This is a genomic window from Natrinema versiforme, from assembly GCF_005576615.1.
Taxonomy (GTDB): Archaea; Halobacteriota; Halobacteria; order Halobacteriales; family Natrialbaceae; genus Natrinema; species Natrinema versiforme_A.
Genome location: NZ_CP040330.1, coordinates 57,383 through 112,729, shown reverse-complemented (window position 1 = coordinate 112,729; position 55,347 = coordinate 57,383). Strand labels below are relative to the sequence as shown.

The 55,347-nt window shown below is 65.9% G+C and carries 54 protein-coding genes and 2 pseudogenes (2 of these 56 only partly in view); 24 read left to right on the top strand and 32 right to left on the bottom strand.

Going from position 1 to position 55,347, the window contains the following annotated elements; translation table 11 throughout:
• The 4 genes from FEJ81_RS00550 to FEJ81_RS00535 form a co-directional block, all read right to left on the bottom strand.
• A protein-coding gene (locus FEJ81_RS00550; RefSeq protein WP_138243430.1) for a hypothetical protein crosses the window boundary here: on the bottom strand, positions 1 to 1,108 show its 5' portion. It extends 236 nt beyond the left edge of the window; 1,108 of the gene's 1,344 nt are visible here — the first part of the coding sequence; it begins with the start codon at positions 1,106 to 1,108; its stop codon lies beyond the left edge, outside the window.
• 117 nt (positions 1,109 to 1,225) lie between these two features.
• Positions 1,226 to 2,338, bottom strand: coding sequence for a pyridoxal-phosphate-dependent aminotransferase family protein (locus tag FEJ81_RS00545; protein ID WP_138243429.1), 1,113 nt, complete (start codon positions 2,336 to 2,338; stop codon positions 1,226 to 1,228).
• A gap of 397 nt (positions 2,339 to 2,735) precedes the next feature.
• Complete coding sequence (locus FEJ81_RS00540; protein ID WP_138243428.1) at positions 2,736 to 3,206, bottom strand: twin-arginine translocation signal domain-containing protein; 471 nt, start codon at positions 3,204 to 3,206, stop codon at positions 2,736 to 2,738.
• 114 nt (positions 3,207 to 3,320) lie between these two features.
• The gene (locus FEJ81_RS00535; protein ID WP_138246683.1) at positions 3,321 to 4,553 is read right to left on the bottom strand and encodes an MFS transporter; all 1,233 of its coding nucleotides are present in this window, start codon (positions 4,551 to 4,553) and stop codon (positions 3,321 to 3,323) included.
• A gap of 139 nt (positions 4,554 to 4,692) precedes the next feature.
• Between FEJ81_RS00535 and FEJ81_RS00530 the strand changes: the two genes are divergently transcribed.
• Complete coding sequence (locus tag FEJ81_RS00530; protein ID WP_138243427.1) at positions 4,693 to 5,349, top strand: DUF6517 family protein; 657 nt, start codon at positions 4,693 to 4,695, stop codon at positions 5,347 to 5,349.
• Positions 5,350 to 5,623: 274 nt separating this feature from the next.
• Here the strand turns inward: FEJ81_RS00530 and FEJ81_RS00525 are convergent, their stop codons facing one another.
• Positions 5,624 to 5,962: a DsrE family protein gene (locus tag FEJ81_RS00525; protein WP_138243426.1), complete on the bottom strand. Its 339-nt coding sequence runs from the start codon at positions 5,960 to 5,962 to the stop codon at positions 5,624 to 5,626.
• Positions 5,963 to 6,134: 172 nt separating this feature from the next.
• Between FEJ81_RS00525 and FEJ81_RS00520 the strand changes: the two genes are divergently transcribed.
• The 3 genes from FEJ81_RS00520 to FEJ81_RS00510 all read left to right on the top strand — a co-directional run bounded on the left by FEJ81_RS00520 (position 6,135) and on the right by FEJ81_RS00510 (position 9,675).
• Complete coding sequence (locus FEJ81_RS00520) at positions 6,135 to 7,481, top strand: O-acetylhomoserine aminocarboxypropyltransferase/cysteine synthase family protein (RefSeq protein ID WP_138243425.1); 1,347 nt, start codon at positions 6,135 to 6,137, stop codon at positions 7,479 to 7,481.
• The gene (gene metX / locus FEJ81_RS00515) at positions 7,478 to 8,689 is read left to right on the top strand and encodes a homoserine O-acetyltransferase MetX (RefSeq protein ID WP_138243424.1); all 1,212 of its coding nucleotides are present in this window, start codon (positions 7,478 to 7,480) and stop codon (positions 8,687 to 8,689) included. Before FEJ81_RS00520 ends, metX begins: the two co-directional genes overlap by 4 nt.
• A 137-nt stretch (positions 8,690 to 8,826) precedes the next feature.
• Entirely contained in the window at positions 8,827 to 9,675 is an 849-nt protein-coding gene (locus FEJ81_RS00510; protein ID WP_138243423.1) for a hypothetical protein, read from the top strand.
• A 187-nt stretch (positions 9,676 to 9,862) separates the two neighbouring features.
• Here FEJ81_RS00510 and FEJ81_RS00505 read toward each other — a convergent pair whose 3' ends face one another.
• Positions 9,863 to 10,243 carry a hypothetical protein gene (locus FEJ81_RS00505; RefSeq protein WP_138243422.1) on the bottom strand — a complete coding sequence of 127 codons (381 nt, stop codon included), beginning with the start codon at positions 10,241 to 10,243 and terminating at the stop codon, positions 9,863 to 9,865.
• Positions 10,244 to 10,440: 197 nt separating this feature from the next.
• Positions 10,441 to 11,085 carry a phosphoserine phosphatase SerB gene (gene serB / locus FEJ81_RS00500; RefSeq protein WP_138243421.1) on the bottom strand — a complete coding sequence of 215 codons (645 nt, stop codon included), beginning with the start codon at positions 11,083 to 11,085 and terminating at the stop codon, positions 10,441 to 10,443.
• A gap of 153 nt (positions 11,086 to 11,238) precedes the next feature.
• Here serB and FEJ81_RS00495 point away from each other — a divergent pair, with 153 nt between their 5' ends.
• Both FEJ81_RS00495 and serA read left to right on the top strand, forming a co-directional pair.
• Positions 11,239 to 11,916, top strand: coding sequence for a hypothetical protein (locus FEJ81_RS00495; RefSeq protein WP_138243420.1), 678 nt, complete (start codon positions 11,239 to 11,241; stop codon positions 11,914 to 11,916).
• A gap of 353 nt (positions 11,917 to 12,269) precedes the next feature.
• Complete coding sequence (serA, locus tag FEJ81_RS00490) at positions 12,270 to 13,856, top strand: phosphoglycerate dehydrogenase (RefSeq protein ID WP_138243419.1); 1,587 nt, start codon at positions 12,270 to 12,272, stop codon at positions 13,854 to 13,856.
• 87 nt (positions 13,857 to 13,943) lie between these two features.
• Here the strand turns inward: serA and FEJ81_RS00485 are convergent, their stop codons facing one another.
• Both FEJ81_RS00485 and FEJ81_RS00480 read right to left on the bottom strand, forming a co-directional pair.
• Entirely contained in the window at positions 13,944 to 14,384 is a 441-nt protein-coding gene (locus tag FEJ81_RS00485) for a PIN domain-containing protein (protein WP_138243418.1), read from the bottom strand.
• Entirely contained in the window at positions 14,381 to 14,677 is a 297-nt protein-coding gene (locus tag FEJ81_RS00480) for an AbrB/MazE/SpoVT family DNA-binding domain-containing protein (protein ID WP_138243417.1), read from the bottom strand. The genes FEJ81_RS00485 and FEJ81_RS00480 overlap by 4 nt, the downstream gene beginning before the upstream one ends.
• A gap of 403 nt (positions 14,678 to 15,080) precedes the next feature.
• Here FEJ81_RS00480 and hisI point away from each other — a divergent pair, with 403 nt between their 5' ends.
• The 3 genes from hisI (at position 15,081) to FEJ81_RS00465 (ending at position 17,093) form a co-directional block, all read left to right on the top strand.
• A complete protein-coding gene (hisI, locus tag FEJ81_RS00475) occupies positions 15,081 to 15,449 on the top strand; it encodes a phosphoribosyl-AMP cyclohydrolase (RefSeq protein ID WP_138243416.1) in 369 nt (122 codons plus the stop codon).
• Position 15,450: 1 nt separating this feature from the next.
• Complete coding sequence (locus tag FEJ81_RS00470) at positions 15,451 to 16,629, top strand: DUF7118 family protein (RefSeq protein ID WP_138243415.1); 1,179 nt, start codon at positions 15,451 to 15,453, stop codon at positions 16,627 to 16,629.
• A gap of 68 nt (positions 16,630 to 16,697) precedes the next feature.
• The gene (locus FEJ81_RS00465; RefSeq protein ID WP_138243414.1) at positions 16,698 to 17,093 is read left to right on the top strand and encodes a universal stress protein; all 396 of its coding nucleotides are present in this window, start codon (positions 16,698 to 16,700) and stop codon (positions 17,091 to 17,093) included.
• 279 nt (positions 17,094 to 17,372) lie between these two features.
• Here the strand turns inward: FEJ81_RS00465 and glmM are convergent, their stop codons facing one another.
• On the bottom strand, positions 17,373 to 18,749 hold the full coding sequence (gene glmM / locus FEJ81_RS00460; RefSeq protein WP_138243413.1) for a phosphoglucosamine mutase: 1,377 nt from the start codon (positions 18,747 to 18,749) through the stop codon (positions 17,373 to 17,375).
• Positions 18,750 to 18,844: 95 nt separating this feature from the next.
• On the opposite strand from glmM, the gene FEJ81_RS00455 reads away from it, so the two are divergent.
• From FEJ81_RS00455 to FEJ81_RS00440, 4 genes are all read left to right on the top strand, one after another.
• The gene (locus tag FEJ81_RS00455; protein WP_138243412.1) at positions 18,845 to 19,720 is read left to right on the top strand and encodes an HVO_0234 family beta-propeller protein; all 876 of its coding nucleotides are present in this window, start codon (positions 18,845 to 18,847) and stop codon (positions 19,718 to 19,720) included.
• 75 nt (positions 19,721 to 19,795) lie between these two features.
• The gene (locus FEJ81_RS00450; protein ID WP_138243411.1) at positions 19,796 to 20,320 is read left to right on the top strand and encodes a hypothetical protein; all 525 of its coding nucleotides are present in this window, start codon (positions 19,796 to 19,798) and stop codon (positions 20,318 to 20,320) included.
• A 193-nt stretch (positions 20,321 to 20,513) separates the two neighbouring features.
• Positions 20,514 to 21,371 (top strand): ribose-phosphate diphosphokinase, encoded by an 858-nt coding sequence (locus FEJ81_RS00445; protein ID WP_138243410.1) that lies wholly within the window; start codon positions 20,514 to 20,516, stop codon positions 21,369 to 21,371.
• A 104-nt stretch (positions 21,372 to 21,475) separates the two neighbouring features.
• Positions 21,476 to 22,015 carry a heme NO-binding domain-containing protein gene (locus FEJ81_RS00440; RefSeq protein ID WP_138243409.1) on the top strand — a complete coding sequence of 180 codons (540 nt, stop codon included), beginning with the start codon at positions 21,476 to 21,478 and terminating at the stop codon, positions 22,013 to 22,015.
• A 94-nt stretch (positions 22,016 to 22,109) separates the two neighbouring features.
• Here the strand turns inward: FEJ81_RS00440 and FEJ81_RS00435 are convergent, their stop codons facing one another.
• The 4 genes and pseudogenes from FEJ81_RS00435 to FEJ81_RS00420 all read right to left on the bottom strand — a co-directional run bounded on the left by FEJ81_RS00435 (position 22,110) and on the right by FEJ81_RS00420 (position 29,596).
• Positions 22,110 to 24,197, bottom strand: a complete 2,088-nt coding sequence (locus FEJ81_RS00435; RefSeq protein WP_138243408.1) for a CARDB domain-containing protein — start codon at positions 24,195 to 24,197, stop codon at positions 22,110 to 22,112.
• Positions 24,198 to 24,586: 389 nt separating this feature from the next.
• Entirely contained in the window at positions 24,587 to 27,793 is a 3,207-nt protein-coding gene (gene ileS / locus FEJ81_RS00430; RefSeq protein ID WP_138243407.1) for an isoleucine--tRNA ligase, read from the bottom strand.
• Positions 27,794 to 27,902: 109 nt separating this feature from the next.
• Positions 27,903 to 28,133 carry a hypothetical protein gene (locus FEJ81_RS00425; RefSeq protein WP_138243406.1) on the bottom strand — a complete coding sequence of 77 codons (231 nt, stop codon included), beginning with the start codon at positions 28,131 to 28,133 and terminating at the stop codon, positions 27,903 to 27,905.
• A gap of 149 nt (positions 28,134 to 28,282) precedes the next feature.
• A pseudogene (locus tag FEJ81_RS00420) lies at positions 28,283 to 29,596 on the bottom strand (RNA-guided endonuclease InsQ/TnpB family protein).
• Between the two features lie 179 nt (positions 29,597 to 29,775).
• Here FEJ81_RS00420 and FEJ81_RS00415 point away from each other — a divergent pair.
• The 4 genes and pseudogenes from FEJ81_RS00415 to FEJ81_RS00400 all read left to right on the top strand — a co-directional run.
• Positions 29,776 to 30,021 (top strand): annotated as a pseudogene (locus FEJ81_RS00415) (uracil-DNA glycosylase); the annotation flags it as partial.
• Between the two features lie 66 nt (positions 30,022 to 30,087).
• On the top strand, positions 30,088 to 30,507 hold the full coding sequence (locus FEJ81_RS00410) for an HIT family protein (protein ID WP_138243405.1): 420 nt from the start codon (positions 30,088 to 30,090) through the stop codon (positions 30,505 to 30,507).
• 95 nt (positions 30,508 to 30,602) lie between these two features.
• Positions 30,603 to 30,908, top strand: a complete 306-nt coding sequence (locus tag FEJ81_RS00405; protein WP_138243404.1) for a hypothetical protein — start codon at positions 30,603 to 30,605, stop codon at positions 30,906 to 30,908.
• Between the two features lie 72 nt (positions 30,909 to 30,980).
• Positions 30,981 to 31,208, top strand: coding sequence for a hypothetical protein (locus FEJ81_RS00400; protein WP_138243403.1), 228 nt, complete (start codon positions 30,981 to 30,983; stop codon positions 31,206 to 31,208).
• Between the two features lie 403 nt (positions 31,209 to 31,611).
• Here the strand turns inward: FEJ81_RS00400 and FEJ81_RS00395 are convergent, their stop codons facing one another.
• The gene (locus FEJ81_RS00395; protein WP_138246682.1) at positions 31,612 to 32,643 is read right to left on the bottom strand and encodes an A24 family peptidase; all 1,032 of its coding nucleotides are present in this window, start codon (positions 32,641 to 32,643) and stop codon (positions 31,612 to 31,614) included.
• A gap of 266 nt (positions 32,644 to 32,909) precedes the next feature.
• Here FEJ81_RS00395 and FEJ81_RS00390 point away from each other — a divergent pair, with 266 nt between their 5' ends.
• Entirely contained in the window at positions 32,910 to 33,416 is a 507-nt protein-coding gene (locus FEJ81_RS00390) for an HPP family protein (protein WP_138243402.1), read from the top strand.
• Positions 33,417 to 33,439: 23 nt separating this feature from the next.
• On the opposite strand, the gene FEJ81_RS00385 is transcribed toward FEJ81_RS00390, so the two are convergent.
• The 5 genes from FEJ81_RS00385 to FEJ81_RS00365 all read right to left on the bottom strand — a co-directional run bounded on the left by FEJ81_RS00385 (position 33,440) and on the right by FEJ81_RS00365 (position 37,764).
• Positions 33,440 to 33,886 (bottom strand): low molecular weight phosphatase family protein, encoded by a 447-nt coding sequence (locus FEJ81_RS00385; protein WP_138243401.1) that lies wholly within the window; start codon positions 33,884 to 33,886, stop codon positions 33,440 to 33,442.
• Between the two features lie 19 nt (positions 33,887 to 33,905).
• Positions 33,906 to 35,066 carry an ACR3 family arsenite efflux transporter gene (gene arsB / locus FEJ81_RS00380; RefSeq protein ID WP_138243400.1) on the bottom strand — a complete coding sequence of 387 codons (1,161 nt, stop codon included), beginning with the start codon at positions 35,064 to 35,066 and terminating at the stop codon, positions 33,906 to 33,908.
• On the bottom strand, positions 35,059 to 35,454 hold the full coding sequence (locus FEJ81_RS00375) for an ArsR/SmtB family transcription factor (protein ID WP_138243399.1): 396 nt from the start codon (positions 35,452 to 35,454) through the stop codon (positions 35,059 to 35,061). The genes arsB and FEJ81_RS00375 overlap by 8 nt, the downstream gene beginning before the upstream one ends.
• A 498-nt stretch (positions 35,455 to 35,952) precedes the next feature.
• Positions 35,953 to 36,342 carry a ferredoxin Fer gene (gene fer, locus FEJ81_RS00370; RefSeq protein WP_138243398.1) on the bottom strand — a complete coding sequence of 130 codons (390 nt, stop codon included), beginning with the start codon at positions 36,340 to 36,342 and terminating at the stop codon, positions 35,953 to 35,955.
• A gap of 243 nt (positions 36,343 to 36,585) precedes the next feature.
• Positions 36,586 to 37,764, bottom strand: coding sequence for an inorganic phosphate transporter (locus FEJ81_RS00365; protein ID WP_138243397.1), 1,179 nt, complete (start codon positions 37,762 to 37,764; stop codon positions 36,586 to 36,588).
• 372 nt (positions 37,765 to 38,136) lie between these two features.
• Between FEJ81_RS00365 and FEJ81_RS00360 the strand changes: the two genes are divergently transcribed.
• Positions 38,137 to 38,454 carry a hypothetical protein gene (locus FEJ81_RS00360; protein WP_138243396.1) on the top strand — a complete coding sequence of 106 codons (318 nt, stop codon included), beginning with the start codon at positions 38,137 to 38,139 and terminating at the stop codon, positions 38,452 to 38,454.
• A gap of 65 nt (positions 38,455 to 38,519) precedes the next feature.
• Here FEJ81_RS00360 and FEJ81_RS00355 read toward each other — a convergent pair whose 3' ends face one another.
• The 4 genes from FEJ81_RS00355 to FEJ81_RS00340 form a co-directional block, all read right to left on the bottom strand.
• Positions 38,520 to 39,704, bottom strand: a complete 1,185-nt coding sequence (locus tag FEJ81_RS00355; protein WP_138243395.1) for an inorganic phosphate transporter — start codon at positions 39,702 to 39,704, stop codon at positions 38,520 to 38,522.
• Between the two features lie 103 nt (positions 39,705 to 39,807).
• Positions 39,808 to 40,629: an ABC transporter permease gene (locus FEJ81_RS00350; protein ID WP_138243394.1), complete on the bottom strand. Its 822-nt coding sequence runs from the start codon at positions 40,627 to 40,629 to the stop codon at positions 39,808 to 39,810.
• Entirely contained in the window at positions 40,629 to 41,297 is a 669-nt protein-coding gene (locus FEJ81_RS00345) for an ABC transporter ATP-binding protein (RefSeq protein ID WP_138243393.1), read from the bottom strand. Before FEJ81_RS00345 ends, FEJ81_RS00350 begins: the two co-directional genes overlap by 1 nt.
• 78 nt (positions 41,298 to 41,375) lie before the next feature.
• Positions 41,376 to 43,232, bottom strand: coding sequence for an SLC13 family permease (locus tag FEJ81_RS00340; protein ID WP_138243392.1), 1,857 nt, complete (start codon positions 43,230 to 43,232; stop codon positions 41,376 to 41,378).
• Between the two features lie 63 nt (positions 43,233 to 43,295).
• Between FEJ81_RS00340 and hisA the strand changes: the two genes are divergently transcribed.
• Both hisA and FEJ81_RS22965 read left to right on the top strand, forming a co-directional pair.
• Entirely contained in the window at positions 43,296 to 44,105 is an 810-nt protein-coding gene (gene hisA, locus FEJ81_RS00335; RefSeq protein ID WP_394349644.1) for a 1-(5-phosphoribosyl)-5-[(5-phosphoribosylamino)methylideneamino]imidazole-4-carboxamide isomerase, read from the top strand.
• A gap of 88 nt (positions 44,106 to 44,193) precedes the next feature.
• Positions 44,194 to 44,367: a hypothetical protein gene (locus tag FEJ81_RS22965; protein WP_175416330.1), complete on the top strand. Its 174-nt coding sequence runs from the start codon at positions 44,194 to 44,196 to the stop codon at positions 44,365 to 44,367.
• Positions 44,368 to 44,590: 223 nt separating this feature from the next.
• Here the strand turns inward: FEJ81_RS22965 and FEJ81_RS00330 are convergent, their stop codons facing one another.
• Positions 44,591 to 46,087 (bottom strand): TrkH family potassium uptake protein, encoded by a 1,497-nt coding sequence (locus tag FEJ81_RS00330; RefSeq protein WP_138243391.1) that lies wholly within the window; start codon positions 46,085 to 46,087, stop codon positions 44,591 to 44,593.
• Between the two features lie 107 nt (positions 46,088 to 46,194).
• Positions 46,195 to 46,455, bottom strand: coding sequence for a hypothetical protein (locus FEJ81_RS00325; protein WP_138243390.1), 261 nt, complete (start codon positions 46,453 to 46,455; stop codon positions 46,195 to 46,197).
• A 274-nt stretch (positions 46,456 to 46,729) separates the two neighbouring features.
• Here FEJ81_RS00325 and hisB point away from each other — a divergent pair, with 274 nt between their 5' ends.
• Positions 46,730 to 47,317, top strand: a complete 588-nt coding sequence (gene hisB / locus FEJ81_RS00320; protein WP_138243389.1) for an imidazoleglycerol-phosphate dehydratase HisB — start codon at positions 46,730 to 46,732, stop codon at positions 47,315 to 47,317.
• 167 nt (positions 47,318 to 47,484) lie between these two features.
• Here hisB and FEJ81_RS00315 read toward each other — a convergent pair whose 3' ends face one another.
• Positions 47,485 to 48,267 (bottom strand): hypothetical protein, encoded by a 783-nt coding sequence (locus tag FEJ81_RS00315; RefSeq protein ID WP_138243388.1) that lies wholly within the window; start codon positions 48,265 to 48,267, stop codon positions 47,485 to 47,487.
• Positions 48,268 to 48,412: 145 nt separating this feature from the next.
• On the opposite strand from FEJ81_RS00315, the gene FEJ81_RS00310 reads away from it, so the two are divergent.
• A complete protein-coding gene (locus tag FEJ81_RS00310; protein ID WP_138243387.1) occupies positions 48,413 to 48,916 on the top strand; it encodes an amino acid-binding protein in 504 nt (167 codons plus the stop codon).
• A gap of 18 nt (positions 48,917 to 48,934) precedes the next feature.
• Here the strand turns inward: FEJ81_RS00310 and FEJ81_RS00305 are convergent, their stop codons facing one another.
• Positions 48,935 to 49,345: a DUF7522 family protein gene (locus tag FEJ81_RS00305; RefSeq protein WP_138243386.1), complete on the bottom strand. Its 411-nt coding sequence runs from the start codon at positions 49,343 to 49,345 to the stop codon at positions 48,935 to 48,937.
• 192 nt (positions 49,346 to 49,537) lie between these two features.
• On the opposite strand from FEJ81_RS00305, the gene FEJ81_RS00300 reads away from it, so the two are divergent.
• Positions 49,538 to 50,155: an IMPACT family protein gene (locus tag FEJ81_RS00300; RefSeq protein WP_138243385.1), complete on the top strand. Its 618-nt coding sequence runs from the start codon at positions 49,538 to 49,540 to the stop codon at positions 50,153 to 50,155.
• A gap of 40 nt (positions 50,156 to 50,195) precedes the next feature.
• Here the strand turns inward: FEJ81_RS00300 and FEJ81_RS00295 are convergent, their stop codons facing one another.
• The 4 genes from FEJ81_RS00295 to FEJ81_RS00280 form a co-directional block, all read right to left on the bottom strand.
• Positions 50,196 to 51,077, bottom strand: a complete 882-nt coding sequence (locus FEJ81_RS00295; protein WP_138243384.1) for a hypothetical protein — start codon at positions 51,075 to 51,077, stop codon at positions 50,196 to 50,198.
• A gap of 52 nt (positions 51,078 to 51,129) precedes the next feature.
• Entirely contained in the window at positions 51,130 to 53,832 is a 2,703-nt protein-coding gene (locus FEJ81_RS00290; protein ID WP_138243383.1) for a TRAP transporter permease, read from the bottom strand.
• A complete protein-coding gene (locus tag FEJ81_RS00285) occupies positions 53,829 to 54,302 on the bottom strand; it encodes a DUF1850 domain-containing protein (RefSeq protein ID WP_324618335.1) in 474 nt (157 codons plus the stop codon). Before FEJ81_RS00285 ends, FEJ81_RS00290 begins: the two co-directional genes overlap by 4 nt.
• Before the next feature lie 105 nt (positions 54,303 to 54,407).
• Positions 54,408 to 55,347, bottom strand: partial view of a TAXI family TRAP transporter solute-binding subunit gene (locus tag FEJ81_RS00280; protein WP_138243381.1) — the 3' portion only. 5 nt of this gene lie beyond the right edge of the window; 940 of the gene's 945 nt are visible here — the last part of the coding sequence; its start codon lies beyond the right edge, outside the window; its stop codon occupies positions 54,408 to 54,410.

The following is a 55,347-nucleotide window of genomic DNA, read 5'->3' as shown; positions in this document are numbered from 1 at the left end:
CCCGCGCTCGCACGATCGGATGCTCGTCGGACAGCGCGGCGACGTACGCGTCGTAGAACGCCTCGATTGCGGGGGCCAGCGCCTCGAGGGAGTCGGGACCGTCGGCGCTGTTCTCGGCGGTGACGACGAGTTCGCCGAGGACGCGACTGGCACCGTGGAGTGCCCCTACCCGTACCTCCGGCAACTCGGCGTCGAGATGTCCCGCGAGGACACTCACGTGGTCCGGCTTCGGGGATCTGTCGGTACTCAGTAGCCACGGTTCCCAGAGCGTACGCGCGACCAGCCGCTGTGTCGCCGTATCGACCGCCGGAAGCGTGCGGACGAACCGTTCGAACGTATCGGTCCCGTCGAGCGAGGGGATGTCGTCCGGAGTATGACTCGACACGGTTTTGCCAAGAGGTGTGGTCCCCCACGAGCGATTCGTCGGCCGTGTCGCGACGGTGCCGATCCATCGGACGGCCCGCGCCCGCAGGTCCGGATCGTCGCTCTCGAGCCACTCGATGACTCGCCGATCGATCTCCGAATCCTCGACCGCGTCGGGTACTTTCGTCGCGAACAGGTGGTAGTACTCATCGACGTCCAGCACCGTCGCGGCCTCCTCGAGCGAGAGGTCGTCACGCCCGTCTCGCAGGACGGCGAACAGCGTCGCTTCTCGCTCCGACTGCGGGTCCTCCGGCGGGAGTTCGTGACAGCCAGGAAGCTGTCGATCCGCAGGGAACAGTCGGTAGCTCCCGTTGTTGAGGGCCGGGACGAGGCCGTAGTTGGCGGCCAGGTAGTCCGCGATTGCCCAGAAACTGCGCGCGAGCGTTCTGAAGACGTCGACGGCAACGTACTCGCCGTCGAACCGGCGGTACAGCCGCGCCTCGCCGCTGTAACTGTGGTCTTCTGTCGACGTTTTCGCCACCTGCGGCGCCTCGATCTCTCCCGGCGGGGCGTTGTCGTCCCACGCCCCGCTATAGGTGCTTCCGCCGGGTCGCCAGTAGATGTTGTCCAGACAGCTGTTGACATAGCCGTCGTCGTCGAGCCGGTCGATGACGGCTTCGATCTCGGCCGCGATCTCGTCGGCCGGTCTGGACCCCGTCTCGAAGGTGTACTTGGACCCTTTCATACTGCTTTACTGCCAACGTTCCCGTCCGAAAACAAATAACTACTTCCGCAGCGTCGACGCGCTTCGGCCGACCGTGTTTCGAGTACACCGTCGTCGCTATCGTTCGACGTCGGGGTTCTACAGCCCGGCGACGTCCTCGATCGCGTCGGTCAGTTCCTTGATCGACTCGAGGTCGTGTTCGCCCATGTGGCCGATGCGGAACGTCTCCTCGCCGAGTTGCGAGCCGTAGCCGTTCGAGAAGACGAAGTCGTACTCCTCGCTGACGGCGTCGATGGTCGCGGCGACATCGATGTCCTGCGTGTTCTCGATACAGCTCACCGTCTGCGATTCGTACCCCTCCTCGGGGAACATGTCGAAGTGCTCACGAGCCCACTCGCGGGTGTACTCGGCCATCTCCCGGTGGCGCTCGTCTCGGGCCTCGTGGCCCTCCTCGAGCATGTGTTTCATCTGTTTGCGATAGGCCAGCATGATCGGAATCGCCGGCGTGGAGTGGGTCTGACCTTTGCGGTCGTAGTAGTCGATCGTGCGCTGGAAGCCGCCGTACCACGACGCGGAGTCTTTCTCGAGTTCGCGGTCGTAGGCGTCGTCGCTGACGACGCAGACGGCCAGTCCCGGCGGCATCGCGAATGCCTTCTGACTCGAGGCGAAGATCACGTCGATGTTGTGCTCGTCGATGTCGACGGCGTCCCCGCCCAGCGAGGAGACCGCGTCGACGACGAAGTAGGTGTCCGGATACTCGGCGATAACGTCGCCGATCTCCTCGATCGGGTTGCGCACGCCCGTCGAGGACTCGTTCATGACGGTCGCGACGACATCGTAGTGGTTGTCGCTCTCCTCAAGCGTCTCGCGGATGTCTTCTGGCTTGATGGCCTGTCCCCAGTCGTACTCGAGCCGGTCAACGTTCTTGCCCAGTCGCTCGGCCACGTTGGCGTGGCGCTCGCTGAAGCTCCCGCAGGTCGGCACGAGGATGTTCTCGTCGACGAGGTTGAGCGTCGAGGCCTCCCAGAACTCGGTCCCCGACCCCGTGAGGATGACGACGTCGTTGTCGGTGCCGAGGAACTCCTTCGTGTCCTCGACGATGGTCGTATAGAGGTCGGTCATCCGGTCCATGCGGTGGCCGAACATGGGCTCGCCCATCGCCTCGATAACGTCCTCGCGTACCTCGGTCGGACCCGGGATATACAGCGTCTTGTCGGGGTAGTCGTCTTTGTATTCGCGTTTCTCGGTCATGGAACCACCTGAATGCGGTCCACTGCGTCGCGAGACGGTATGGTACTTTTGATACCGCACCACCGGCGAATTCGGGACCCGCGCCAGCTTCGACGACGGTCGTCGCTCCTGACTCCGTCGCGCGGTCGGTCTCGGTGCCCTACTCCCGGCGAGGTACACACCGGCGACGAGCAAGAGTCTCATCGAGAGGGTCAGAGGGGGCTCTGTTCGGTGAATTATATAAGTACAGCACTTTATTCGATCGACCGTGACTCGACAGGAATCGGGATAGACAGGAGTCGAATACCGAGTCCCAAAACGGAAATAGTCAGCAGCGATCGGCAGTTTCGCTCGCGGTCGAGACCGCCGGTCGATCAACAGCGGGGCGACTCTCGAAAACGGAAGAATCCGCAGTCAGTTATTCGACCTGAATTTCGCCGTGCATCTGGGAGGAGTGCGGATCGCAGACGTACGCGACCATATCGGAAGTCGCCGTGACCTCGAGAATCTGGTCGTCGTCGGGCTCGGAGACCTCCTCGGTCTCGTACTCTTCGACGACCTCGTCGTTCTCGTCCCAGATTTCGATGTTGTGTTCCGTATTGTTGCCCTCTGTCCAGCCGATATAATAGGTCTCGCCTTCCTCGAGGATGAGCGTCGGGTTCGACGAGCCCTCGATCTCCGACGGCTTGATACCCGTCCAGTCACCGGTCGTCGCTTCGAAGTGAATCTCGTCCTCCGGCTCGGCTTCGTACTCGCTTGCGCCGCCGCCGTTTCCGTTACCGTTGCCGTTGCCGTCATCGCTGCTACAACCGGCGATGAGCGCCGTCGACGCTGCCGCACCGGTGAGCTTCAGTGCTGTCCGCCGCGAAACCGGATTATCTCGTGCCATCACCGGAGGTTGGCCCTGTGCACATAAAAATTGATACCTTCTCCCGATACAACGTTATGCGAATCCATACCACAAGATAGGAGAGTCACCGCTGCCAGACCTGTTACAGAGGGATTAGGTATCCCGGCTGTCGCCCGATCGAAACCGCTCAGTCGGCTCGAGCGAGAGGCGCAGGAAGACGGGTACTGTGACGACGGCGATGGCGATCTCGAGGCCACCGACGACGAGGAACGCTAGGTCGTAGCCGTAGGTGCCGGCGACGGTGCCGCCGATGAGGAAGCCGCCGAGGAAGCCGAGGCTCCCGGCGACGTTGAACCCGGCCATGGCGATCCCGCGCTCGCTCTCGTCGGCGAGATCGGTGACGAGCGCCATCGTCGCGGGGGCGACCAGCGCGCCGAGGACGCCGACGCCGCCCATCGCGATCGCGGCGGTCGGAACCGACGGCGAGGCGCCGACGAGGAGGATACCGCCGCCGTAACAGATCGAGCCGACGACGATCGGAACGGTGCGGCCGATCCGGTCCGAGAGGGCACCCATCGGATACTGCAACAGGGCGAAGGGCGCGAAAAAGCACGCCAGCATGAGGCCGGTCGTCCCGGCGTCGAGCCCGAACGTCTCCTGAAAGTAGAGGGTTCCCACCAGCGCGAAAAAGCCCGCCGTGAGCCGGTCGACGAAGCCGAACGCGTACGGGATCGAGAGGGTCGGTTGCCGGCGGATGCCGTCCACGAGCGCTCGAGCGCTCCGGCGGTCGTCGACCGCGCGGTCCTCGACCAGCGAGACGAGCGCACCGACACAGACCAGCAGGCCGGCGGCGACGAGCAGCGGCGCGAGCGGGCTGAACTCCGTCAGTTGGCCGCCGATCGGCGCGCCGAGCGCCGCGCCGAGTCCGATGGCGATCCCCGCCGCGCCCATGTTCCGGCCGTGGCCCCCCTCAAGGTCCATCAGCATGGTCATCGTCAGGGAGAACGCGCCGATGGTCATCGCCCCCTGAAAGACGCGCAGGAGGAGGACGCCGCCGAAGGGGACCGATCCGAGCGCCGGGGCGGCGGCAAGAACGGCGTAGCCGACCGCGCCGGCCAGCGCGCCGACCACGATAAACGGCGTGCGCCGGCCGGTCGCGTCGCTCGCGACGCCCCAGACGCCGACGAACGCGACGTAGGCGGCGAATTCGGCGACCAGAAACCACATGCTCGCGTCGAGCGGCGTCGCCGCGAACGCCGACGTCGCCGCGTCGGCACCCAGCGCGTCCACGAGCGTTGCGACACCCGGATAGAGTAGCACCTGCGAGAACAATACCGCGAAGACGAGGGCGGCGAGTACGATCCGGTCCCGGTCACTCGAGTGCACGAGCGCCCCTTGGGACTGCGGGAGTATGAAGCCGTTCGTCTCGGGCGGTCCCCGACTCCGTCCGCCAATACCGTCAGCGCCGATCGCGGAGACGCGCGGAATCGACGCGTTTTCGTTCGCCGGCGACCTGTGGCTATCGATGACAGTCACGCGCCGCGAGTTACTCGCCGCGGGAGCGACCGCCGGGACGGGGATCGTCGCCGGCTGTACCGGGGTCGCCGAGGACTCGCTCTCGTCGACCGTCGGGACCGTCTCGCGGGCGGCGCTCGAGGAGACCGGCTACGAGGAACACACCGTCGAGGAGGTCGTCGTCGAGCGGACCGTCAGCCGCTTTGGCATCGAGCGCTCGATCGAGGCCCGGAACTGGTACGCCGAGTACGACCGGGCGATCGCACTCGATAGGGTCGGGCTGACGCGCGTACAGGCGGCGGTCGTCGCCGTCCTCACGACGCCGCAGGTGACCGTACTGGGGAAGACGTTCAATCCCGTCGGCGAGTACTCGACGGACGACCTCGTCGCAATGATTCAGGAGCGGTACGACCGACTCGAGGACGTCCAGTTCGTCGACGAGCGGTCGATTTCGATGCTGGGGACCGAGACGACGCTCGCCCGGTACGAGGCGAGCGCTCGACTGATCGAGACCGGGACCACGCTCGACGTCTCCGTGAAAGTCAGCGACCCCGTCGCCCACGGCGACGATTTCGTGATCTGCGTCGCGGTCTCGCCGCAGGTCAACGGCTTCGAGACCGAATCCGAGGCCGTGCGGACGATGCTCGAGTCGCTCGAGCACGAGTGAAATCGACTGACTGGGTTTCCGGAGTGGTTCCGACGAAGACGAGTGGTCTGCTATCGTGGCAGCAGGCAATCGCCACGCCCTCCCCAACCGATTCACTCACTCCCGCTGGTCGTTCGTTCATCCCTCGCGCAATATGTCGGCCGTCCTCGCTTTCGCTCGGCCGGCCACAGCGCGCCATCGTGTATCGATTGACCAGACTGGAATAGGACAGTGTTCGCCCGTACCGAACCGGATCAGTTGGGTTTCGAAAACGGCTCTCGGGTTGGAGACGGACCTACGGACGGATGTAGGCGTAGCCCTCGCTCTGCAAGCGCGTGAGTTCGCCGCCGCCGGACGGGACGGTCTCGACGCCCTCGACGAGGTCGGACTCCGCGAGGTCTTTCAGGTCGAGCGTGTTCCCGCAGGCCTTGACCGAGATGCCGGTCTCGAGCAGTGATTCGACCATGTCGCTGCCGTCGCCGCCGGCCGTCAGCGGCTCGATGCCGTCGGCCTGTGCGACGATGGCGATGTCGTCGATCTCGACGGAGTCGTCCTTCGTGAGGTTCTCGGCGATCGTGAGCGCGGTCTGTTGCTGTTCGGGTTCGTCGGCGATGAGATGGAAGACTGTCTGCACACGCAATTAGCGCCGTCGTCCGACAATAGCGTTTGAGCCTGCAAGCGAAGCGGTCGTGAGAACCGTCGGTTCCGGCTCGAGCGGCTGAGTTATCCGTGCATGATATTCTCTAGTCTGCGGTTTTTGCCGTTACTGCGGTGCATATGAACGTGGAGTAGTATGCATACTAAACATGAGCGACGACGCGAGCGACGGGCACGATGCGGACGGCGAGCGGGTCGAGCGCGGACTCGGAACGCGCAGCGTCCACGCCGGCCAGTCCCCCGATCCGGAGACCGGCGCGATGGCACCGCCGCTCTACCAGACGACCTCCTACGTCTTCGAGGACGCCGATACCGCGGCCGACCGCTACGCGCTCGAGGACGACGGCTACATCTACTCTCGCATCGCCAACCCGACCGTCACGACGCTCGAGGATCGCCTCGCCGATCTCGAGGGCGGCGCGGGCGCGGTCGCGACGGGCAGCGGCATGGCCGCGCTGGACTCCGCGGTCCTGATCCTCGCCGAAGCGGGCGACAACGTGGTCTGCTCGACGGACACCTACGGCGGGACGACCGCCTACTTCTCGAAGACCGCGACCCGCCGGGACATCGAACCGAAATTCGTCCCGACGCTGGAGTACGACGCCTACGAGGAGGCGATCGACGAGGACACCGCCTTCGTCCACGTCGAGACGATCGGCAACCCCTCGCTCGTGACGCCGGACTTCGAGCGAGTCGCCGAGATCGCCCACGACAACGGCGTGCCGCTCGTGGTGGACAACACCTTCGCGACCCCCGCCCTCTGCCGGCCGCTCGAGCACGGAGCCGACGTGGTCTGGGAGTCGACGACCAAGTGGCTCCACGGCTCCGGGACGACCGTCGGCGGCGTCCTCGTCGACGGCGGCACCTTCCCGTGGGGCGAGCACGGCTACGACGAGATCGCGGGGCCGAACCACGCCTACCACGACGTCGACTTCTCGCGGGACTTCCCCGAGGCACCCTTCGCCGCCGCGGCCAGATTCCGCTCGCTGCGCAGTCTGGGCAATCAGCAGTCGCCGTTCGACGCGTGGCAGACCCTCCAGGGCCTCGAGTCGATGCCCCTGCGCGTCGAGAAGCACTGCGAGAACGCCGCGATCGTCGCGGAGTACCTCGCCGACCACGACGATGTCGCGTGGGTCACGCATCCGGGACTCGAAGATCATCCCACGCACGACAACGCGACGCGATATCTCGAGGACTTCGGCGGCATGGTCGCGTTCGGCCTCGAGGCGGGATTCGAGGCGGGCAAGGCGTTCTGTGAGAACGTCGAGGTCGCGCAGTTCCTCGCGAACATCGGCGACGCGAAGACGCTCGTGATCCATCCCGCGAGCACCACTCACGGTCAGCTCTCGCCCGAAGAGCGCGAGGAGGCGGGCGTGACGGAAGACTTGATCCGGATGTCGGTCGGAATCGAGGACCCCGAGGATGTTCTGGCCGACCTCGAGCAAGCTATCGCGGCGGCGACGCGGGCCTGTCGGGACGAGGGTGAGCGTCCGTGACGACGAAGAACACGACCGATCTGGGCGAGTTCCAGTTCCTCTCGGGGGAGTCGATTCCGAACCTCGAAGTGGCCTACGAGACCTACGGCGAGTTCACCGGCGACAACGCGGTCCTGGTCTGTCACGCGCTGACCGGCAGCGCCCACGTCGCCCGCCGGCCGGACGCGGGCGGCGAGACGGCCGGGCAGGCCCGCGCGTGGTGGGGCGACGTGGTCGGCCCCGGGAAGGCGATCGACACGACCGAATACTACGTCATCTGTGCGAACGCGCCGGGGTCGTGTTACGGAACGACGGGACCCTCGAGCGAGAATCCCGAGACCGGCGAGCCCTACGGCACCAACTTCCCGCCGGTCACGGTCGGCGACTGGACCCGCGCCCAGCGGAAACTGCTGGACGAACTCGGCGTCGGCCGGCTCCACGCCGTCGTCGGCGGCAGCGTCGGCGGCATGAACGTCCTCGATTGGCTGCAGCGCTTCCCCGACGACGTCGAACGCGCCGGCGTGGTCGCCAGCGCCGCCCGGCTCGACGCCCAGTGTCTCGCGCTCGACACCGTCGCCCGGCGGGCGATCACGGGCGACCCCAACTGGAACGGCGGCCACTACTACGACGGGCCCGGGCCCGGACCCAAGGAGGGGTTGGCTCGAGCGCGCCAGATCGGCCACATCATGTACCTCTCGAAGGCCTCGATGGGCCGCAAGTTCGGCCGCCGCTCCGCGGGACGAGAGGCCGTTCGCGAGGAGCCGCCCGACCCCGCGGCCGCCTTCTTCCCCTACCGGGAGGTCGAGTCCTATCTGGACTATCAGGCCGACAAGTTCACCGATCGGTTCGACGCGAACAGCTACCTCTACATGACCCGTGCGATGGACGACTTCGACCTCTCGGCGGGCTACGAGTCCGACGCCGACGCGCTGGCCGCCTTCGAGGGCGAACTCCTGCTCCTCTCGTTTACCGGCGACTGGCACTTCACGACCGAACAGGCCGAGGCGCTGGCCGAGGCCTGTCGCGAGGCCACGGTCGACGTCGCCCACCACGTCGTCGAATCCGACCACGGCCACGACGCGTTCCTCGTCGAACCCGAAAAAGTCGGGCCACCGGTCGCCGACCTGCTCGGGACGGGACTCGCCGGCCGCGCGATCACCGACACCGAACCCGAGACCGACGACTCCGGTGAGTTCGCCCCGGTCCACACGAGCCTCTTTTCGAAGTAATGCGTTAGTGTTGGCTATATATTATGGATATTAGGTAGGTCGGAAGACGCTTCTAAACGGCGTTTCACGGTCGATAACCGAGATTCGTGAAAAATAGTGCCGAAAGGTATAATATCTCTCTGTTTGATGATTCGATGATGTCAGACGGGAAGCAACTGGATTACGACGACGAACCGGCAGGGCAACAACAGCAGTCGCAGGCACAGCGACAGGGAGCACTAGACGACGGGTCCGGTCTACCGCTCAAGGAGGGGGCAGTGTTCGGTGCTATCAGCGTGGTCGCCACGTATCTCGCACATTTGCTCATGACAATGATCGTCACGGCACAGACATCCCCGATCGCACAGTCGGTTGGGACAGGAGAGGATGCATCTGTAGTCGTGACAGACATGGTCGCCTCTTGGAAAGCAGCCGGCTGGAGTTATCTAAGCGTGTTCGGGACGGGCTTCGAAGTTGATGGTGAAGTCGCGACGCTCGGTGACGCGCCGAATCACGGTGCTGCGTTCGCGAGTCCCATCATAAATAGTGCTAACGGCGTGATTTACGGCCTCAACGGTGCGTTCGAGTTGGCGACACTGGTCCTGTTCCTTGGAACGATCGGCAGTATCGTCGCTGCGGGGTACGGAGTCGCCAAGTATACAGACGCTGACAACGCCGTCGACGCCGTCAAAGCCGGCGTCACCGTCACCCTCCCGTACCTCGTCTTCGCCGCTCTCGCGGCGTTCCTGATGACCCACGCCTACTCCGAGGTACCGACCGTCACCTCGCTCATCGGTAGCGAGACGTCCGGTGTTCTCGGACTCGAGCAGGGAGACTACCTCAACGACGCGGGAGACTCGGTTCCCTCCGGCGTCGAGTTCGGCCCGTCGACCACCGACGCGATCCTCTTTGCGGGAATCATCGTGCCGGCGATCCTCGGTGCCGTCGGTGGCCTGCTCACCCAGCCTCGTGACGCGCTCGAGACCGTGATGGCGAAGGTCCAGTAACGGGACGAGGAGACGTTGCTCTCGAGACGGACAGTGTCGCAGGACGATTCATTTTTCGCCGCGACCGACGCTGAGAACGGATCCGCGTCCGAATCGCACCGCTGAGAGCGATCGTCGGACGATTATCGAGCGGTCCGCTGTCGAGAAGAACGGGAACGGGAACGAATTCAGACTGCGCGCCGGAAGATTAGTACTGCTGCTGGTCGGGACTGTGCTCGAACGGGGCGTACTGTTCGGCGTGAGTCGTGTCCGACCGTCGGCGGGCGAGCCAGTACTGCACGTCGGAGACGAACAGCGCGAGGTTTTCGCGGGCGACGAGTTTCATCGAGATGCCCTGGGGCGACCGGAACAGGGCGATCAGCGACCACATCGACCCGGCGGCGAACGCGCCCGTCGCGGAGAAGGTCATCCCGAGCGTGAAGAAGGTCATACTGTAAATGAACCCGATCCCCATCGACGGGAGGCTCGTGCCGAGCGGGACCCGCGCACTCGAGTCGCGCAGGGTCGGCGCGAGAAAGACGATCGAGAGGCCGCTTCCGAGCATGAATACGAAGTCTTGCCACATCATCAAGAGCACTTACTCGGCTATGAGTTAAAACTCTCTCGGTGGAGAAATGGGTCGTTAGGCCTGAGAGTCGCCGGAAATTGACGGTTCGGCTCGATTAACGAGAACGGTGAATAGCGACCGACTGTCCGGAATCGGGCGAGAGATGCGAACCGACAACAGCCGGTTACGAACGATAAATCGTGCGTATCGCCGACGGCTCAGTGGTGGGCGAGCACGCCGTCGTCGACCAACGTCTCGCGGGCCTCGGCCATCGACGTGACGACGACGTCACAGTGGGGTTCGACCGCCGGCTTCGGCTCGAAGCCGATCGCCAGTCCTGCGACCTCGAGCATCGGCAGGTCGTTCGCGCCGTCGCCGACCGCCACGGTGTCCGCGAGGTCGACGCCGACGTCGTCGGCGAGGTCCTCGAGCGCGTCGTCCTTGGTGCCCTCGATCAGCGGTCCCTCGACCGCGCCCGTGAGTTCGTCCGCTTTCATCGGGAGTCGGTTCGAGACGATGTGATCGACGGCAACGCCCTCGCGCTCGAGAGCGGCCGCGACGCCGCGTTCGAACCCGCCCGTGAGGATGGCGGTGGTGACGCCGGCGTCGTTCAGTTCCGCGATGAGGTCGGCCGCACCCTCGCGGAGGACGACCTCGTCGAAGGCCGCCTCGGCCTCAGCCTCCGGGAGCCCCTCGAGCAGGGCCGCGCGCTTGCGCAGGCTCTCGGCGTACTCGATCTCGTCGTTCATCGCGCGCTCGGTGATCTCGTCCATGTCCGCGGCGACGCCGCGGCGGTCGCCGAGCAGCACGGTCATTTCGGAGTCGGAAAGCGTCCCGTCGAAGTCGAAAGCGACGACTGTCATTGCGCACCGATTGTCGGTCCCCGGATAAACCAGTTCAGGTTTCGGTTCCGCGACGGCTCGCCGTCGAGGCCGCGGACGGTCGCTCGAGACGGTGCTGGTTCCACGCGTCGAACGACCGAAACGTATTCCCGGTCGTCGTTCGTTGCCGGGCACATGTCATCGAATCAGCAGTACGAGACGGGGCCCTCGCTCGAGGACGAACGGGAACCCGACGAGAGCGAGGACGGCGGGGACGGCGGAAATGGCGACGATCCGACCGACGGTCCGCGTCGCAGGCGGCGAAAACTGGCCGTTTCGCCGTGGAAAGCCGGGCTCGCGTCGGGCGTGAGTGCCTTCGCGGTCGTCTACGCGGTGGCCTATCACTTCGTGAGCGTACTGATCGCAGTGTCGGGAACGGGAGCGGACGACGAGCCGAGCCGGTGGATCCTCGCGGGGCTCGTGACGCTGGGGAGCCACGGTGCACCGATCGAACAGGGCGGCGAATCGATCGGCTTCGGATTTAGAATGGGTCAAGGCTTCCTCAGCCACGTTACCGCGCTCGTTCCGGTCGTCGTGTTGCTGGTCGCCGGCTATCTGCTCGTTCGCTCCGTCCGCCTCGAGACGCGTTCGGACGCCGGCCTCGCGCTCGGCTCGTTCGGACTGAGCTACCTCGCGATAGCGGTCGGCCTCTCGCTGATCGCCACGTGGACGCCCGAAGGGACTAATCCGGAGCCGATCACCGTGCCGACCGACGTGTCCTTCTTTCTGACGATTGGCGGGACCGTCGTTGTCTTCGTCGCGATCGGAGCCGCCGTCGCCGCCGTCCCGCGACTGCTGGCCGATGACCGCTAAGGCCGGCGGTCGGCTGAGATGGGCGCTCGAGATCCGGTGCTGAAACGACTACGCACTTTCGTCGACCGGGGTCTTGACGATCGTCACCGGTCGGGATCTCACTGGGAAGACGATCCGCGACGCCCGATCGACAGCGACGGGCCCACCCGCTGGCACACGGCTCCGAACTGCCCGGCGACCGCCGTCGGCTCGAGCACGGATCGACCGCTCGTGTCAGCAACACGAGACGGACGACGCCGGGAGAACGGCACGGAGCTGTCAGTCCGGAAACGGACACGCGGTCGACCGCGGTATTTTTTGCCACCTCCGACCACAACGGAAGGGTTTACATGCTCCACACGGTTGTCTCGCGCATGAAGGTTCTCGTCACGGATCCCATCGCCGATGCGGGTCTGGACGTACTCAGAGACGCCGGCCACGAGGTCGAGACGGGCTACGAACTCGAGGACGACGACCTCCTCGAGGCGGTTGCCGACGCGAACGGCATGATCGTTCGCTCGGGGACGGAGGTCACCGAAGACGTCCTCGACGCCGCCGAGGAACTGGTCATCGTCGGCCGAGCGGGGATCGGCGTCGACAACATCGACATCGACGCCGCGAAAGACAACGGCGTCATCGTCGCCAACGCTCCCGAGGGGAACGTTCGCGCGGCGGCCGAACACACCGTCGCGATGACGTTCGCAGCCGCGCGCTCGATCCCACAGGCCCACATCCGCCTGAAGAACGGCGAGTGGGCGAAAAGCGACTACCTCGGCGCCGAACTCGACGGCAAGACGCTGGGCGTCGTCGGCCTCGGCCGCGTCGGGCAGGAGGTCGCCAAGAAACTCGACTCGCTGGGCATGGACATCGTCGCCTACGACCCCTACATCAGCGAGGAGCGCGCCGAGCGCATCGGCGCCGAACTCGTCGAGTTCGAGCCGTGTCTCGAGGCCGCCGACTTCGTGACCGTTCACACGCCGCTGACCCCCGAAACGGAGGGGCTGATCGGTGAGGACGAACTCGATCTGCTGGGCGACGGCTACCTGATCAACTGCGCCCGCGGCGGCGTCGTCGACGAGGACGCCCTCGCGGCGAAAGTCGAGGACGGCACCCTCGCCGGCGCGGCGCTCGACGTCTTCGCCGAGGAACCGCTCGCCGCGGACTCGCCGCTGCTCGAGCACGACGACATCATCGTCACGCCCCACCTCGGGGCCTCGACGGAGGCCGCACAGGAGAACGTCGCCACCTCCACCGCCGAGCAGGTCAACGCCGCGCTGGTCGGCGAGCCGGTCGCGAACGCGCTCAACGCGCCCTCGATCGACGAGAGCGCGTTCCCCCGCGTCGAGCCCTACATCGACCTCGCCGAAACCGCCGGCAAGGTCGCCGCCCAACTGCTCGAGGGCCGCATCGAGACCGTCGAGGTCACCTACGAGGGCGACATCGCCGACGAGGACGTCGAGTTCGTCACCGCGAGCGCGCTCAAGGGCGTCTTCCAGCCCCTCGAGTGGCAGGTCAACGCCGTCAACGCGCCCCAGATCGCCGAGGACCGCGGCGTCGACGTCACCGAATCCAAGACCCGACAGGCCGAGGATTTCCAGAGCCTGATCTCCGTGACCGTCAGCAACGACGACGACGAGGTCTCCGTCGACGGAACCCTCTTCGCGGGCGACGACCCGCGCATCGTCCGCATCGACGGCTACCGCGTCGACGCCATCCCCCACGGCCGGATGGTCGTCACGCGAAACACCGACGAGCCCGGCGTCATCGGCCTCATCGGCTCCGTCATGGGCAACCACGGCGTCAACATCGCCGGCATGTTCAACGCCCGCGAGACCATCGGCGGCGAAGCGCTCACCGTCTACAACGTCGACAGCGAAGTTCCCGCCGAAGCCAAAGCGGAACTCGAGGACGACGAGCGCGTCATCGGCGTCAGCGACATCACGCTGAACGGACAGGCCTGATCGGCCTCGAGGAGTCGAACCGACTGACGGAGCGCTATTTTTCGTCTCGATCCGAAGCGGTGTCCCGTCATGTCTCAGAATCAGGGGCTATACGCCGTGGTCGCGGAATCGTTTGCACGATACTTCGAGAGGGAGTTCGTCGAAATCGTCGTCACCACCGACGAGAAGCGTCGCATCTCGTTCATATGCGAGTGCAACAGCAGCCGCGTCGGCCAGTGAAATGTGACCGTCAGCTTTGACCCGCCCGGTGAGTCGCCAGTCAGCAGACGTAACGGTCAGTCCTCGGCGCTCGATCGCGCGGAGATCTCGATCGGCGATGCGAAACGAGTCGGTGGTCGGCGTTTCGGTTTCCGTCCCTTCGAAACGGGCGACGAGATAGAATACTTCGGTGGCATTTGGCTCCGCGAGAAAGCCGTCAGCATCGCCGTCGAAGACAGCAGAAAGGACCGTCGCAACGGTTTCGTGGCCGGGTTCGCCGTAAAGATACGCGATAATCGCCTCGGTATCGAAAACGTAGCAATCGCTCATTCGTCACTATCCGGCCGGAGGCGTTCGAGGGTCTCCTCCTCGCGGCGATGGTCGGCGTCTTTGAGTTCTCGGACTCGATCGGTAACCGTTCCGGATTCGCGCCCGCCGGCGTGAATCCCGTGGAGTTCCTCGGGTGATGGGACGGGTTCGATGACGATCCGTTCGCCCTCCTCGTAGACGAACACCTCGCCCGGCGTCTCGATGCCGAACTTCTCTCGGAGTGCCTTCGGAATCGTCGTCTGGCCCTTCTGGGAGACGCGTACAACTTCTGGAGTGTGCGTATTACTACTCATTGTTAGTTGTACATCTAGGGCCGATCATTACTAAAAGCACCGCTATAGGTCAGTAGAGGACGGATTCGAAACGAGTGCTATTCCAAAATCGTACTCGGTCTCCTCACTCAGGCAGTCAGTCCGTTCATGAGCGCGCTTTACTGCCTCCGGGAGCCTATTTCCCGTAGGAGGCGAGAGACATGGCGATTCCGTACCGCGGTCCAGTACAGCAACCGACGAAGAGCGCCCTCGAGGACGTCGCAGGTTCCGAGTGTACGCGGCCGTCCGATTCCTCCTCGGCCGCTGGAGTTGGACCGGCCGCTAACACCGCTCCGACTTTTTTTGATTCCGCCGTTTTCGAGCAGCGATGCGTGCCGCCACCAGCGGCAAAAGACCTATCGCTCGGCCGACCGATACCGCGAGTATGGACGACGACGTTTCGGTCGACTTCGGCGAGGACGGACTCGTCCCCGCCGTGGCACAGGACGCCGACACCGGCGAGGTACTGATGCTCGCGTACGTCTCGCCGGACGCCCTCGAGCGGACGCGCGAGACCGGTCGAGCGCACTACTACTCCCGGAGTCGGGACGAGCTCTGGGAGAAGGGCGCGACGAGCGGCCACGTCCAAGCCGTCGAAGAGGTCCGGGTGGACTGCGACGCCGATACGCTCCTCTATCTGGTCGACCAGGAGGGCGGCGCGTGTCACACCGGCCACCGGTCGTGTTTCTACCGGACGATCGACGGCGAGAACGTCGGCGAACAGGTGTTCGATCCCGACGCAGTCTACGAGTGAGATGAGCGAACGCGCCCCTCCCGCCGACGCCGGCTCGAGCGCTCCCGACCGGCGTACCGGCGAGCCGACGCCACTCGAGTCCCTCGAAGCCGCCCGGAAGCGACTCGCGACGGCCGACGAACGGATCGCGGACCACGGCGAAGAGACCGTCGAGGAAGTGACGGCGGCCTACCGGAACGCGACGACCCTCCTCGAGGACTACGTCGACCGCGCGACCGGGACCGGCAAGGAGAACTTCCAGGCCTACATCGAACTCGAGGGGAAGTTCGACGGGCTCGTCTCCGGGCTGTCCGAGGATCTCCCCGAGTACGAGGCCTTCGAGGACGCCCTCGAGGCGATTGACAAGCGCCGGCTCAGCGAATCGGACTTCGAGCGCGCCCGCGAGTGCCTCGAGCCGGCCGCCGAGTACGCCGACCTGCTCGAGGACCGCGAGGCCGCCCGCGAGGAGTTGGCTGAGGCCCGAAAAGCGGCCGCCAAACGCCTGCGGGGACTGGGCGACGAGATCGACGAGCGCGAACGGCTGCTCGAGTTGGCGAACGCGGATCTCGACGCGCCGGTCGAGCGCCTGCGAGCGCCGATCGAGACCTACAACGAGGCCGTCCGCGAGGCGTTCGCGGCGTACCGACTCGAGGCCAGCGCGCGCGAGGTGTTCGACCTGCTCGAGCGCAGTCAGTGGTATCCGTTCGTGAATTATGAGCGGCCGCCCGAGGATCTGGCGGGCTACGTGCGCGAGAATTCGGCCGGCGAGTACACGATCCCCGAACTGCTCGAGTACGCCGACTACTCCCGGTCGAAGCTCTCGCACTACGTCGACAGCGCGGACGAACTCAAGCGCAATGTGGCGACTCAGCAGACGTATCTCGACGGGATCGACGCCGAGCCGCTGACGATCGACTGGCCCCCTGAGCCGGCCGGCGCACTGCGCCGTCGGGCGCGGGAGTACCGCCCGTTCGTCACCCGGATCGCCGACGAAGACACCGTCGCGGCGCTGCGCGAGGTTCGCCTGCTCGCGACCGATCCCGACTACGACCGCCTGCAGACCGCCGCGCAGGCGGTCGCCCAACTCAGCCCCGCCGAGCGCGAGCGCCTGACCGACGGTCGCGTCGCGGACGAACTCGAGGCCCTCCGGACCGAACGGGAGCGACTCGAGGACGCGCTCGAGACCGAAGATCCGGTCTGAGTCCGGGAGCCCGAACAGGAGACGCCACCGACCCCGGGTTTTAGCCGCTACTCTCCGAATGGTCGCGTATGACCAGACACGTCCTCGTCCCGATGGACGGCTCCGATCCGGCGCGAGCGGCACTCGAGCACGCCCTCGAGTGGGTGCCGGCCGATCGCATGACGGTCGTCCACGCGGTCGACGACCTCGAGGCGGACTACGGCAGCGTCGTCGCGGGGGACGACGAGCCAGCTTTCTTCGCCGACGTTCGCGCGCTCGCCGACGAGTACGACGAGGCGGTCGAGACGGCCGTCGTCACGGGGAGCGGGGCGGCGGACGCGATCCTCGAGTACGCGGCCGAAGAGAGCGTCGACGCGATCGTCATGGGCAGCGAGGGGAAAGCCGGCGTCTCGCGGGTGTTGCTCGGCAGCGTCGCGGAGGCAGTCACGCGGCGTGCGGAGATTCCGGTGACGATCGTTCCGTGATAGACCGGTCGTAACTGATCCGGAATCTGGACAATAGGCTTCGAAAAGAGACGAACAGGAAAGACCGTCCTGCTATCGTGGCAACAAGGAATCGCCACGCCCTCCCCAACCGATTCGCTCGGACTATGTCCTCGCTCATCCCTCGCGCAGTGTCATCGGTCGTCCTCACTCTCGTTCGGACGAGCGATAGCGCGCGCCACCGCATGCCGACTGCACGGGACGGAGCGAGACATGATGGCCGTACGGTTCGCGGCTCGGATCTGTCAGCAGAACCCGGGTTCAAACGTCGGCCTTCGCGGCGGCGAGCGCGTCGTACATGTCGCCGGCGAGTTCCGCGGCGCGGTCGCCGTCGCGGGCCTCGGCGTAGATCCGGACCAGCGGTTCGGTCCCGGAGGGGCGGGCGAGCACCCACGCGTCGCCGTGGTCCAGCCGGTAGCCGTCGCGGGTGTTGAGTTCGGCATCTGCGGCGTGGGCCTGATTGGCCGCGGCGTCGAGCATCGCGTCGCGTTCGGCCGTCGACTCGTACTCGACGTTGCGCCGCACGTTCACGTAGCCGTCGTAGGGCGCGACGATCTCGCTGACTGGCCGCTGGGCGACCAGTTCGAGGAATCGCGCGGCCGTGAAGGCCCCGTCCCGCGAGAGCCGGTAGTCGGGGAAGAAGATCCCGCCGTTGCCCTCGCCCGCGATCGGCACCCGCTGGCCGTCGGCCTCGAGTTCCTCGATACGCGTGATGATGTTCGTCGAGCCGATGGGGGTGAGCTCGAGTTCGGCCCCGACCTCGTCAACCACGTCCACGAGCCGCTGGGAGACGTTGACGGCGGAGACGGTGGTGTCTCCGGCCTCGAGTTCGGCGGCGGCGAGCGCGGCGAAGGTGGCGTCGCCCTCGACGTACTCGCCGGTTTCGTCGAAGAAGATGGCCCGATCGGCGTCGCCGTCGTGGGCGATGCCGACATCGGCGTCGGTCGCGCGGACGAGCCGGCCGAGATCGGTGAGGTTGTCGGGGACCGGCTCGGGGTCGCGGCCGGGGAAGTGGCCGTCGGGTTGACCGTTGACGGTGACGACGCGACAGCCGAGTTCCCGGAAGAATTCGGGACTGGTCAGCGACCCCGCGCCGTGGCCCGGGTCGAGCGCCACGGTGAGATTGGCGTCGGCGATCGTCTCCCGATCCGCGGCCGCGAGCAGTTCGTCCACGTACTCCCGTCGAACGCCGTCGATCTCGCGGACGCGCCCCGTCTCGTCCCACGGGGCGACGGCGAAGGACTCCGCGAGCAGCGTCTCTTCGATCGTCTCGAGGGCGGCGATCGAGAGCTCGACGCCGTCGCTGCCGATTAGTTTGACGCCGTTGTACGGTGGCGGGTTGTGCGAGGCCGTGATGACGATCACTGGGACCCCTTCCCGTTCGGCGTAGGCCTGTGCCCCCGGCGTGGGGACGATCCCGAGACGGTCGACGTCGGTGCCGGTACTCGCCAGTCCGCTGGCGGCCGCATCGGCCAGCATCCGTCCCGTGTGGCGCGTGTCGCGAGCGATCGCGACTCGGCCCCCACCGCGGCCGTCGCGCCAGATCGTCCCCGCCGCTTTCGCGACGCGCAGGACGAACGCGGGCGTCAACTCCTCGTTGGCGACGCCCCGCGTCCCGCTCGATCCGAAGACTTGCATCACGCGCTAGTCTAACCGGACTCCTCAAAGGGATTCCGCAACCCGATTCCGACGCGGGACGGAACGTTTTCGGCCCGCCCCCGCAACGTTCCCGTATGGACTCGATCGAAGAGAAACGCGTCTACGGCGACCGCGAGGGGGCGATCACCGCCTACGTCGCGAGCGCGATCGGCGTCGTCCGCGTCCGCGTCGCCGGCGACACCGTCGGCGAGTTCGGCCTCTGCGAGCGCTGTGAGGCCCGGGATATCGCAGCGACCCGCGACGCCGTCGCCGTCGCGACCGACGAGGACGTTCGGATACGCACGCTCGAGGACGGAGCCGACACCGACGACGCGGGCGACGACCCCTTCGTCGAAACGGGCTTCGGTCCGGCGGTCGCCGTCGGCTACGACGACGATGGCGATCTGATCGCCGCCGACCCGGACGGTCGCCTCGCGTGTCGAGCGGCCGGGTCCGAGGAGTGGACCCCCCTCGAGGACGAGACCGTCGCCGCGGTGCGGGCGATCGACGGCGACCTCGTCGGCACCGACAGCGGCGTCTACCGCGCCCACGACGGCGGGCTCGATCACGCCGGGCTGACGGACGTGCGGGACGTCTCGGCCGCCGGCGTCCCGCTCGCGGCCACGGCCGACGGCCTCTACAAGCTCGGCAACGGCTGGATGGAGATCCTCGAGGGGCAGTTCGACGCCGTCGCGGCGGACCCGCGCTCGGAGCCCGGTCAGCTCGTCCGCGCCCACGCGGTCGCCGGCGACGCGGTCTACGAGTACGCAGCCGACGACGACGAGTGGCGGGAGCGGTCGGGGGACCGCTCGAGGGGCCGGATCGTGGGCGTCGGCTACGGCGACACGGTGTACGCCGTCACGGAGTCGGGGACGTTCTGCTCGGTGAGCGAGGGGGAGTGGCGGACGCGAACGCTGGGGATCACCGGCGTCACGGGCCTCGCCGTCCCACCGCGGCGGGCAGAACGCTGATCTCGAGTACGAGACCGAGATTGCGGCCGATGTCTGACGGACGTTTATTTAGCCAGGATCACTCGCTTTCAGTACATGAACGAGCTACCGCGGCGACGACTACTGGCCGCGACCGGCACCGCGCTCACCGGCGCGGTCGCCGGCTGTATGGGCGGTGACGACGGAAACGGAGACGGCGGAAACGGGAACGGGGACGGGGACGAGAGCGCGGACCCGGAAACCGGGAGCGAAACCACCGAGGCAGCCAGCGGCACGCTGCTCGGAGAGATCTCCCTCGAGAACGTAGACGACGAGGCGCACACGATCGACGTCATCGTCGAGTTCGGCGACGGGCCCGAGCACTGGTCGACCAACGAACTCGCCGAGAACGATGGCGCGGAACTCGAGCGAAACTGGCCGACCGAACCGGGATCGTTCAGCGTCATGTTCCGACTCGACGGCGGCGAGCCGACGCAGGTAACGCCGGCGCGGTGGAACAATCCGGACTGTGTCAACGTCTTCGCGATGATCGGTCGCAACGGCGAACTGACGGTCCCGAGCACCACTGACGGCGGTCCCTGCGGCGACGGCGATGCGACCTTAGACGACGCCGAGGAGTGAACGAGCGAGTCGGCGAGGACCGACACGATCACAAACGGACTCGCTTCGAGTCGCGTCGAGTAGTCGTTTAAGTACTTCTGGTCACAAGGTGAAGCTACGAGGAGATTTTCGCGGGAGACGAAACCGACGGACGAGCCACTGCTCTCGGTCCGAGAACGAAAACTGGTTTAGCCCCCGCGCTGTCGAACCGACTATGATCGTCAGCGGATCGGCGTCGCAGGCTCTCGCCGCGGCGCTCGCACGCGACCTCGAGGAACCGCTCGCCGCCGTCGAGTACGACCGCTTTCCCGACGGCGAACTGCTCGCGGCCGTCCCCGGCGTCGCCGAGGCCGAGCCGGACCGAGCGGTGATCGTCGCCTCGACCGTCTCGAGCGACGCCCACCTCGAGGTGCTTCAGCTACAGGACGCCGTCCGCGAGGCTGGTGTCGAGGAGATTGTCACCGTCCTGCCGTACATGGGCTACGGGCGACAGGACGACGCCTTCGAGCCGGGCCATCCCGTCTCCGCGCGTGCGGTCGCCCGCGCGATTTCGACCGGCGCGGACCGTGTGCTGACGGTCAATCCTCACGAAGAGGGCGTCTGTGACTTCTTCGAGCCGACGGCGACCGCCGTCGATGCGGCCGGGAGACTGGCCGAGCCCCTGCCTGAAACCCTTGCTGACCCCGTCTTTCTCTCGCCCGATGCGGGAGCCATCGAACTCGCCGAGACGGTCCGAGACACCTACGGTGCGGGCGAGACCGACTACTTCGAGAAGACCCGCCACTCCGGCACCGAGGTCGAAATCTCGCCGAGCGACGTCGACGTGGCCGGCCGCGACGTCGTCGTCGTCGACGACATCATCGCGACGGGGTCGACGATGAGCGAGGCCGTCGCCGTCCTCCGCGATCGGGACGTCGGTCGCGTCTTCGTCACCTGTGTCCACCCGCTGCTCGCCCGCGACGCCGTCACGAAGCTCTCGCGGGCCGGCGTCGAGGCGATCTACGGCACCGATACCATCGAGCGCGGCGTCGAGACCGTCTCGGTCGCACCGACGCTCGCGGCACACCTGTAACTAAACGATTAAGTAGTATCCATACACTGGCTTAGTTGTTAGCGCGTGGCACGAGACCGGCTCGGCCACACGAGAAGCCGCGGACAACGGACCACAGCAGCCAGATGCACGGAATCGTCCACAAGACCCTCAAGGAATACGTCGTCGAGCGGACCGACGACGGCACCTGGGACACGATCGTCGAGCAGTCCGGCCTCGAGCCGCAGCTATATCTCCCCGTCTCGAACTACGACGACGAGGAGGTCGATGCCATCCTCGAGACGCTCTCGACGATGGCCACCCAAGACAGACAGGCAATCGAGCGCGACTTCGGCAAGACGCTCGCCCCCGAACTGCTCTCGACGTTCAGCGCCCACATCCGGCGCGACTGGGAGCTTCCCGAACTGCTCACCGGCTTCGAGGACGTCTACGACAACATCGAGACCGCCACGGATAACACCGAACTCCCGGACCTCTCCTGTACTCGCGAGGACGACCACGCGATCGTCACGTATGACACCCACCGCGAGCAGCGATACTGCGGGCTCGCCCACGGCATCCTCGAGGGCACCGTCGCCGCGTTCGACGCGGACGCGCCCGTGACGAAAACCGCCTGCGTCGACGACGGTGCCGACGCCTGCCGGTTCCGCGTCGACCTCGAGTGATCGGCGGGAGTCTGATTCCGAGACCGTTCTCAGCAGATTCGACTTCTCATCGGGGTTGACGGGAGAGCTACGAATCCGCGCACCTCCCCAACCGTCACCGGTGACGAGCCACCAGTGCACCCAGCAGCGCCGCCGCGACGGCGACCAGCGCCGCCGGGACGCCGAAGCCGGGGACCGCCTCGAGGCCCGCGACCGCGCCGCCGCCGACATCGATGGTCGTCACCCGGTCGTGGACCGCGATCTCGTACCGACCGTCCTCGTCGAACCGGATCTCGGCGTCGACCGTCGTCGTCTCGCCGGGCCGAATCGCGACCGGGCGCTCGGCGACGACGCCGTCGACGGTCCGGAACGCGAGGACGGCCGCCCCCGGTCGATCGCCGGCGGCCTCGATCGTCGCGGTCGCGGTCACCGACTCGCCGGCGTCGATACCGTCGGGCGCGTGCTGCACGTCGGTAACGGCCACGCTCCCGGACGACCTGACGACGGCGGTCAGTCGCTCCGAGCCGATCCGAATCGTGTACTCGCCCGGCTCGGACGGCGTCCATGAGAGGGCGTGGGTCGCCGTCGCTCCGGGCTCGAGGGTCCCCCGTCGGCTATCGACCACCCGTCCGCCGGCCTGTAGCGTCGCGTCGTAGGTTCCCGCCCGTTTGCCGGTGTTTTCGACCGTCGTCGGGATCGTCACGGACTCGCCCGCCGGGACCGCGATGACGGCGCGATCCTCGCCGTCGGTGCGGCCGAGGTCCGACGTGCTCCAGCGGGGCCACTCCTGTCCGGCCACCGTGAGCGATTCGGCCTCGGTTTCGTACTCGAAGGCCGCGACCGACTGCCCGAAGGCGGCCTCGTGCTGGCTTCGGTTCCACATCTCCGGCGTCGCCTCGGTTTGCGTGTACCGCTCCGCGGCGGCGCGGACCTCCGCCCCGCCGGCGTCCTCGACCGCTCGCAGGAAGTCCGTCTGGGTCACCGTCTCCTCCCGTGCGTTCAGCGTCCGGAACACGTCCTCGAGCGTGCGATCGCCGTCGGTGGCGAGCCGGAGCCGGCGGTCGATCTCGCCGGCGACGAGTGCCCCTTTCGCGTAGTCGGTCTCCGGATCGTCCCACGTCGACCTGTCGGTGAGAACCCCGTCGGTGTAGCGCGATCGCTGGCCCCGCTCGAGGAGGGTGCTGAACTCGCCGAACTCGGTGCGCCCGCTCTCGAGGGCGAGCAGGCCCGCGTAGTAGTCGGCCTGCCCCTCGACGATCCAGTCGGCCTCGGGCGCGGTGGCGACCGCCGTCGCCGAGAAGCGCTGGCGGACGTGGACGTACTCGTGGAACCAGACCGGGTTCCGCTCGTCGAGCGTGGCGTCCTCGACGACCCACGCGTCCGACTGGCCGTACTGAATCCCCCGATTCGAGCCCCAGTCGACATCGCTCGGAACTGCGACCATAAACACCTCGTCGCTTCGCATGCCGACCTCAAGCCGCCCGCTCGCGTCCGCGAGGGCCGTGAGGATCGCGTCCGGCGACTCCTCGAGATCCACGACCTCGGGCACGGCCAGCCGGAACGTCTCCCCGTCGACGTCGCGTTCGTACTCCTGTACCTCGCCGAAGAACGCGATGTCGCCGCCGGTCGCGCCCAGGCCGTCGACGGTCACCGTCTCCTCGATGCCGACCGGCTCGGTCCGACGCAGCGAGATCGCGACGTCGGGGACCCCCACGACGCCCCACTCGCCGGTGTCGACGAACGTGTACCCCGCGCTCGAGTCGGTCCCCCGCTGCTCGCCGCCGCCGCGCTGATCCGCCGGCATCGCGTACCGGATCGTCGGCTCGGCGGTTTCCTCGTCCCACTGGAAGGTCCGCTCGCCCGTCCGCTCGAAGCCCGCGACGGACTCGACGGTCGCGCCCCGCTCGAGTTCGATCTCGAACTCCGTGACGGGATCGGGGACCCGGAAGGTCATCTCCGTCCCGAACGTCTCGGGGTCGTCCGGCCGATGCCGGAGGACGGTCGTCCGGTGGAAGACGTCGTCAGCGCCGACACTCGTCCCGACCGACGCGAGAGACCGGCTCGACCCGAGTTCGGACCCCGACGCGGAATCAGCAGTCGCCGAGGGTTCGATGGCGCTCCCCGACTCGAGGGTGACAGCGCCGGCGGGTAGACTGGTAGCGAGCAAGACGACGAACGCGAAGACGGCGACCCGGGATTTCACTAGCCAATGCTGGCCAGTCAGCGCTCAAGACGTTTATGGCAGCGTCACTGTCACGTTTTGAAGAAACAAGCGTAGACGAGACCAAACGAAAAACGAGAGTATCGCGGCGAGTCAGTCCGACGCTTCAACCGCCGCCAGCGGCTCGATCGCGATCTCGGCATCCACCTTTTTCCGCTCGGGTGACTCCCTCCGGTCGTCACCTCTCGCGCAAAAATCTGGTCCAAAAAGCCGCCTCACTACGTTCGGCGGACTAGTCAGATGCTTCCGCCGCTGCCAGCGGCTCGATCGCGATCTCGGCATCCACCTTTTTCCGCTCGGGTGACTCCCTCCGGTCGTCACCTCTCGCGCAAAAATCTGGTCCAAAAAGCCGCCTCACTACGTTCGGCGGACTAGTCAGATGCTTCCGCCGCCGCCAGCGGCTCGATCGCGATTTCCATCGTCACGCCTTCGACATCCCACTCCTTGCGATGGCCGTCCTCGACCGCGCGGCGCTCGTCGGCGCGGACTTCCTCGCTGATCAGGTCCTCGTGGTCGGCGACGAGGTCGGCGATGCGGTCGTCGTCGATCTCGAGGTCGAGCGCGATCCGCTCCTCCACGTCGAGATCGAGGTCCTTGCGCATCTCTTGGACCCGGCGGATGACCTCGCGGGCGTAGCCTTCGCTCTCGATGTCGTCGGTGAGCGAGGCGTCGACGTAGGCCACGCCGCGGTCGTCGCCGTCGGTGCCGAAGGCGGTGCCGGCGACGTCGTCGGGCGTCTGGGTGACGAAGGAAACCATCTCGTCGGTGATCTCCTCGCCGTCCTCGAGCGCGTCCGCGACGGCGTCCTCGATCGCCTCGAGGCTCGGCTCGTCGATGCGGGCCTCATTGAGCGCGTTCATGACCTGCCCGGCGCGGTCGCCGAAGGCCGGCCCGAGTTCGCTCATGTCCGCTTCGGCGCTGTACTGCAGTTCGCCCCAGCGGTCCTCGGGCGAGACGAGTTCGATCTCGCGGGCGTTGAGCCGGTCCTCGAGCAGCCCGGTGTGGCGCTCGACGGCCTCGACGACCCGGTCGTCGTCGGCGGCGACGACGACGCGCGGGACGGGCCAGCGGAGCTTGCGGCCGGCCTGCTGGCGGGCGTTCGCGCCGGCCTCCTCGATCGCGCGGAGGAGGGCAACGTCGACCTCGAGCTGTTCGTCCTGCCAGTACTCGTCGACTTCGGGCCAGTCCTCCATGTGGACGGTGTCGAACCCGTTCTCGCCGGTCAGCGTGCCATAGATCTCCTCGCTGATGAACGGTGCGTACGGCGCGAGCAGCGCGACGCTCTCCCGGAGGACCCGGTAGATCGTCGCGTAAGCCGCCTGCTTCGAGCCGCTGTCCTCCTCGGCCCACATGCGTTCGCGGACCGCCTGCACGTAGAACCGCGAGACGTCTTCGACGACGAACTCGAGGAGCGCGTCGATCGCCTTGTCCTGGCGGAAGTCCTCGAAGTGCTCGGTCATCTCGGCTTTCGTCGACTGGAGGCGGGCGAGCACCCACTCGTCGATGAGCTCGAGGTCCGAGTCGACATCGTCCAAGGTGGTCTCCTGCGGGTCGAACTCGTCCAAGCGCATGTACGGCAGCGGGAATCGGAAGACGTTCCACAGAGTCCGGAGGTGGTTCTCCATCGTCTGCATCCCGTCCCAGTCGAAGCGCATGTCCTCGCCCTGCGGGTTGTTCGACAGGAGGAACAGCCGCATGGTGTCCCGGCCGTGGCGGTCGATCGCCTCGTGGGGATCGATCAGGATGTCCTTGGACTTGCTCATCGCGCGGCCGTCGGGCATGAGCGCGTGGCCGTGCATCAGCACTTCCTGATAGGGACTCTCGCCGAGCGCGGCGGTGCCCATCCCCAACTGGGACCAGAACCAGCCCCGCGTCTGGTCGTGGGCCTCGAGGATGAAGTCGGCGGGCCAGAGTTCGTCGAACTCGCTGTCGTCGGCGGGGTAGTTGAGCGTCCCCCACGACGCGACCGAGGAGTCGAGCCAGACGTCGAACACGTCCTGGACGCGTGTGTAGGTCGTCCCGTCCTCGGTGATCGTCAAGTCGTCGACGGTGTCCTTGTGGAGGTCGACCGCGTCGGGGTCGATATCCTGATCGACGCGCTCGGCGAGTTCCTCGCGGTCGCCGACGACGATCATGTCTTCATCGTCGTCGCGGTCTTCGGGGGTCCACACCGGGAGGGGGATACCCCAGTAGCGCTGTCGCGAGACGTTCCAGTCGGGGGCCTCCTCGACGAAGTCCCGGAAGCGGTTGTCGCGGGCCCACTCGGGGTGCCACTCGCTGTCCTCGATGTTCTCGAGGAGTTCGTCCTTGACGTCGGTGATCGTGATGAACCACTGGTCGGTGACGATCTGGAGGATACCCGTGTCACAGCGCCAGCAGTGACCGTAGCTGTGCTGGACGGTCCCCGACGCGAGCAACGCGCCGTTGTCCTCGAGGTCGGCCGTGATCTCCGGGTCGGCGTCCTTGACGAACTGCCCTTCGTACTTGCCGGCTTCCTCGGTGTAGACGCCGTCGCCGCCGACGGGACAGAAGATCGGGAAGCCGAGTTCGCGGCCGCGCTCGAAGTCCACCTCACCGTGGCCGGGCGCGGAGTGGACGAGTCCGGTGCCGTCGCCGTCCGTGTCGACGTAGTCGGCCGCGTAGACCTCGAACGCGCCCTCGGCGTCGACGTGGTCGGGAACCTCCTCGGCGAGCGGGTGCTCGTAGGACCAGCCGAGCAGGTCCTCGCCCGTGTGCTCCTCGACGACCTCGTAGTCGTCGTAGCGGCCCTCACGCAGGACCTCCTCGTGTTTGGCCTCGGCGACGTACAGCAGTTCCTCCTCGCCGTCTTTCTCCGCGCGGACGCCGACGTAGTCGCCCTCCTCGTCGACGGCGACGAAGGTGTTCGCCGGGACCGTCCACGGGGTCGTCGTCCAGATGACGAGTTTGCCCTCGCGCTCGGCGAGGTCGAATTTGACGTAGATCGAGGGGTCCTCGACGTCCTCGTACTCGACCTCGTTGTTCGCGATGGCGGTCTCACAGCGGGGACACTGCGAGATCGAGCGGTGGCCCTTCTCGACTAAGCCGCGGTCGGCGGCCTTCGAAAAGCCCCACCACGCCGCTTCCATGTACTCGGGTTCGACCGTCTTGTAGGGGTCGTCCCAGTCCATCCAGACGCCGAAGTCCTGAAAGTCCGACTGCAGGCCCTCGAGTTGCTCCTCGGCGTAGTCCTTACACTCCTGAATGAAGTTCTCCTCGCCGAACTCCTCGATGTCCTTCTTGTTCTCGAAGCCCAGTCGCTCCTCGACGCGGGTCTCGATGGGGAGCCCGTGCATGTCGTAGCCCGGCCGATCGGTGACGTCGTACCCCTGCATCCGCAGGAAGCGCAGGTAGACGTCCTTCAGCGACTTGTTCCACGTGGTCCCCATGTGCGCCGATCCCGACGTGTACGGCGGGCCGTCGACGAAGAAGTAGGACTCGCCGTCCGATCGGTGCTCGACCGTCTGCTCGTAGGCGTCGACGTCGTCCCAGTACTCGAAGACCCGCTGCTCGAGTTCATGTGGGTCGTACTGGTCGTCGACCTCGTCGAACCTGCTCATACCGGACCCAATCGCCTCCGAGAGTAAAGAGGAATCGATATTGCGAACCGCTCGGCGTCGCCACCGCCCAGAAGTCGTACTCGAGAACTCGAACGCCGATTGCGCCCGCTCAGACGTACTGTGAGAGGACCTTCTGGTACCCCAGTCCGTACGCGCCGGCATAGAGCATGACGCCGCCGAGGGCGGCCAGCCACAGCGCGATCATCGCCTCGCCGGCCCCGTAGTGTTGCAGGCTCGCCTGTTCGACGAGGACGCCGCCGACCGTCAACGCACCGGCGACGACGGTATAGAGGAGCAGTTGGAGTGATTCCGCGAGTAATTCCGGACCGATCGATGTCATTAGCCCGCTGTTACCCGCCCATCGAACGTAAACCTGTCCCCTCGCGTGCGACGCGACCGCACGACGGGCCGCGCGAACCGATTCGCTTGACATCCTCCCGCGCCTGAAGACGCGGGAATCCCACGGCACCGCACCGCTGGATTGGGATATTACGGTTTGCAGTCTACCACTTGTTCCTGCGGTTGGAATCCGCTGGACAAGTCATGAAGGTAGACACCGGGCTGTGCCAACCAGCCGGTACTCCTATCCTCACCCAAATCGGGTGATGACTCAGAGTTACTTTTGTTGATGTTGAGACGAATGTTCTCCGCCCCGTTCACGTCTGCGTTGAACGCCGCATCACACTCTTCGCACGCGTACAGGCCGCGTTCAACACGCTGAGTATCGTCCTCTCTACCGCATACACAACACGTTTTACTCGTATCGCGCTCGGACACTTCTACGACTTCGATGCCCTCCACTTTCGCCTTGTATTCGAGAATGTCCGTGAAGCGGTCGAACGCCCACCCATGTAGGTCAAGATTGCCGTGCCGCCCCCAGTTCTTCGAGCCACCGTCTTCGTCCTCTCGGACGCCCTCCAAGTCCCCGACGTTGATACGACCAACTTGTTTTTCAACACACCGTTGAACGATATGTTTGGCGAGACTGTGGAAGAAGTGGGTTCGACGTTCCGACCATTTGTGATGGAGTCACGTGGCTTCTTCGCCGCCTGAGTCGTCACACTTGGCAATTTCCTTCGGAAAGTAGTAGCCGTCCTGCTTCAAGCGATTGCCGGGATACAGGTCGGCTTCTTCGGTGCTGTACGCAACCGCGGCGAAGTTACAGATTCCAAGGTCGATTCCCGCTGTCTCGTTGCCGGGCGCGTCGGGAGTCTCAACTTCGTCTTTGCAGACGAGGTGTAATTCCCACCGTTCTTGTGATTGGTCGTAGACGGCGCGAACCTGTTGCAGTTTTTCGACGGAGACGCCAGGCGCGGTTTCGTACTCAACGAGAATGTACTCTCTTGCTCGGGGGTATTCCTTGTGATTGCGGCCTTTTGAGAGTCGAACGCGGTTGTTTTTCGAGTCGTGGCGGATGCCTTTCTGTTTCCACGTCACCGTGCTACGTGGGTGTTCTTCGTGGACGCGACGACCTTCCGTGTCGTAGTAGTTTTCCTTGCGGTAGCCGGGTGGGTTGTCTCTGTCATCGTCGGAGCCGTACCACGAGTTGAAGGCTTCAGCGAGTTCCTCCAGAACGCGCTGACTGGACTGACTATGCAGTCCTTTGTACTTGTTGTGAGTCTTCAACTCATCTTTGAGGTCTCCGTGGTCGGGGATTTCGCCCGTTTCATCCCATACTTCGCGGGAGTGGTAGTTAGCGACGTTCCAGAGCTTGCTGGCCGACCACCCGTGCCTGTCAAGCGACTCCTCTACCTGACCGTGGTTGAGGATTTTCGCTTGGTGAGTTCGGTGGACTTCCAGCATTTGGAACGCTCTATAACTGGTTATAGTTACGTCTTAAGTAAAATTTCTGGTTGAGAACGGTGGAATATCCAAGCCTGCTATCGATGGTGGAGTGTGTCAGAGTTGTCGGATTCATCCCGCGCCTGAAGGCGCGGGTATTCTCTTTGATTTTATAACTCGTCGCAGACGTATCCCCGTGTGTGCTCGCGACCGGCAAGCACGCGACGAAAACAGTGCTCGCCGCTGAGGATCGAGAACTCGAGGGCTTTATCGACAGCGTCCTCGAGCCGGTGTGGTGTGAACGGCTCGACGTTCACCTCGTGCCGATCCTGCATCCGTCCTATCAGGACGTCTGGATCGGCCGGCTGGGGTACGAGCCGGAAGAATACCTCGAGGCGATCGGGGAGACGCTCGACGACCTGTGTGCTCCCGGCGAGCACGAGTAGCTGATCCCCGCAACCGCTCCGAATCGTCGGGTAACTTTCATACGACGAGACGACGCACACTCGAGTATGAGTACGATCTTCAGCCAGATCGTGGAGGGAGAGATCCCCGCGCGAATCGTGTACGAGGACGAGGAGACGGTCGCCTTTCTGGACGCGAATCCGCTCGCGCCGGGCCACACGCTCGTGATCCCGAAATCGGAATACGAGCAGCTTAACGACGTGCCCGACGACGTCGCGACGGACCTCTACGCGACGATTCATCGCATGGTCCCCGCCGTCGAGGAATCGGTCGACGCCGACGCGACCACCGTCGCGTTCAACAACGGCGAGGAGGCCGGACAGGAGGTCCCACACGTCCACTGTCACATCATCCCGCGCTTCGAGGGCGACGGCGGCGGCCCCATCCACGCCGTCGCGGGCGACCGACCCAGCCTCGCCGACGACGAACTCGACGACATCGCCGACGACATCGAGTCTCGAGTCTGAGTCGCCCGGAGACTCGAGTTGGACTCGATCGACGGCCGACATCGGCGAAGATGTTCGCAGCGAGATCCTTGCGCCGCCGTCGTGATCGGGGAGACATGAGCGATCGAGAGGCGACCCTCGAGGACCTCGCAACGAGGCTCCGCGGATACGACGCCGTCAGCGACGCCTTCCTCGCGAAGAGTTTCACCGATCGCCACCAGATCCTCGACCTCGAGGCGGGCGAGTCGGTTCCACGGGCGGTCCGCGAACTGCTCGTCGATCACGACCTTCGCGGGGCCAACGAGGTGTACGGAACCGGCGGCGAGAACCCGTCGTTCGCGGGCGATCTGGACGGCGGGACGCGCCACCAGTTCGTCGACACGCGGACCCGCGGCGACCACCAGTCGTACGTCGTGGACTGACCCCGCCGACCGCCGTTGGCTGCCGTCGCAGGCCGCCGTGACGTTTTTACGATCACCGGACGAGTCTCGGGTATGACCCTCGCCGGCATCGTCGCTCAACTTCGCGCCCACCCCGTCGCCACAGTCCTCGAGGTCGGGAGCGTCCTCGTCTGCTGTCTGCTGTTCGCCGGGACGTTCGTCCTCCTCTCGAGCGGAGTGCCGACCGGCAGGGGCGACCCGTGGCTGGCGCTGATCGGCGTCGGCGTCGCCTTCGTGCTCTTCTGGACCGTCGTCGTGCCGCTGTACGAGCGGACGCTGTAGCGATTCTGTTGAACGGAACCCTCGAACGGAGCGGGCGCTGAGGACGAAAACGAGCGTCCTGCTATCGTGGCGGCAAGGAATCGCCACGCCCTCCCCAGCCGATTCGCTTGCTCACTTCGTTCGCTCGCTCATCCACTGGAAGACTCTCTGAGTCTTCCAAGCCTTCGCTCACTCCATTCGCGAAGACCTCGCGCAGCGTCGTGCCGTGGTTCGGTATCTACTCGCGGTTCCCTGCGGTCACCGCTCGTTTTTCGAGGCCTCGCTTTGCTCGGCCTCGCACCCTCACCACGGCACAGCGCGCGCCACCACACTCGGTTGATCGGACGGGATAGGATATCGCTGGCCGAAATTTACCGCGGGCTCCGCGGATAGCTCGAACGTGAAAAGGCACGTACAGCGACTGTCAGAACAACGTTCCCAGCAGCAGGTCGCCGTAGACCAGCGCGATTACCAGTCCGGCGAACACCGGGACGAGGAACGGCGTTCCCGGCGAGATCCAGACCGTCTCCTCCTCGGCGAGCACCTCGAGGCCCTCGCGCAGCGTCTCGGGGGTCGTGCCGTAGGCCGAACCGTCGATGTCCGCGAGGAACGCGTCGGCTCCCCACGGGTCGTCGTAGTCGGCTGGTTGCGATTCCGGTTCCGACTCCGCCGCAGGGGTTTCATCGGCGGCAGCCGACTCAATCTCGCCGCCGTCGCTCCGAGGCGCATCCGCGGTCACCGCGCCATCGGTCGGCGGGTTCGGCTCAGCAGGGAGCGTGTCCGGATTCCGGTAGCGCGCGGGCACGTTGCGGACATCGGCCAGCGAGAGGCCCCGCCAGCGCAGGTACATCCGCAGTGCGTCGAGGTCGAGACCCCCTCGAGAGAGCCCCGTCGGCGTCGAGAGCAGGCGGCCGTGGGTCTCCGGAATCCGAGCCCACGAAATCGGCCAGCCGACGAACATGACCGGGGCGACCCGGCCCGCGGCGGCGTTGCGGACGGCGAGGGCAACCGGCAGCGCGACGCCCACGAGGACGGCGTTCGTCAGGATGGTAAACGAGAACGTCCCGATGTCCGTCGCCCCGGCGAGCGGGAGCGTCCGCGATCCCAGCGCGTACTCGGGGAACGTCGGAAAGAGCACGGCGAGGACGAGCAGGGCCTTCGCATCGGCCCCGCCGAAGCCGCCGACCCACCAGAACAGGTAGGCGATCGGCACGACCAACCCGAGGCTGATCGCCGTCGGAATGAGGAACTCGAAGGTCCACGCGTTCCCGCCGGCGGCCCACGCCAGTCGGGCGTCCCAGCAGAGGAGGACGGCTCCGAGGAGCGCGAGGGGGATCCAGACGGTACTCGAGACGCGCCGGGTCTCGATGTCGCGGTAGGCGACCAACGCGAAGACGGGAACGGCGACGAGTCGAAGGAGGTCCGGACCCGTCGCGACGGCACCAGCGATCGTCACGACCGTTCCTCCGAAGCGCGGTACCGTTACGTTTTCGGCCTCCCGACCCGCCGGCGTCGGCGGGTGAGCCGTGTCGGCCTCGGACTCGAGGGACTCAACGGCGGCTGACTCCCGGGAGTACCGGCGTGTCACGGGAGATACCGCTAAAAGTGAACGCTGCGACCGGTTGTGGCGGCGATCGGTCGACTTCGGGCGATTAATCGACCGAATCGGTGGAAATCGTGACAGCGAACGGCATATCAGGCCGTCCCGCCAAAGCGACGATAATGAGGGAGGGTGCGGCGTTCTCGACCCTGTACGTCGGCGTTTTACTCGCGGTTCCGGGACTGCTGGCCTGGGTGACCGGGCAGGCGTTTATCTTCCCGAGTCTCGGCCCCTCCGCTTTCCTGCTCGCGACGGTCCGTGAGGGGGAGGTGACCGCGCCTCGACGCGTGATCGGCGGTCACGTCATCGGCGTCGCGGCCGGACTGGTGGCATATCACGCTATCGCGCCCGAACTCGGCGTGAGCGTGACCACGGCCGCGCCGATGCTCGCGACTGCACAGCTCCGCTTCGTCGCCAGCGGCGTGGTCGCCGTCGTCCTCACTTCGGGCGGGATGCTCGCGACCGAGACGGTCCACCCGCCCGCCTGCGCGACGACGCTGATCGTCGCGCTCGGCCTGCTCCCCTCGCTCGCCGACGGCGCGCTGATCGTCGTCGCCGTCGTCGTCCTCGTCGGCGTCCACGAACTCGTCACTCACGACCGCTCGTTCGGCGATTACGTACCGACCTGAACCGAACGACGGGAGCGTTCGGGTTACGCGGGATCGCTGAACTCGTCGAACAGCGCCACGACCCGCCGCTCGATCTCGTCGCGGGTCTCGCGGACGTCCTCGAGGTCGCTCCCGTCGGGATCCTCGAGCGCCCAGTCGCGGATATCGACGTCGTCGCCGACCTCGCCGACGTCGAGCGTCGAACAGCCCATCGTCGCGACGGTGGCACACGACCGGAGTTCCTCGAGCGAGATCTCCCGCGGCGTTCGGTCGGTGATATCGAACCCCGCCTCGTCCATCACCTCGATCACTTCCTCGTGGACGCTGTCGGCGGGACGGGTCCCGCCGGTGCGGATTTCGACGCCGTCCTCGAGGCCGCGCCGGTCGCGTTCGCGCTCGGCGAACGCGGTGGCCATCTGGGAGCGGCCTGCATTTTGGACGCACATGAAGGCGATACGAATCGAGTCGTCTGCGGTGGGTTCCGTTGCCATGATCGTGGGTCGTGTCTCGTTAGTCGTCGGTCGGTGAGTCGGCCGTCGTCGGCTCGAGGTTGCCGGTGTCGAAGCCACGCCAGTCGAAGCGGCGCTGGAAGTACAGCGCGACGTTAACCAGCGCGAGCAACACGGGGACCTCGATGAGCGGGCCGACGACGGTCGCGAAGGCGACACCGGAACCGACGCCGAACACCGCCACGGCGACGGCGATTGCCAGTTCGAAGTTGTTCGAAGCCGCGGTGAAGCCGATCGCGGTCGTCGTCGAGTAATCGGCACCGATACCGCGACCCATCCCGAAGCTCACGAAGAACATGACGACGAAGTAGATCGTCAGCGGCACCGCGATCAGCAGGACGTCGCCCGGCGCGGCGACGATGTTCTCGCCCTGCGTGGCGAACATGACGATGACGGTAAACAGCAGGGCGACCAGCGTCAGGGGATCGATCGTCGGGATGAACGCCTCGTCGTACCACTCCTCGCCTCTCGTTCGGGTGCCGACGTAGCGAGTGAGCAATCCGCCGGCGAAGGGAATGCCGAGGAAGACGACGATGGCTCTGAAGACCTGCACGGGCGAGACGTCGAAGGTCGTGATCCCGGCGACGAGCGACTCCATGCCGAGCAGCGGCGGGAGGAAGAGGCCGAAGAACCAGACGTACACCCCGTAGGTGACGATCTGGAAGAGACTGTTGAACGCTACGAGACCGGTCACGTACTCGGTCGACCCCTCCGCGAGTTCGTTCCAGACGAGCACCATCGCGATACACCGGGCCATCCCGATGAACACGAGTCCGAGGAAGTACTCGGGGCGGGCCGGCAGGCCGGGGACGAGCCCGCTGAAGAAGAACACCGCGAGCCCGAACATCAGCGTCGGGCCGATCAGCCAGTTCTGGACGAGGCTCAGCCCGAGCACGCGCCAGTTGCTGAACACTGTCGGGAGCCGCGAGTAATCCGCCTTCGCCAACGGCGGATACATCATCGCCACGAGCCCGATCTCCACGAGGTGGAGGTCTCGGATCGGCTCGGTCACCGGCGGGACGAACGAGCCGAGGCCGACGCCGACAGCCATCGCCGCGAAGATCCACACGGTGAGATACTTGTCCAGAAAGTCCATCGAACTCGGGTCACCGCAGCTCTCGCAGCCGCAGTCCGGCCCGTGCTCGTGGGTCGCGTTACTCATGAACAGTCCCTTCGAGGACGGTCACGAGGGCGACGGCACGGTTGGTCGCCCGGTACTTCTTCCAGCGGCCGTCCTTCCGGCCGTCGACGAGTCCGGCGTCGACGAGTTGCGAGAGCGCGTGACTGAGCCCGCTCTCGGTCACGTCGACGACCGCCTGTAGCTCGCAGACACAGAGTTCCGCCTCGGCCGCGACGAGGACGCGGACGAGCGTGTACCGCGTCTCGTTTGCCAGCGCCGAGAGCACGTCGAGCTCCGTCTCGACCCGCTCCGCGCCGATCGCCGCCTCGAGCGTCTCGAGTTCACCCAGCCGCCGTTCGACGTCCTCCTCGCGACACGCGTCGAGTTCATCCTCGAGATAGCGTTGTAATCGGTCCGTGGCTTGTCCCATCAGCCTCGAGTTGAGTAGTAGTTCAATTAATATCTTCGGTCCGGTAGCGGGTTATGCCATTGAAATGGTAACCAGTGGAATATTATCGGACTATCTGGCAACCAGTCGGTCCTCGTCAATTGAGTGAATTCACAACTCTATATCGAACGAATCGACCACCCGATCCCGCGTTTGTCTCACGCGTGAGCGAACCGGTTCGGAAACAGCGAGACGGAACGGCGTTTACGGTGCGTTCGATCGACGGACCGAGGAGTCGGATTGCTGTTTCGTCGAGGGATTCCTGCCGGAACGAGACGGGGACGTGATCGCGGACGGCGACCGTCTGCACAGTGAGAACGCTGTCCGGAACGTCTCGAGGCCGTTCTCGACAGTCGCCGAGCACCGGCACCGCGGTCAGCCTCGAGAACGCGCCGGTCGCGGACACGTCAGTAACGAGAGTGAAAACGCGATCCCGAAGTCGGGATCGCCGGCAACAGCGCACGAAGCGCCGGTGTCAGTTTAAATGACGCGGTTCTGCAGGTAGTCGAGGTGCTTTGCGTTGTAGACGATCTTGACCTCGTCGGTCTCGGCCGATCCGATACAGGTCAGACGGACGTTCTTCTCCTCGACCTCCTCGTCCGAGAGGATCTGCTGCATGTCCATGTCGATCTCGCCCTCGAAGACGATCGCTGCACAGTTCGCACAGGCACCGGCGCGACACGAGAACGGCCAATCGTAGCCCTGAGCCTCGGCCGCCTCGAGGATGTATTCGCCCTCGGCGACGTCGAGCGTGCCGTAGTCCTCCTCGTCGAGGCCGGCGTCTGCGGCCTGCCCGAAGAGGTCGTCGTCGTCCATGTCCCAGCCCTGGTCGTCCAGTACTTCGTAGTTGAGGTATTCTACCGTGGGCATCACTCGGCGATTCGAGGGCCGCACTGGTATAGCTTGCTGTTCAGTCCTAAATTGTCTTTGAGCCAGAATTGGCCAATTCGAAGGAAAGAACGCGGTGATTCGTGACAAGAACGGGGATCGAACGGGAGAGGAAAAAGAAACGTCCGAACCTGTTCGACGCAGCGTCGCGTTTGTTGCCGAAGCCGAAATCGGCGGTCTCGTCGGGCTGTAGGCCAGACGCTGGCCGCTCGGTTCCAGGACTCGTTACAGCGGCACGAAGAGGAAGAACCCGTACGCCAGCCCGGCCGAGGCCGAGGGGCCGATGATCCAGAACGCGACGAACCGCGCGACGGCGTCCGGTCTGACTAGATCGTCCGCCTCGAGGACATCGTCCGGTTCTTCCTGGCCGATTTTGGGCACGTCGGGCGTCTCCTGTGTCAGGACGTTCGTCGAGAGCTCGAGCGTGTCCTCGCCGCGTGCGAGCCCGGCGATGCTGGCGGTGCGGCTGGCCCGGCCCCAGCCCAGCCCGACGATGGTCATTACGGTCGCCATCACGAGGCTGATCGGGATGCCGATCGCCGAGAGGAAGGTGGTGATCGAGGCGGCGGTGACGGCGACGATCAGCGCCGCCAGCAGCGGGAGTTCGGTGAGGTCGTTGCCGACGGCCTCCATCGTCCGGCGGGCGATCGTGAAGCCGCCGAGGCTGATCGCGAGCGCGCCGATGGCGATGCCGAGGTCCGTGCCGTCGTAGCCGCCGACGTCGAGCGCGCCGCTGCCGACCAGCGGCGCGACCGCGTTCGCGACGTTGCTCGCGCCCGCGCCGAAGGCCATGTAACACGCGATGACGACGATCAGGATCGTCGTCGTAAGCTCCTTCCCCGTCGTCCCCGGGCCCATCGCCGGGGTGGGAACGAGACCGGAGCGCTCGAGGGTGAGCAGCGGGCCCTCGGACTGGCGGATCTCGAAGTAGCGGTCGAGATGCGGGTAGACGTAGCGACCGACGATCCCGCCGATCCAGAAGGCGATGATCGGGGTGACGACCCACCACGAGACGATCCGGCCCATCACGACCATGTCCAGCGTTTCGGTCGCCAGCCCGAGGCCGGCGATCGCGCCGACCGCCGTCATCGACGTCGGAACGGGGACGCCGAAGAGGTTCGCGAGCAGCATCCCCAGCCCGATGAAAAACAGGACGACGATGCTGGCCTGCAGCGTGAAGACCTCCGCCGGGACGATGTCGCCGCCCATCGTGTCGATGACGTTCCGGCCGACGGTCCAGCCGCCGATGAAGACGAAAATCGACATGAGCGCCGCGGCCGATGTCTTGCCGATGACGCCCGCGCCGACGGCCGGACCCCACGCGATCCCAGTCGAGGAACCGCCGATGTTGAACCCGACGAAGACGGCCACGACGATCCCGACGAGGAGAATCGCGGAAACCATACCCGAAGCCATTCTACCCGCCCGAAAAGACGTTTCGGGAAGCCGATATGACTGTCATCGGCTGCGATAGATGCGGGCCGTCGGTTCTGTCGAGAAGGACCACGCTCGAGGTGAACTCGAGCGTTCCGAGCAACGCTTCCGGACGAGCGTTATTATTATCAATAATTCTAAATTTATACTGCACCCTATAATTACTGTAAATCAGACCACCTTCTGGGACACTGAACCGAGGACCGCATTTGGTACCGAATGAGTGGAAGGAACAGGAGGATGAGACCGTACAGAGAGGCGGTCAGTCGACGTAGCTATTTATTAAATTCTCTGCTGATAGAATAGAAATATTTTTCGTATCGCATTTGTAGTTCCCACATAATGTCTGATGAGAAATCAATTCGGCGTGAGGGGTGGACAGAAGTGGTTCTGTTTCTGCTAGTGACGGTCGTGATTTCCTTTGTTTGGGTTACGAACGGAATGCATGTAAGCTATCTCGCCAGTATTTTCGGTCTCGGAGTCGGTCTGTCGGTATATTTCGTCGATAGGCTGTCACTGAGACCCTTGATAGAGCTACCAGTAGTTCTGGTATTATGTATTCTGCTTTCCATGTTCGTTGTTGAGGAAGCATTAATTTCCGGGGCTGTCGCTGCATGCGTAGCCATAACTGCAGCAAAGGCATACGACGTATATCTGTAACTTTGGGTGAGAAAGGCGTCAACCGGACGATAGAGAGGCCATCGTCCAGTCGAACACCGATCCGATCAGAAGCCGAAGATCGGTACGAACCGGAACGTGAGGTAGGCCCCGATCGTCGAGATGGCCGGCACGACGTTCTGCATGAGGATCACGCGGGCCGTCGTCGAGGGGTCGAACAGGTCCGAGGCCTTCGGGATGTCCTCGACGTCCTCCTCGCCGATCTCGGGGGAGCGTTCACCCTCCTCCTCGGCGGTCAACGCGCCGACGGAGACGCGGGTCTCCTCGCCGGCGCGAACGCCCGAGAGGGTCGTCGTCCGCGTGGCTCGCCCCCAGCCCAGCCCGACGATGCTCATCGTCGCGATGACGACGAAACTCGCGGGGATCCCGATCGACGAGAGGCCGATGACGATCCCGGAACTGATGACGGCGACGACGATCGCCGCGGTCAACGGGAGGTTCGTGATGTCGTTGCCCAGCGTATCGAGGGTGCGGCGAGCGATCGTAAAGCAGCCGACCGCGACCGCCGCCGAGCCGATCAGGATCAGCGGGATCATATCGATGTCACCGGTGCCGTAGATCGGCGCGATCGCGTTGGCGATGTTACTCGTCCCCGAGGCGAAGCCCATGAGACAGCCGATCCCGACGACGACGAGCGCGCCGGTGATCTCCCGGCGGTCGGCGTCGGCGCCGAACCGGAGTCGCGGGACGACCCCGGATCGATCGATCGAGACCATCGGTCGACCGCCCTGCTTGCTTTCGATAGCGATCCAGGCGTTGATCTGTGGATAGAAGTACCGACCGACCACGCCGGCCACCCAGAACCCGAGGATCGGCGCGACGATCCACCAGACGGCGATCTCGCCGAGCTCGTTCCAGTTGAGTTCGCCGGTCGCAAAGCCCAGCGCGGCGATCGCGCCGACGGCGGTCATCGACGTCGAGGCGGGGACGCCGGCGTAGTTACCGACGAACAGCGCGCCGCCGATGAAAAAGAGCACGGCGACGTTCGAGCGCAGCGTGAAGATAGAGGTGTCGGTAACGAGTTTCTCGCCGAGCGTCATGACCACCTTCGGACCGATCGTATAGGCTCCGAGAAAGAAGAAGATCGACATCAAGCCGGCGGCCATCACCTTCGTGATCACGTTCGCACCGACGGCCGGACCGAACGCAGGACCGGTCGTCGAGCCGCCGATGTTGTAGCCGACGAAGATTGCAGTCAGAATGCCGACAATGAGCAGCGGTTCCGCGTTCACGCTCGGTAGTCACGCGATCCGATACTAAAAATACGCCTATTCGTTCCGGATCGTGAGACGAGCGCCGCGACCGGCCTCGCTCGGGTCGACGGGTTGGCGGAGTCTACGCGGATTCCCCGTCGATCCGCTTTAGCTGCTCGGCGTCGGTGAAGACGTACTTGCCGATCAGCAGGCTGCTGGTCATACTCGTCAGCCCGCCCGCGGCGAATATCATCGCCATGATGACGAACTGGTAGAGCGCGGCATACAGCGGGTTCTCGCCGCCGAGGATCATCCCCGCCATGATGCCCGGGATCCAGACCCAACCGAGGCTCTTCAGCGAGTCGATGGTCGGGATCAGCGACGCCCGAACGCCGGTCTTGATGTGTCTCGAGACGACTGCATGAGGCGGCGCGCCGAGCGCGAGGCCGGCCTCGATCTCGGTCCGGTTGTCCTCGATCTCGTTTTTGAACCGGTCCAGCGCGAGCGAGTTCGCCTTCATCGCGTTGGCGATGATCATGCTCCCGACGGGGACCAGATTGCGCACGGTAGTCTCGATCGCCCCCGCGAGTGCCATCGTGGAGATGACCAGCCCCGAGCCGACGACGATCGCGACGAACGAGACCCGGATCACTCCCGGAAGCCCCTCGCCGCGGTTCTTCGAGATCCAGGTCGCGCCGGTCATCATTCCGAGGAGGATGACGATGCTCCACACGAACTCGGCGGTGAGCAGGAGGCCGACGATCGACCCCATCGCCACGATCTGGACGAACCCGCGGACGAGCGCGACGCCGAGTTCCCGCTCGAGCGAGAGCCCGCGGAGATGCGAGAGGCCGACCACGAGCGCGGCGAGGACGGCCGCGACGGCGACCTGTCCGAGTCCCCTGCGGAGGACGGGGTCGGCAAACTGCGCGCCGAACTCGGCGGCCGACGACAGCGCCGCCATCAAGCGAGCACCTCCGCGACCGGCCCGAGGCGATCGACGCGTCCGTCGCGGAGCGACAGCACCCGGTCGGCGAGTCGCCGGGCCTGTGGCTCGTCGTGGGTGACCATCACGACGGTGAGATCGAGGTCGCGGATGAGCTCCGCGAGGAGGGTCTCGACGCGCTCCTCGGACGCGGAATCGAGGTGCGAGGTCGGCTCGTCGAGCAGAAGTACGTCGGGCTCGTTGTAGAGGGTCCGAGCGATGGCGACGCGCTGTTGCTCGCCGCCCGAGAGGTCCGCAACGTCGCGCTCGGCGTACCCCTCGAGGCCGAGGCGCTCGAGCAGTCGGCCGACGGCGGCGTCGTCGACCGGCTCGTCGCGGAGCAGGGCGCTTCGGGCGACGTTTTCCGAGACGGTTCCGGGAACCAGCGCGGGGTCCTGCGGTACGAGGCCGACTCGCTGTCGGAGCGTCTGCGGCGGGATCGACCGGTAGTCCGTCCCCTCGAGTAGCACCGTTCCCTCCGTGGGTTCGTCGAGTCGGTTGAGCAGTCGGAGCAGCGACGACTTGCCCGCGCCCGAGGGACCGACCACGACCAGCACCTCGGATTCGGCCACCGCGACGGAGACGTCGTCGACGATCCGGTCGCCGTCGACGACCCGCGTCAGGCTCCGCGTCTCGAGTATCGTCATTGTCGGTGAATCCGACGCACGTCCGGAAGTGCGGTTCGATCAACGAGCGGGAGGCGGCCGCATGGATCGGGGCGGGGCTCAGACGCCCCAGAAGAACGCGATGCCGAGGACGGTCACGATCGAGAGCACGAACTGTAGCGGCGCGCCGATCCGCGCGTAGTCGCCGAAGCGGTAGCCGCCGGGGCCGTAGACGAACAGGTTCGTCTGGTAGCCGATCGGGCCCAGAAAGGCGGTGCTCGCGGCGAAGGTCACCGCCAGCACGAACGCGAACGGGTTCGCGCCGATGCCCGCCGCGGCGGCCGCCGCGACCGGGATGAGCAGCACGACGCTCGCGTTGTTACTGATGACTTCCGTGAGCAGCCCGGTCAGGATGTAGAACAGCCACAGCACCGCGATCGGCGGCAGAAAGCCCGCCGACTGGACGACCAGCCACGCGAGGTAGCCGGCCGCGCCCGACCCCTCGAGGGCGACCCCCAGCGGGATCACCCCCGCGAGCAGGAAGATGATGTCCCACTCGACGGCGTCGTAGAGCTCGTTCGGCTCGAGGACGCCCGTGACGACCATCGCGACGACGCCGGCGAGTGCGGCGATGAGGATCGGGTAGATCTCGAGGGCGGCGACGGCGACGACGCCGAGCATGATGGCGACGGCGATCGGTGCCTTGTCGGTCCGGTAGTCGGGGCAGGGCGGTTCGCGGGCGACGATCACGTCCTCCCCGCGAGCGAGTCGGTCGAGTGTATCCGGCGGGGCCTGTACGAGCAGCGTATCGCCGACGCCGAGCCGTCGTCCGACGATGCGCTCGCCGACGAGTTCGCCGCGGCTCCGCAGTCCGAGGACGGCGGCGTCGTACTCCTCGCGGAACGCCTCGAGGTCGAGGCGCTCGCCCACGAGCCGCGAGTCGAGCGAGACGACCAGTTCCGTGAGCACGCCGTCAGAAGTCGAGAGGTCCGCCGCACCGTTCGGTCGGCCGACGGGTTCGACCCCCTCGGCGTCCTCGAGCGTCGTGATCGCGTCCCGGTCCGTCCGGACGACGAGCACGTCGCCCTCCCGAAGGGAAGTCGCCTGTCGCGGGGCGACCGAGCGCACCTCGTCGCGGACCACCTGCACGACGTCGATGTCGGGGCCGAGCATCTCGCTCGCGTCGCGGACCGTCTCGCCGACCAGCGGGGAGCCGGGGACGACGGCCACGTCGGCCACGTAATCGCCGACCGCGTAAGACTCGAGGTAGTCGGCACGCGGTGGGACCCGCTCGGGCAGGAGGTAGTGGCCGACGAAGATCAGGTACAGCGAGCCGACGACGACGACGATGGCACCGAGTTGGGTGAACTCGAACATCGAGAACCGGTGGAGTTCGGGATACTCGGAGCCGAGACGGGCACTGACATCGCTCGCGAGGATGTTCGTCGAGGTGCCGATAAGCGTGAGCATGCCGCCCATCTGCGAGGCGTAGGAAAGCGGGATGAGCAGTTTCGAGGGCGACGTGTTCCCCCTGTTCGCGACATCGGTGACGACCGGCACCAAGAGCGCGACGACCGGCGTGTTGTTCAGGAAGCCGGAGACGGGACTGGTCGCGGCGACGACCGCGAACAGCTGCTTTCGGAGGCTGTCGCCCGCGAAATCCGCCATTCGGCGCCCGAGTTCCTGGACGATCCCCGTCCGACTGATGCCGCCGCTCAGGATCAACATCGCCAGCACGGTGATCGTCGCCTCGTTCGCGAACCCGGAGATGCCCGTCTCGGGATCGACGCCGGTCCACGGCTCGAGGACGACGAGGATCACGATCAACAGGATCGCGGTCACGTCGATCGGCAGGCGCTCGGTGAGAAAGAGGACAAGCGCGACGGCGACGACGCCGAAGACGACGAGCATGTCGGTCGTCACGTCGGACTGGGTCGCGATCGCTTGCGCGAGGAAATCGCACGCCGACAGCGCCATGAGACGACCCACATCGACTGCACATGTAACAATTCTGTTGAGATAGGGGACAGTGTCGCGGCGATGTCGGTCGGCGAAACCGTCGCCTTTACTCGCGTCGGCCTCGCGGACACGGGTATGACCAGCGACGACACGAGCGGCGAGTTCGGGGCGTTCGAGGTGATTCCGGCGGTCGACATTCAAGATGGCGAAGTCGTCCAACTCGTGCAGGGAGAGCGCGGGACGGAGAAGAGCTACGGTGATCCCGTCGAGGCCGCCCAACGGTGGATCGAGGCCGGCGCGGAAACGCTCCACCTCGTCGACCTCGACGGCGCGTTCGAGGGCGAGCGGGCGAACGCCGACGCCATCGAGGCGGTGATCGACGCCGTCGACGTGCCGACGCAACTCGGCGGGGGAATCCGTACGGCCGAGGACGCCACGGACCTCCTCGAGCGCGGCGTCGACCGCGTCATCCTCGGCACTGCGGCGGTCGAGAATCCGGAGATCGTCGCGGAAATCAGTGAAACGCACCCCGACAGCGTGGTCGTCAGCCTCGACGCGAAAGACGGCGAGGTCGTCGTCGAGGGCTGGACCGAAGGCGCCGGGATTTCGCCGGTCGAGGCCGCCGAGCGATACGCGGAACTGGGGGCCGCCGCGATTCTCTTCACCAACGTCGACGTCGAGGGCCGACTCGAGGGCGTCGCGACCGATCCCGTCCGCGAACTGGTCGATGCGACCGAGATCCCCGTGATCGCCAGCGGCGGGGTGGCGACGCTCGCGGACGTGCGCGACCTCGAGGCGGCCGGCGCGGCGGCCGTCGTCGTCGGCAGCGCGCTGTACGAGGGCAACTTCACGCTCGCGGAAGCGCAGGCTGCGGTCGACGCGGGCGAGTAATCGCGCCGGTCTCCCACCGTCTCGATCCGGCGAGTCGTCCCCTCGAGTGACGATAAATTGGAGATATCGACTATCGAATCGAAAACCGATGGCCGACCGCGACTACCACTGGGCCGATCACGTCCGGATGGCTGCCGTGTTCGCCCTCCTGCCGGCGATGGTATTCGTCGGCCCGCTCGCCGCGATTCTCGGACTCGCAGTCGGACTGTTCCTCTGTCCCGACGGCGACTCGAACGACGGTGCGCTGTCCGGGACGGCATAAGCGACTGAGAACAGGCTACGTTCGGTGGCCGGGAGCACGGGTCGAGCACTGCGAGAGCCGTGCGACTCGGGGAAAGGCAGGCAGTTCACCGAAATCCGCCGTGAGCGAAGCCGCAGGCTGAGCGAGCGGGCCGACGACCGACCTGTAAGGGAGGGAGGAGTGCTTTTCATCAAAGTTTTGCCGAGTGCGGTCGCGAAGCGACCGCACGCAGCGCAAAAGTTTGTTAGGAACGCCAGAACTCCGGCGTCAACAGCACGAGAACGGGGATGATCTCGATGCGGCCGATCCACATCATGACGATCATGATCGCACGGGTCAGCGGCGAAAAGGCCAGGTAGTTGTCGAACGGGCCGGCGACGCCGAACGCGGGGCCGATGTTGAGGAAGATCGAGGCGGCCGCGCCGAGGGCGTCGAACTCGTCGACCGGGTTCCCGACGCGGGCAGCGTCGACGACGATCACGACCGTGAGCAGGAAGAAGATGACCAGCGCGAGGGTGACGTACGTGAAGACGTCGCCGATCGTCTCCTCGTCGACCACCGAGTCGTCGAGCCGGAGCGGCCGCACGGCGTTCGGATGAACGGCGGTGAACAGGGTCCGGCGGAACCCCTTCAGAATGACCAGCCAGCGGAGCGACTTGATCGAACACGTCGTCGATCCGGCCATCCCGCCGGTGAACATACAGAGGAACAGCATGTGCTTCGCGCCGGGCGACCAGAGATCGAAGTTGACCGAGGCGTAGCCCGTCGTCGTCAGCATCGAGACCACGTTGAACAGCCCGTGACGGACCGTCGGCTCGAGCCCCATCGCGAGATCGGGGTCGAGCACGAGCATGGCAACGACGATCGCCGTAATCGACGCGAGGAGGCCGGCGTAGAACCGGAATTCGTCGGACTCGAGCGGCCGGCGGATATCGCCTTGGGTCACGGCATAGAGGAGCACGAAGTTGGTCGCGCCGAGGAACATGACCGGGATCAGCGTCCACTGGACCGACGCGGAGAACGCGCCGATGCTGTCGGGTTGGGGCGAGAATCCGGCGGTGGAGACGCTGGTAAGCGCGTGCGCGACGGCGTTGTAGAGGTCCATCTCCGGCGCGAGACCGACGAGGGAGAGCGCGAAGAGCGCGAGCGTCGTGAGGACCGTCAGGCCGATGTACAACCCCCAGATAAGCCGTGCGGTCTCGTCGAGATGGGGGCGGAGCTTGTGGACGTTCTGGGTCTGCGATTCGGTCTCCATCAGCTGGGCACCGCCGACGAGCAGGTGCGAGAACAGGCCGATGGCGACGATCAGGATCCCGAGGCCGCCGAGCCACTGGAGGACCGCCCGCCAGAGCATGATCGCCCGCGAGTGTGCGCCGAAGTCCTCGATGACGGTCGCGCCCGTCGTCGTTACGCCGCTGGTGCTCTCGAAGACGGCGTTGACGGGTCGTGCGAGCACCCCGTCGCCCGCGACGAGAAACGGGATCGCGCCGACCAGCGCGACCCCGAGCCACGTCAGGGCGACCATCAGGAACGCCTCCCGTTGTTGAATCTCGCGATCGGCGGTCAGTCTCTCGAGGGCGGTCCCGAAGACGACGGTGACGACGATGGTGAGGAAAAACGGGACCGGATCGTCGCCGTCGACGAGAGCGAGGGCGAGCGGTCCACCCAGTGGGACGGCGAGCCACTTCAGGACCGTCCCGGTGAGGCTACAACTCGAGCGCCAATCGACGCGAATCGTCATCGACTGTCTGCACGTGTACTGCGAGACGGGATAACAGTTCGGAAGAAAACGGTCCGGACGGAACAGTCGAAATCCGGGGGACGGGGCTCGAATTCGACGCGGCGGACTCAGCTATCGTAGCCGTGGCCGGCGTAGAGGGCGAAGACGTTAGCCAGCAACAGGACCCCGAAGGTCAGCGTGACGGTCGGATCGCCGAGTCCCTGTGCGAGGAGGGGGAGGTGCACGAAGGGCAGAGCGATGGCGACCCAGAACGACAGGAACTGGGCAGGGCCTTTGATCGAGCGGACGACGCGGCGGGTGCGCTGGGGCTCCGTCTCAGGGCTCGACGGGGGGATCGATTCGTTCGAAACGGGGGAGGGGTTGGACATGGGATCGGGACACCTCTTCTCAACTACGACATTCACCCTACCCATCATATAATCGGCTGAAGATTGGCGTGGTTTCGGTCCGTTTCACCCCCGTAATGGGATCGAAATGACGTTTTTAAACGCCCGCAGATACCGTTAGACATTTTATAGCTCTTTGTACTCCGTTTTCGTAGTTTTTGCCCGAACGAGGCGAATTCGATGGTCGACCTCGATCATCGAATCGCTGCCGGCGGCGAGCGGAATCCCCTTGTACCGGGGGCGGCATGGGTCCAGCATGAGCGAGCGAACGGCAACGGTCACGCGCGAGACGGCCGAGACGGCAATCGAGTGTACGCTCGAGATCGACGGGAGCGGCGCGGCCGCGATCGACACCGGGATCGGCTTCTTCGATCACATGCTGACGTCGTTCGCCAAACACGGCCTGTTCGACCTCGAGGTCGACTGCGACGGCGACCTCGAGATCGACGACCACCACACGGTCGAGGATGTCGCGATCGTGCTCGGGGAGGCCGTCGACGAGGCGCTGGGCGATCGCTCGGGGATCGTCCGGTACGCGGACCGGCGGGTGCCGCTGGACGAGGCCGTCGCGGGCGCGGTCGTCGACGTGAGCGGGCGACCGCGGTTCTATTTCGACGGGGAGTTCTCGCAGGCGGAAATCGGCGAGTTCACCAGCGACATGGCGCGTCACTTCGGGGAATCGCTCGCGATGAACGCCGGTCTGACGCTGCACCTCGAGGTCGACGGTGAGAATGCCCACCACGAGGTCGAGGCGCTGTTCAAGGCGCTCGCACGAAGCCTCGACGACGCGACGCGGCTCGACGAGCGGCGGGACGGGACGCCCAGTACGAAGGGAACCCTCTAGTCGTCGACGACCGGCCACCGGTACTCGGCCGGGTCGTCGCGCGTCAGCCGTCCGGTACCGTCGTGGGCCGCGATATCGCCCTCCTCGAGCAGCCACCACAGCGCCGACGCTCCGTAGCGGACGAACCGTGCGCAGTCGGTCGCGCCGGCGGTCGGACCGGTCGCGATTCAGGGACGGCGGAGCAGTCCCCCTTTCTCGACGAACTCGCCGTCCTCGACGGCGTAGTCGACGATCGCCTCGACCTCGTGACTCTCGAGGTCGTAGGCGCCCGCGGCCAACTCTTCGACGGCGGTCCGTTTCATCGGGAACTCGCGGTTGCGAAGGAGTCGGACGACCTTGTTGTACGCCGTCGGCGGGCGATTGCTCGAGCCAGTCGACTCGGCGTCGTCCGCGGCCGCTGCGTTCGACGCGTCTCCCGTCTCCGCCGCCTCTTTCGACGTCGCTCCGTCCGCCGGTTCGTCGCCGTCTTCGCCCGCCGACCCAGCGGCGGCGTCGTCCGTTCGCTCGTCGCGTTCGAAGGTGATGCCGCCCTCGAGTCCCGGCTCTGCGTCCGATTCGGAGTCGGAATCGGGATCGGCCTCGTCGGCGGGCTGGGATGTCGTCCCGTCTTCGGACTCCGCGGGCGTCTCCGAGACGGTCGCGTTCGGGCTGGTCGTCCGCGGTCGTTTCTCCGTCGATTCGTCGGCGGTAGCGACGACGGCTCCCGAACCGTCGGTCTCGTCGTCGCCGGTCGAGTCGGGGTCGCCGTCGGCGGGTCCGGCCCCGGCCCCGCTCTCGGCCCCAGCGCGGGCGAGCAGCGGTTCGAGCAGCGTCTCGAGTCGATCTTTGCAGTCGGCACAGGGGACGACGCGGCGCTGTTCGGCCTCGGTCGGCTCGAGTTCGGGCGGGACAATCTCGAACGCGCCGACGGCCTCGGCGTCACAGAAGTCACAGCTCCGGAGTTCGCGCATAGTGTCGGCTCTCACGGGGACGGTAAAAAAGCATCCGTCAGACGGAGTGTCGCACGGATCGCTCGGGGCTGCGAGGGATCGGGGAATCGCCGCTCGAGACCGATCACCGGACATTATACCGGTGCGGCCGTACACTCGGCAACGAATGTTCGACGAGATCATGGAGAAATTCGAGGGATCGCCGAGCCAGCAGGCGGTGATCCGGCTGCTGCTCGAGCGGGGGTTCTCCGTCAACGACGACGGGCGGGTCGTCTCCGGCGGGATCGAGATCCCGAACACGGGGATCGCCCGCGAGATCGGTGTCGACCGACGGGTCGTCGACTCGACGACCGATGTCATCCTCGAGGACGACGAACTGCGCCGCATCTTCCAGAACATCTCGCAGGTGCCGAGCCTGATGGATTTAGCGCCGGTCTTGGACCTGACGGTGCTCTCGATCGAGGTGATCGACGCCGAGCGGGAAGGGATCGTCGCGCAGGTCACCGGGACGCTGGCTGATCACGGCATCTCGATCCGCCAGACGATCAGCGAGGACCCCGAGTTCACGGATGAGCCCCGGCTCTACCTGATCACCGACGAGGAACTCCCCGGCGAGACGATCACCGCGATCCGCGACCTCGAGTTCGTCCGGAAGATCGAAATCCAGTGACCGGCGTTCGGGCCGGGGTCAGTCCCCGCCCCCGTCGATGACGACGGTGTCCGCGAAGTCGTCGAGGATCGACTCGAGGGCGGTCGTGAGTTCCTCGAAGCGCTCCATGGACATGTCGTCGGTCGTCACCCAGACGCCGTGTGGGCCGCGGATGACCCGCGACAGGTAGCCGTTCTCGAACATGCGGATCGTTGCCTGATACTCGCCGAGTTGCGTGTTCCGGTAGGCCGACTGGGAGCGAAAGCCCAGCCGCTCGTGTTCGGCGAAGCCGATGAGGTCGGCGGTCTGCTCCAAGTCCGACCGCAGATACAATTGCTCGACGTCGGCCTCGGTGAAGTAGGTGATACTGCGCAGTTCGTCTCCGACCGTCGTCCGGCAAACGCTGCGGAGTTCGTCCGCCAGTTCGGCGTCGATAGTCTCGCCGTCCATGTGTGCAGATAACACATGGAACAGTAATAGCGTACGGGTCGGGGCGAAACGTCCTGCAACCGTCCCCGACGACCGAACCGCGGGGACCGACGGGCTCTTTTCGCCGGCCGAGGTAGCACCGACCATCGCTATGGCCAGCCTCGAGCACCGAGACCGGCGACACGGCCGACGAGACGCGGAGCGTGAGCGGGCGTGAGCGACGCGTACCGAACCGTCTCGGAATCCGCCACCGCCGAGTTCGTCGTCCAGGGGTCCGAGTTCCTCGGCCACGTTCGGCCCGTCGAATCAGTCGACGCCGCCGAATCGTTCGTCGAAACCGTCCGCGAGGAGTACGCCGATGCCACCCACAACGTCCCCGCCTACCGCGTGCGGACCGGCGACGACGGGACCGAGGGCCACTTCCTCCGGGAGTACTCGAGCGACGACGGCGAGCCCTCCGGCTCGGCCGGCAAGCCGGCGCTGAACGTCCTGACCCAGCAGGACCTCGAGAACTGCGCGGTCGTCGTGACCCGCTACTACGGCGGGACGAACCTCGGCGTCGGCGGCCTCGTCCGGGCGTACTCCCGCGCGGTGAAAGAGGCGGTCGAGAAAGCCGGTATCGTCGAGGAACACCCCCACGAGCAACTGCGGATCACCGTCGAGTACGACGATTCGGGGACCGTGCGGTCGATTCTAGAAAGCGAGGGCTACGAGTTCGAAGCCGACTACGCGGCCGCGGTCAGTTTCGACGTGCGTGTGCCACTCGCCGACGGCGAGGCGCTCCGGGACCGGATTCGGAGCGCGACGAGCGACCGCGCCGACCTCGAGTGAGGCGGCCGACGGCTGAAAGACGGCGGCCGCTGGCGGACCGTTACCGTGTCCAAACGCCGGGTGCGTCGTCCGGCAGGCGGCCCTCGATTTCGGTCTGAAGCGCCTCGAGGTCCTCGAGTTCGTCGCGGTCGAAGCGAACGTCGAAGAAGCCGCGATCCACCACGAGTTCGTCCTCGCGCAGCCGCACGTGCGAGATGTCGGTCCACGGGACGAGCGAGCGCGTGTACGGCCGTCGTTTGACGAGGCCGGCGTCGTAGATGCGGACTTCGGGCGCGTCGCCGAGCGATCCCACGCGCCAGCGGCCCTCGGCGAGGCCGCCACAGACCCAGAATATCGCCAGTCCGAACCACACGATCGACTGCAGCCAGTCGCCCGCGGCGGCGTTCGTCCCACCCAACAGGAGCCACATCGCGAACACGACAACATCCAGTATCGGATTGCCCGGCGGGGTCCACGGCCACGCGGCCGCGGGGTCGTCACCTGTGATCGCGTCGACGTACCGGGTCTGTGCGACCCACCCCAGCAGCGAGCCGGTGACGGCGACGGCGACCGCCACGACGAGCGCAACGGGCGCGAGCCGCGACTCGAGAACTCCGACCAGCGACGCGAGGGCTGCCGCCCCGAACGGGACGGAAAACACGACAAGCGCCGCCCGACGGCGACGGGTTCGACCGATCCGCTCCGCGAGGCCGCGGACGCGCCTCGCGATCGCGATTCCAACGAGACAGCCACTCGAGAACCCGGCGACGGCCGCACCGGGCACGAACAGTAACGGGGCGGTAGTGAGCGCGGCGACGACCGCCGCGATGCCCGCGAGGAGCGCGCCGACGTATCCACCGAACGCGAGTTGAAATGCCGCGTCCGGTCGGTCGTCGGTGCTGCCAGCGGTGTCGCTCGAGGCGATCGGCTTCCGGTCGGACACGGGTACGCGTTCGACCGCTCGTGTTAAAATAGTAACCGAATCGGAGAGCGGGTTACGCGTCCGGAGTCGGCACGGAGACGTCCGTCTCGGACCCCGTCAGTCGAGAGCGGTTGCGCTGGGACAGCGTGACGAGGATCACCAGCCCGACGGCCCGCAACAGGAGCGTGACCGTGAGACCGGTGAGGCCGACGGAGACGCCGGCCAGCGAGAGGACTGCCTCGACGATGAGCAGGGGAATCTCGGGGACCATCAGCAGGATCGACGCGATCGCGTACAGCGTGCGATTACCGGAGTCGACCGGCGAGAACTGACAGCCGATGATCGTCACGCCGAGGGCGTAGACCCCGAGGAACATCCCGAGGACCGGGACCACGACTTCGGGGAGGAAGAAGCCGAGATCCGAGACGTCGGCCCAGCCGATAACGCCCCACCCGTCGCCCGTTTCGCGGACGAGCAGGACGCCCGGCGAGAAGACGAAGGCGAAGGGGACGAGGATCTTGTTCAGCGAGAGCAGGAACGCGCTGATCGCGGTCTTGAGTTCGTCGGCCTTGGCGATGCCCGCACCGGCGAAGGCGGCGACGGCGACGGGCGGTGTCACGTCCGCCATCAGCCCGAAGTAGAGCACGAAGAGGTGGGCAGCGAGGACCGTACCGACGGCCTCCTCGATCGGCCCGCCGAGCATCGCGACCAGGATGATGTACATCGCGGTCGTGGGCATCCCCATCCCGAAGATGATCGACGCGATCCCGGTGAGGACGAGCAAGAGCAGGATCGAACCGCCGCTGACGGCCGAGATGAGCGCGGCGAGGTTCGGCCCCAGTCCGGAGACGCTGATGACGCCGGGGACGACGCCCGCCGCGGCGACCGCGATAACGACCGTCGTCGCGGTGCGTGCGCCGGACTCCATCGATTTCAGCACGAACGCGCCGAGTCGATAGCCGGTGTTCTCGGCGAGCGACGGCCGGTTGATCGCCGCCGCGGACCGCTGTGCGGACTCGTCGACCGCCTCGTCCAACTCGAGCAGCGGCGAGTCCGCGTGCGGGCGAGCGAGCAGGAAGGCGACGCTGACGAGGATCGCGATCAGCCCGAGATCCGACACCGCGGCGGTCGCTGCGGCACCGAGCGAGTACGGATCGGCCGCCGACTCGAGGCCGAGGAGGACCTGTCCCGCACTCGCGAGTCCGACTCCGTAGGTCGCGAAGGCCGCGGTTTGGGCGACGAAGAGCGCGGCGATCGATCCCAGAAGCGGGACGGCGTTCCGCTCGTTGTAGGCGGCGACGACTGCGATCAGCGCGACGATGGCGACGATCGTGTACCAGCCGGCGCGGGCGATCGAGAGGCGGGCGAAGACGAGGAAGTAGATCAGGAGCGCGATCGGCACCAGATAGAACCAGCCGGTCCGGAGCGCGTCGAGGGCGTCGGGCAGTTCCGCGCGCGGCAGTCCGCCGATACCGCCGCGGACGGCCTCGAAGTGGACCATCACCCACATCCCGAAGAAGAACGCGATGGCGGGCAGGGTCGCGGCAACGATCACGTCCGGGTACGGTGTGCCGGTGTACTCGACGATGAGGAACGCGGCCGCCCCCATCACCGGCGGCAGGATCTGCCCGCCCGACGAGGCGGAGGATTCGACGGCCCCGGAGAACTCGGGCGAGTAGCCCGACCGCTTCATCAGCGGAATCGTGAACGCGCCGGTCGTGACCGTGTTCGCGATCGACGAGCCGCTGAGCATCCCCATGAACCCGCTCGAGACGACGCTCGCCTTCGCCGGGCCGCCCTTCCGGGTCCCGGTCGCCGAGTAGGCGAGGTCGATGAACCACTTGCCGGCACCGCTCATCTCGAGGAACGCGCCGAAGAGGACGAAGATGTAGATGAACCGAACGCTGACGGTGACGGGCACGCTGAAGACGCCCGCTTCGACCGTGTACCAGAGGTTGTAGACGATGCTGCCCCACGTTTCGGGGAGGATCGAGAGCGCGCCGATCGGCGAATCGCTCGGGATGACGTATCCCCACCGGGCGTAGACGATGAACAGGCCGACTAGCGACATGAGGTGCACACCGAGGGTCCGTCTGGTCGCCTCGAGGACCAGCAGGATGCCGAGCGTCCCGAGGAGGAACGCGTAGGAGACGCTATCGAGCGGAATGCCGACCATCGTGGCGGCAGTGACCAGCGGCTCGAGCGCGGGATACATCTCGTGTATCGGGCGGGCACCGTGGATCCCGAGGATCGCGAGCCGCTGAATCTCGTCGATCTCGGTGACGATGTAGTACGTGGGAAGGACCGAGAGGACGACGAGCGCGATGTCCACCGGAGTGATCCGGTTCATCGAGGGATCGACGGCGGCCCAGCGTATCCCGTCTGCAAGTCGCGTCGCCGCTCTCGAGAGCGGGTGCTCCGGCCCGAATCTCGACCGGACGGCGGGCGGAATCCGACCGAGCCGTCTGGCGACGAACCCGTCTCCCCGGCTCCCCGGGAAGAGCAGGAACGCGAGGATCAACGCGAACGTGACGTGGATCGCGTTGACCTGTAGCTGTTGGAGCGAACCGAGGGAGAATTCGCCGACGACCGGCAGCGTCGCGCCGAACTCACGGCTGCGCGCGGCGAGCCACAGTTGAAACGCCGAAAACAGGATGCCGACCAGCGCGACGGCGACGACCGCGGGGCCCTGAAGGGTGCGGCGGCGCTCGACTTCCTGCATGATTTCTTCTTGCTCTTCTTCCGAAACCGCGTCCGTATTCGTATCAATGCTCATAGGGAGTCAGAATATCGTCCGTCGTCGAGTTTCGAATCGGCCGCCGTGAAACGGTCGGTCAGGAGGGTCGTATCGAACAGTCCGCCGTCGACGGAGATATCGACGGGCCCGTCGGACCGCTCGACCAGATCGTACCGCTCGCCGTCGATCACGAGTTCGTGACCGGCGATCGAGCCGGGCGCGACCGGGACCGCCTCGTAGGTATCGTTGCGCGTCACGACGAGTCCCTCGTCGGTCCGTTCCATCGACTCGGCGGCCGGGAGCCCCGCGCCGTGAGAATGGAACACCATCCGATCCATCCGGAGGATGTCATCCTCGACGACGTACACGTCCTCGACCGGCGTCTTTTCGACACTATGGGTGTACGCCAGCGTTACCTCGTCACCGTCGTCGACGGGGACCTCGAGCAGGCGCTCGCCCGAATCGGCATCGGTGACGACGAGCGTCTGCCCGCCCGAAGCCGATGACACGACGGCTGCCGATCCGAGGAGGGCGGCAACCACTACGAGTGCGGCGATAGCGACGGACCGTCTGGTCGGTCGTTGCATATAACTTATCGAAGGTGACCCGGTGCGTTATCCGAAGTACGCTTCGGCGCCGGGGTGGAGGTCGATCGGCATCCCCTCTTGGGCCGAGTCGGCGCTGATGAAGTCCGCCTTGTAGTTGAGATCGTCAGTGTTGTCGAAGATCGCCGCCGTCACCGTTTCGACGACATCGTCTTCGACCCCGTCGTGGGTCGCGATCATCGCCTGGACGGAGACGGTCTCGACATCGGCGTCGACGCCGTTGTAGGTGCCGGCGGGAACGGTATCGTCGGCGAACCACTCGGCCTCGGATCGAATGTCCTCTCGGAGGTCGCCCGAGATTTCGACCAGACTGATATCGTTGCTCGTCGCGAGGTCCTCGATGGAACCGACCGGCCAGCCGCCGACGACGAACGCCGCGTCGATATCGCCGTCCCGGATCTGGTCGGCCGCCGTATCGAAGTTGGCGTTTTGCTCCTCGAAGTCGTCTTCCGTGATCCCCGCGGTCTCGAGGATCTGGAGGGCGTTGACCTGCGTCCCGCTACCGGGAGCGCCGGTGTTGATCGCCGCGCCGTCGAGATCCTCGACGGACTCGATTCCCGAATCGGCCTGCGTGATGACGTGGATCGTCTCGGGGTACAGCGTCGCGACGCCGCGGATGTTATCCATCCCCTCGCCTTGGAGTTCCTCGATACCGGTTCCGTTCGTCGCGAAGTACGCGATATCGTTCTGGATCAGCGCGAAGTCGGCCTCCTCTCGGTTGAGGCTGCTGACGTTCTCGACGCTGGCCCCGGTCGACTTCACCTGCAGAGAGTAATCCGTGTTGTCCTCGAGGATATCCTTGAAATTCCCCGAAAGCGGATAGTACGTTCCGCCGGTGCCGCCGGCGTCCCACGAGAGCGTGTTACCGTCCCCACCGAGACAGCCGGCGAGGCCGGCAATCCCAGTAATACCTGCCGCCTTCACGAAAGATCGTCTGTTGAAATCATGT

What these genes read in the sequence shown, in the direction of transcription:
- FEJ81_RS00345 (WP_138243393.1), bottom strand. Translation starts at nt 41,297, where the DNA reads ATGACGATACTCGAGACGCGGAGCCTGACGCGGGTCGTCGACGGCGAC.
- FEJ81_RS00390 (WP_138243402.1), top strand. Translation starts at nt 32,910, where the DNA reads ATGAGGGAGGGTGCGGCGTTCTCGACCCTGTACGTCGGCGTTTTACTC.
- FEJ81_RS00315 (WP_138243388.1), bottom strand. Translation starts at nt 48,267, where the DNA reads ATGCGCGAACTCCGGAGCTGTGACTTCTGTGACGCCGAGGCCGTCGGC.
- FEJ81_RS00545 (WP_138243429.1), bottom strand. Translation starts at nt 2,338, where the DNA reads ATGACCGAGAAACGCGAATACAAAGACGACTACCCCGACAAGACGCTG.
- FEJ81_RS00495 (WP_138243420.1), top strand. Translation starts at nt 11,239, where the DNA reads ATGTCATCGAATCAGCAGTACGAGACGGGGCCCTCGCTCGAGGACGAA.
- FEJ81_RS00540 (WP_138243428.1), bottom strand. Translation starts at nt 3,206, where the DNA reads ATGGCACGAGATAATCCGGTTTCGCGGCGGACAGCACTGAAGCTCACC.
- FEJ81_RS00440 (WP_138243409.1), top strand. Translation starts at nt 21,476, where the DNA reads ATGCACGGAATCGTCCACAAGACCCTCAAGGAATACGTCGTCGAGCGG.
- FEJ81_RS00530 (WP_138243427.1), top strand. Translation starts at nt 4,693, where the DNA reads ATGACAGTCACGCGCCGCGAGTTACTCGCCGCGGGAGCGACCGCCGGG.
- FEJ81_RS00385 (WP_138243401.1), bottom strand. Translation starts at nt 33,886, where the DNA reads ATGGCAACGGAACCCACCGCAGACGACTCGATTCGTATCGCCTTCATG.
- FEJ81_RS00485 (WP_138243418.1), bottom strand. Translation starts at nt 14,384, where the DNA reads ATGAGCGATTGCTACGTTTTCGATACCGAGGCGATTATCGCGTATCTT.
- FEJ81_RS00445 (WP_138243410.1), top strand. Translation starts at nt 20,514, where the DNA reads ATGATCGTCAGCGGATCGGCGTCGCAGGCTCTCGCCGCGGCGCTCGCA.
- FEJ81_RS00455 (WP_138243412.1), top strand. Translation starts at nt 18,845, where the DNA reads ATGGACTCGATCGAAGAGAAACGCGTCTACGGCGACCGCGAGGGGGCG.
- FEJ81_RS00330 (WP_138243391.1), bottom strand. Translation starts at nt 46,087, where the DNA reads ATGACGATTCGCGTCGATTGGCGCTCGAGTTGTAGCCTCACCGGGACG.
- FEJ81_RS00410 (WP_138243405.1), top strand. Translation starts at nt 30,088, where the DNA reads ATGAGTACGATCTTCAGCCAGATCGTGGAGGGAGAGATCCCCGCGCGA.
- fer (WP_138243398.1), bottom strand. Translation starts at nt 36,342, where the DNA reads ATGCCCACGGTAGAATACCTCAACTACGAAGTACTGGACGACCAGGGC.
- FEJ81_RS00400 (WP_138243403.1), top strand. Translation starts at nt 30,981, where the DNA reads ATGACCCTCGCCGGCATCGTCGCTCAACTTCGCGCCCACCCCGTCGCC.
- FEJ81_RS00425 (WP_138243406.1), bottom strand. Translation starts at nt 28,133, where the DNA reads ATGACATCGATCGGTCCGGAATTACTCGCGGAATCACTCCAACTGCTC.
- arsB (WP_138243400.1), bottom strand. Translation starts at nt 35,066, where the DNA reads ATGAGTAACGCGACCCACGAGCACGGGCCGGACTGCGGCTGCGAGAGC.
- hisI (WP_138243416.1), top strand. Translation starts at nt 15,081, where the DNA reads ATGGACGACGACGTTTCGGTCGACTTCGGCGAGGACGGACTCGTCCCC.
- serA (WP_138243419.1), top strand. Translation starts at nt 12,270, where the DNA reads ATGAAGGTTCTCGTCACGGATCCCATCGCCGATGCGGGTCTGGACGTA.
- FEJ81_RS00310 (WP_138243387.1), top strand. Translation starts at nt 48,413, where the DNA reads ATGTTCGACGAGATCATGGAGAAATTCGAGGGATCGCCGAGCCAGCAG.
- FEJ81_RS00450 (WP_138243411.1), top strand. Translation starts at nt 19,796, where the DNA reads ATGAACGAGCTACCGCGGCGACGACTACTGGCCGCGACCGGCACCGCG.
- FEJ81_RS00405 (WP_138243404.1), top strand. Translation starts at nt 30,603, where the DNA reads ATGAGCGATCGAGAGGCGACCCTCGAGGACCTCGCAACGAGGCTCCGC.
- glmM (WP_138243413.1), bottom strand. Translation starts at nt 18,749, where the DNA reads ATGCAAGTCTTCGGATCGAGCGGGACGCGGGGCGTCGCCAACGAGGAG.
- FEJ81_RS00375 (WP_138243399.1), bottom strand. Translation starts at nt 35,454, where the DNA reads ATGGGACAAGCCACGGACCGATTACAACGCTATCTCGAGGATGAACTC.
- serB (WP_138243421.1), bottom strand. Translation starts at nt 11,085, where the DNA reads ATGACAGTCGTCGCTTTCGACTTCGACGGGACGCTTTCCGACTCCGAA.
- FEJ81_RS00470 (WP_138243415.1), top strand. Translation starts at nt 15,451, where the DNA reads ATGAGCGAACGCGCCCCTCCCGCCGACGCCGGCTCGAGCGCTCCCGAC.
- FEJ81_RS00350 (WP_138243394.1), bottom strand. Translation starts at nt 40,629, where the DNA reads ATGGCGGCGCTGTCGTCGGCCGCCGAGTTCGGCGCGCAGTTTGCCGAC.
- FEJ81_RS00520 (WP_138243425.1), top strand. Translation starts at nt 6,135, where the DNA reads ATGAGCGACGACGCGAGCGACGGGCACGATGCGGACGGCGAGCGGGTC.
- FEJ81_RS00290 (WP_138243383.1), bottom strand. Translation starts at nt 53,832, where the DNA reads ATGAGCATTGATACGAATACGGACGCGGTTTCGGAAGAAGAGCAAGAA.
- FEJ81_RS00325 (WP_138243390.1), bottom strand. Translation starts at nt 46,455, where the DNA reads ATGTCCAACCCCTCCCCCGTTTCGAACGAATCGATCCCCCCGTCGAGC.
- FEJ81_RS00465 (WP_138243414.1), top strand. Translation starts at nt 16,698, where the DNA reads ATGACCAGACACGTCCTCGTCCCGATGGACGGCTCCGATCCGGCGCGA.
- FEJ81_RS00305 (WP_138243386.1), bottom strand. Translation starts at nt 49,345, where the DNA reads ATGGACGGCGAGACTATCGACGCCGAACTGGCGGACGAACTCCGCAGC.
- hisB (WP_138243389.1), top strand. Translation starts at nt 46,730, where the DNA reads ATGAGCGAGCGAACGGCAACGGTCACGCGCGAGACGGCCGAGACGGCA.
- FEJ81_RS00360 (WP_138243396.1), top strand. Translation starts at nt 38,137, where the DNA reads ATGTCTGATGAGAAATCAATTCGGCGTGAGGGGTGGACAGAAGTGGTT.
- ileS (WP_138243407.1), bottom strand. Translation starts at nt 27,793, where the DNA reads ATGAGCAGGTTCGACGAGGTCGACGACCAGTACGACCCACATGAACTC.
- FEJ81_RS00480 (WP_138243417.1), bottom strand. Translation starts at nt 14,677, where the DNA reads ATGAGTAGTAATACGCACACTCCAGAAGTTGTACGCGTCTCCCAGAAG.
- FEJ81_RS00505 (WP_138243422.1), bottom strand. Translation starts at nt 10,243, where the DNA reads ATGATGTGGCAAGACTTCGTATTCATGCTCGGAAGCGGCCTCTCGATC.
- FEJ81_RS00365 (WP_138243397.1), bottom strand. Translation starts at nt 37,764, where the DNA reads ATGGTTTCCGCGATTCTCCTCGTCGGGATCGTCGTGGCCGTCTTCGTC.
- FEJ81_RS00340 (WP_138243392.1), bottom strand. Translation starts at nt 43,232, where the DNA reads ATGGCGCTGTCGGCGTGCGATTTCCTCGCGCAAGCGATCGCGACCCAG.
- FEJ81_RS00510 (WP_138243423.1), top strand. Translation starts at nt 8,827, where the DNA reads ATGTCAGACGGGAAGCAACTGGATTACGACGACGAACCGGCAGGGCAA.
- hisA (WP_394349644.1), top strand. Translation starts at nt 43,296, where the DNA reads ATGTCGGTCGGCGAAACCGTCGCCTTTACTCGCGTCGGCCTCGCGGAC.
- FEJ81_RS22965 (WP_175416330.1), top strand. Translation starts at nt 44,194, where the DNA reads ATGGCCGACCGCGACTACCACTGGGCCGATCACGTCCGGATGGCTGCC.